Annotated in this window: 55 protein-coding genes (1 of these 55 running past the window's edge); 36 read left to right on the top strand and 19 right to left on the bottom strand. The window is 41.8% G+C overall.

The window, feature by feature from the left end; all coding sequences use genetic code 11:
• From hemF to H5125_RS13705, 6 genes are all read right to left on the bottom strand, one after another.
• A protein-coding gene (gene hemF / locus H5125_RS13730; protein ID WP_011635522.1) for an oxygen-dependent coproporphyrinogen oxidase crosses the window boundary here: on the bottom strand, positions 1–10 show its 5' portion. It extends 923 nt beyond the left edge of the window; 10 of the gene's 933 nt are visible here — the first part of the coding sequence; the start codon lies at positions 8–10; the stop codon falls past the left edge of the window.
• A gap of 4 nt (positions 11–14) precedes the next feature.
• Positions 15–581 (bottom strand): L-threonylcarbamoyladenylate synthase, encoded by a 567-nt coding sequence (locus H5125_RS13725; RefSeq protein ID WP_059746088.1) that lies wholly within the window; start codon positions 579–581, stop codon positions 15–17.
• Between the two features lie 25 nt (positions 582–606).
• Positions 607–1,170: a type I DNA topoisomerase gene (locus H5125_RS13720; protein WP_162021967.1), complete on the bottom strand. Its 564-nt coding sequence runs from the start codon at positions 1,168–1,170 to the stop codon at positions 607–609.
• Positions 1,171–1,229: 59 nt separating this feature from the next.
• The gene (locus tag H5125_RS13715; RefSeq protein ID WP_182744508.1) at positions 1,230–1,703 is read right to left on the bottom strand and encodes a DUF494 family protein; all 474 of its coding nucleotides are present in this window, start codon (positions 1,701–1,703) and stop codon (positions 1,230–1,232) included.
• A 2-nt stretch (positions 1,704–1,705) separates the two neighbouring features.
• Positions 1,706–2,722, bottom strand: a complete 1,017-nt coding sequence (dprA, locus tag H5125_RS13710; protein ID WP_182744513.1) for a DNA-processing protein DprA — start codon at positions 2,720–2,722, stop codon at positions 1,706–1,708.
• Positions 2,723–2,805: 83 nt separating this feature from the next.
• Positions 2,806–3,900, bottom strand: coding sequence for a LysM peptidoglycan-binding domain-containing protein (locus tag H5125_RS13705; protein ID WP_409085822.1), 1,095 nt, complete (start codon positions 3,898–3,900; stop codon positions 2,806–2,808).
• A 138-nt stretch (positions 3,901–4,038) separates the two neighbouring features.
• On the opposite strand from H5125_RS13705, the gene def reads away from it, so the two are divergent.
• The 5 genes from def to H5125_RS13680 are packed head-to-tail and all read left to right on the top strand — an operon-like array spanning position 4,039 to position 9,676.
• Positions 4,039–4,551 (top strand): peptide deformylase, encoded by a 513-nt coding sequence (def, locus tag H5125_RS13700; protein ID WP_101087380.1) that lies wholly within the window; start codon positions 4,039–4,041, stop codon positions 4,549–4,551.
• A gap of 8 nt (positions 4,552–4,559) precedes the next feature.
• Positions 4,560–5,516 carry a methionyl-tRNA formyltransferase gene (gene fmt / locus H5125_RS13695; RefSeq protein ID WP_182744507.1) on the top strand — a complete coding sequence of 319 codons (957 nt, stop codon included), beginning with the start codon at positions 4,560–4,562 and terminating at the stop codon, positions 5,514–5,516.
• A 1-nt stretch (position 5,517) separates the two neighbouring features.
• Complete coding sequence (rsmB, locus tag H5125_RS13690) at positions 5,518–6,801, top strand: 16S rRNA (cytosine(967)-C(5))-methyltransferase RsmB (RefSeq protein ID WP_182744506.1); 1,284 nt, start codon at positions 5,518–5,520, stop codon at positions 6,799–6,801.
• 16 nt (positions 6,802–6,817) lie between these two features.
• Positions 6,818–8,227, top strand: a complete 1,410-nt coding sequence (gene trkA, locus H5125_RS13685) for a Trk system potassium transporter TrkA (protein ID WP_011635513.1) — start codon at positions 6,818–6,820, stop codon at positions 8,225–8,227.
• A 6-nt stretch (positions 8,228–8,233) separates the two neighbouring features.
• Positions 8,234–9,676: a TrkH family potassium uptake protein gene (locus tag H5125_RS13680; RefSeq protein WP_162021964.1), complete on the top strand. Its 1,443-nt coding sequence runs from the start codon at positions 8,234–8,236 to the stop codon at positions 9,674–9,676.
• 68 nt (positions 9,677–9,744) lie between these two features.
• On the opposite strand, the gene hemG (H5125_RS13675) is transcribed toward H5125_RS13680, so the two are convergent.
• Positions 9,745–10,290, bottom strand: a complete 546-nt coding sequence (hemG, locus tag H5125_RS13675; protein WP_101087375.1) for a menaquinone-dependent protoporphyrinogen IX dehydrogenase — start codon at positions 10,288–10,290, stop codon at positions 9,745–9,747.
• A 198-nt stretch (positions 10,291–10,488) separates the two neighbouring features.
• On the opposite strand from hemG (H5125_RS13675), the gene H5125_RS13670 reads away from it, so the two are divergent.
• Positions 10,489–10,794: a metalloregulator ArsR/SmtB family transcription factor gene (locus H5125_RS13670; protein WP_011635510.1), complete on the top strand. Its 306-nt coding sequence runs from the start codon at positions 10,489–10,491 to the stop codon at positions 10,792–10,794.
• 131 nt (positions 10,795–10,925) lie between these two features.
• On the opposite strand, the gene hemG (H5125_RS13665) is transcribed toward H5125_RS13670, so the two are convergent.
• The 4 genes from hemG (H5125_RS13665) to pepQ form a co-directional block, all read right to left on the bottom strand.
• Positions 10,926–11,456 (bottom strand): menaquinone-dependent protoporphyrinogen IX dehydrogenase, encoded by a 531-nt coding sequence (hemG, locus tag H5125_RS13665; RefSeq protein WP_182744505.1) that lies wholly within the window; start codon positions 11,454–11,456, stop codon positions 10,926–10,928.
• Positions 11,456–12,913, bottom strand: coding sequence for a TrkH family potassium uptake protein (locus H5125_RS13660; protein WP_059746096.1), 1,458 nt, complete (start codon positions 12,911–12,913; stop codon positions 11,456–11,458). Before H5125_RS13660 ends, hemG (H5125_RS13665) begins: the two co-directional genes overlap by 1 nt.
• 73 nt (positions 12,914–12,986) lie before the next feature.
• Positions 12,987–13,601 (bottom strand): YigZ family protein, encoded by a 615-nt coding sequence (locus tag H5125_RS13655; RefSeq protein ID WP_182744504.1) that lies wholly within the window; start codon positions 13,599–13,601, stop codon positions 12,987–12,989.
• Positions 13,594–14,913 carry a Xaa-Pro dipeptidase gene (pepQ, locus tag H5125_RS13650; protein ID WP_182744503.1) on the bottom strand — a complete coding sequence of 440 codons (1,320 nt, stop codon included), beginning with the start codon at positions 14,911–14,913 and terminating at the stop codon, positions 13,594–13,596. Before pepQ ends, H5125_RS13655 begins: the two co-directional genes overlap by 8 nt.
• Positions 14,914–15,148: 235 nt before the next feature.
• Between pepQ and fadB the strand changes: the two genes are divergently transcribed.
• From fadB to H5125_RS13625, 5 genes are all read left to right on the top strand, one after another.
• On the top strand, positions 15,149–17,299 hold the full coding sequence (fadB, locus tag H5125_RS13645; RefSeq protein WP_162021960.1) for a fatty acid oxidation complex subunit alpha FadB: 2,151 nt from the start codon (positions 15,149–15,151) through the stop codon (positions 17,297–17,299).
• A 22-nt stretch (positions 17,300–17,321) separates the two neighbouring features.
• Entirely contained in the window at positions 17,322–18,485 is a 1,164-nt protein-coding gene (gene fadA / locus H5125_RS13640; RefSeq protein ID WP_101087370.1) for an acetyl-CoA C-acyltransferase FadA, read from the top strand.
• 246 nt (positions 18,486–18,731) lie between these two features.
• Positions 18,732–18,977: a sulfurtransferase TusA gene (tusA, locus tag H5125_RS13635; RefSeq protein ID WP_011635503.1), complete on the top strand. Its 246-nt coding sequence runs from the start codon at positions 18,732–18,734 to the stop codon at positions 18,975–18,977.
• A gap of 3 nt (positions 18,978–18,980) precedes the next feature.
• A complete protein-coding gene (locus tag H5125_RS13630; RefSeq protein WP_059746101.1) occupies positions 18,981–19,424 on the top strand; it encodes an MOSC domain-containing protein in 444 nt (147 codons plus the stop codon).
• A gap of 293 nt (positions 19,425–19,717) precedes the next feature.
• The gene (locus H5125_RS13625) at positions 19,718–22,900 is read left to right on the top strand and encodes an amidohydrolase family protein (protein ID WP_182744502.1); all 3,183 of its coding nucleotides are present in this window, start codon (positions 19,718–19,720) and stop codon (positions 22,898–22,900) included.
• 67 nt (positions 22,901–22,967) lie between these two features.
• Here H5125_RS13625 and H5125_RS13620 read toward each other — a convergent pair whose 3' ends face one another.
• A complete protein-coding gene (locus H5125_RS13620; RefSeq protein ID WP_182744501.1) occupies positions 22,968–23,531 on the bottom strand; it encodes a DNA-3-methyladenine glycosylase I in 564 nt (187 codons plus the stop codon).
• A 112-nt stretch (positions 23,532–23,643) separates the two neighbouring features.
• Between H5125_RS13620 and glyQ the strand changes: the two genes are divergently transcribed.
• Together glyQ and glyS are read left to right on the top strand one after the other, a co-directional pair.
• The gene (gene glyQ, locus H5125_RS13615; protein WP_011635499.1) at positions 23,644–24,549 is read left to right on the top strand and encodes a glycine--tRNA ligase subunit alpha; all 906 of its coding nucleotides are present in this window, start codon (positions 23,644–23,646) and stop codon (positions 24,547–24,549) included.
• 9 nt (positions 24,550–24,558) lie between these two features.
• Positions 24,559–26,643 carry a glycine--tRNA ligase subunit beta gene (glyS, locus tag H5125_RS13610; RefSeq protein ID WP_182744500.1) on the top strand — a complete coding sequence of 695 codons (2,085 nt, stop codon included), beginning with the start codon at positions 24,559–24,561 and terminating at the stop codon, positions 26,641–26,643.
• 151 nt (positions 26,644–26,794) lie between these two features.
• Here the strand turns inward: glyS and H5125_RS13605 are convergent, their stop codons facing one another.
• From H5125_RS13605 to dnaA, 5 genes are all read right to left on the bottom strand, one after another.
• Positions 26,795–27,847, bottom strand: a complete 1,053-nt coding sequence (locus tag H5125_RS13605) for an HDOD domain-containing protein (RefSeq protein ID WP_182744499.1) — start codon at positions 27,845–27,847, stop codon at positions 26,795–26,797.
• Positions 27,848–27,947: 100 nt separating this feature from the next.
• Complete coding sequence (gene gyrB / locus H5125_RS13600) at positions 27,948–30,365, bottom strand: DNA topoisomerase (ATP-hydrolyzing) subunit B (RefSeq protein ID WP_101087365.1); 2,418 nt, start codon at positions 30,363–30,365, stop codon at positions 27,948–27,950.
• A 15-nt stretch (positions 30,366–30,380) separates the two neighbouring features.
• Entirely contained in the window at positions 30,381–31,463 is a 1,083-nt protein-coding gene (gene recF / locus H5125_RS13595) for a DNA replication/repair protein RecF (protein ID WP_162021954.1), read from the bottom strand.
• A gap of 88 nt (positions 31,464–31,551) precedes the next feature.
• Positions 31,552–32,652 carry a DNA polymerase III subunit beta gene (gene dnaN, locus H5125_RS13590; RefSeq protein ID WP_101087363.1) on the bottom strand — a complete coding sequence of 367 codons (1,101 nt, stop codon included), beginning with the start codon at positions 32,650–32,652 and terminating at the stop codon, positions 31,552–31,554.
• A gap of 19 nt (positions 32,653–32,671) precedes the next feature.
• Complete coding sequence (gene dnaA / locus H5125_RS13585; RefSeq protein ID WP_011635493.1) at positions 32,672–34,057, bottom strand: chromosomal replication initiator protein DnaA; 1,386 nt, start codon at positions 34,055–34,057, stop codon at positions 32,672–32,674.
• A gap of 445 nt (positions 34,058–34,502) precedes the next feature.
• On the opposite strand from dnaA, the gene rpmH reads away from it, so the two are divergent.
• The 6 genes from rpmH to H5125_RS13555 all read left to right on the top strand — a co-directional run bounded on the left by rpmH (position 34,503) and on the right by H5125_RS13555 (position 38,945).
• The gene (rpmH, locus tag H5125_RS13580; RefSeq protein WP_006083827.1) at positions 34,503–34,640 is read left to right on the top strand and encodes a 50S ribosomal protein L34; all 138 of its coding nucleotides are present in this window, start codon (positions 34,503–34,505) and stop codon (positions 34,638–34,640) included.
• A 12-nt stretch (positions 34,641–34,652) separates the two neighbouring features.
• Positions 34,653–35,009, top strand: coding sequence for a ribonuclease P protein component (gene rnpA, locus H5125_RS13575; protein WP_011639470.1), 357 nt, complete (start codon positions 34,653–34,655; stop codon positions 35,007–35,009).
• The gene (yidD, locus tag H5125_RS13570; protein ID WP_011639469.1) at positions 34,976–35,230 is read left to right on the top strand and encodes a membrane protein insertion efficiency factor YidD; all 255 of its coding nucleotides are present in this window, start codon (positions 34,976–34,978) and stop codon (positions 35,228–35,230) included. The genes rnpA and yidD overlap by 34 nt, the downstream gene beginning before the upstream one ends.
• Positions 35,231–35,233: 3 nt before the next feature.
• Positions 35,234–36,862 carry a membrane protein insertase YidC gene (yidC, locus tag H5125_RS13565; protein ID WP_162024243.1) on the top strand — a complete coding sequence of 543 codons (1,629 nt, stop codon included), beginning with the start codon at positions 35,234–35,236 and terminating at the stop codon, positions 36,860–36,862.
• An 81-nt stretch (positions 36,863–36,943) separates the two neighbouring features.
• A complete protein-coding gene (gene mnmE / locus H5125_RS13560; protein ID WP_101087361.1) occupies positions 36,944–38,305 on the top strand; it encodes a tRNA uridine-5-carboxymethylaminomethyl(34) synthesis GTPase MnmE in 1,362 nt (453 codons plus the stop codon).
• Between the two features lie 25 nt (positions 38,306–38,330).
• A complete protein-coding gene (locus tag H5125_RS13555; protein ID WP_182744498.1) occupies positions 38,331–38,945 on the top strand; it encodes a PolC-type DNA polymerase III in 615 nt (204 codons plus the stop codon).
• On the opposite strand, the gene H5125_RS13550 is transcribed toward H5125_RS13555, so the two are convergent.
• Positions 38,946–39,812: a LysR substrate-binding domain-containing protein gene (locus H5125_RS13550; protein ID WP_101087359.1), complete on the bottom strand. Its 867-nt coding sequence runs from the start codon at positions 39,810–39,812 to the stop codon at positions 38,946–38,948.
• Positions 39,813–39,953: 141 nt separating this feature from the next.
• Between H5125_RS13550 and H5125_RS13545 the strand changes: the two genes are divergently transcribed.
• Positions 39,954–41,084 carry an S-(hydroxymethyl)glutathione dehydrogenase/class III alcohol dehydrogenase gene (locus H5125_RS13545; protein WP_011639464.1) on the top strand — a complete coding sequence of 377 codons (1,131 nt, stop codon included), beginning with the start codon at positions 39,954–39,956 and terminating at the stop codon, positions 41,082–41,084.
• 73 nt (positions 41,085–41,157) lie between these two features.
• Entirely contained in the window at positions 41,158–42,003 is an 846-nt protein-coding gene (fghA, locus tag H5125_RS13540) for an S-formylglutathione hydrolase (protein WP_182744497.1), read from the top strand.
• 78 nt (positions 42,004–42,081) lie between these two features.
• Here fghA and H5125_RS13535 read toward each other — a convergent pair whose 3' ends face one another.
• On the bottom strand, positions 42,082–43,395 hold the full coding sequence (locus H5125_RS13535) for a sodium:alanine symporter family protein (RefSeq protein WP_254439842.1): 1,314 nt from the start codon (positions 43,393–43,395) through the stop codon (positions 42,082–42,084).
• A gap of 169 nt (positions 43,396–43,564) precedes the next feature.
• Here H5125_RS13535 and mioC point away from each other — a divergent pair, with 169 nt between their 5' ends.
• The 15 genes from mioC (at position 43,565) to glmU (ending at position 57,507) form a co-directional block, all read left to right on the top strand.
• Positions 43,565–44,005, top strand: a complete 441-nt coding sequence (gene mioC, locus H5125_RS13530; protein WP_182744496.1) for an FMN-binding protein MioC — start codon at positions 43,565–43,567, stop codon at positions 44,003–44,005.
• A 471-nt stretch (positions 44,006–44,476) separates the two neighbouring features.
• A complete protein-coding gene (gene mnmG / locus H5125_RS13525; protein WP_101087355.1) occupies positions 44,477–46,366 on the top strand; it encodes a tRNA uridine-5-carboxymethylaminomethyl(34) synthesis enzyme MnmG in 1,890 nt (629 codons plus the stop codon).
• A 112-nt stretch (positions 46,367–46,478) separates the two neighbouring features.
• The gene (gene rsmG, locus H5125_RS13520; protein ID WP_101087354.1) at positions 46,479–47,099 is read left to right on the top strand and encodes a 16S rRNA (guanine(527)-N(7))-methyltransferase RsmG; all 621 of its coding nucleotides are present in this window, start codon (positions 46,479–46,481) and stop codon (positions 47,097–47,099) included.
• Between the two features lie 62 nt (positions 47,100–47,161).
• Positions 47,162–47,950, top strand: a complete 789-nt coding sequence (locus tag H5125_RS13515; RefSeq protein ID WP_101087353.1) for a ParA family protein — start codon at positions 47,162–47,164, stop codon at positions 47,948–47,950.
• Between the two features lie 9 nt (positions 47,951–47,959).
• Entirely contained in the window at positions 47,960–48,841 is an 882-nt protein-coding gene (locus tag H5125_RS13510; protein ID WP_101087352.1) for a ParB/RepB/Spo0J family partition protein, read from the top strand.
• Positions 48,842–49,066: 225 nt separating this feature from the next.
• The gene (locus H5125_RS13505; protein ID WP_101087392.1) at positions 49,067–49,450 is read left to right on the top strand and encodes an ATP synthase subunit I; all 384 of its coding nucleotides are present in this window, start codon (positions 49,067–49,069) and stop codon (positions 49,448–49,450) included.
• 12 nt (positions 49,451–49,462) lie between these two features.
• On the top strand, positions 49,463–50,257 hold the full coding sequence (gene atpB, locus H5125_RS13500; RefSeq protein WP_101087351.1) for a F0F1 ATP synthase subunit A: 795 nt from the start codon (positions 49,463–49,465) through the stop codon (positions 50,255–50,257).
• Between the two features lie 65 nt (positions 50,258–50,322).
• The gene (gene atpE, locus H5125_RS13495; protein ID WP_011639455.1) at positions 50,323–50,574 is read left to right on the top strand and encodes a F0F1 ATP synthase subunit C; all 252 of its coding nucleotides are present in this window, start codon (positions 50,323–50,325) and stop codon (positions 50,572–50,574) included.
• A gap of 37 nt (positions 50,575–50,611) precedes the next feature.
• A complete protein-coding gene (gene atpF / locus H5125_RS13490) occupies positions 50,612–51,082 on the top strand; it encodes a F0F1 ATP synthase subunit B (protein WP_101087350.1) in 471 nt (156 codons plus the stop codon).
• 16 nt (positions 51,083–51,098) lie between these two features.
• Positions 51,099–51,632 carry a F0F1 ATP synthase subunit delta gene (gene atpH, locus H5125_RS13485; protein ID WP_101087349.1) on the top strand — a complete coding sequence of 178 codons (534 nt, stop codon included), beginning with the start codon at positions 51,099–51,101 and terminating at the stop codon, positions 51,630–51,632.
• A gap of 14 nt (positions 51,633–51,646) precedes the next feature.
• Positions 51,647–53,188, top strand: coding sequence for a F0F1 ATP synthase subunit alpha (gene atpA, locus H5125_RS13480; RefSeq protein ID WP_101087348.1), 1,542 nt, complete (start codon positions 51,647–51,649; stop codon positions 53,186–53,188).
• A gap of 53 nt (positions 53,189–53,241) precedes the next feature.
• Positions 53,242–54,102: a F0F1 ATP synthase subunit gamma gene (gene atpG / locus H5125_RS13475; RefSeq protein WP_101087347.1), complete on the top strand. Its 861-nt coding sequence runs from the start codon at positions 53,242–53,244 to the stop codon at positions 54,100–54,102.
• Positions 54,103–54,137: 35 nt separating this feature from the next.
• Positions 54,138–55,529 (top strand): F0F1 ATP synthase subunit beta, encoded by a 1,392-nt coding sequence (atpD, locus tag H5125_RS13470; RefSeq protein WP_101087346.1) that lies wholly within the window; start codon positions 54,138–54,140, stop codon positions 55,527–55,529.
• 36 nt (positions 55,530–55,565) lie between these two features.
• Positions 55,566–55,994, top strand: a complete 429-nt coding sequence (locus H5125_RS13465) for a F0F1 ATP synthase subunit epsilon (RefSeq protein WP_101087345.1) — start codon at positions 55,566–55,568, stop codon at positions 55,992–55,994.
• A gap of 148 nt (positions 55,995–56,142) precedes the next feature.
• A complete protein-coding gene (gene glmU / locus H5125_RS13460; RefSeq protein ID WP_182744495.1) occupies positions 56,143–57,507 on the top strand; it encodes a bifunctional UDP-N-acetylglucosamine diphosphorylase/glucosamine-1-phosphate N-acetyltransferase GlmU in 1,365 nt (454 codons plus the stop codon).
• The last annotated feature ends 164 nt before the right edge of the window (positions 57,508–57,671 follow it).

Here is a 57,671-nt window from a genome sequence, read left to right as displayed (position 1 = left end):
TGTTTGACATAGTATTAGCTTCCATTACGAAGAATTTGACCACTGCGAGCATCGATAATGGTTGATGGCTGACGTTGTTCGCCCAGCTTACCTAAAATCAATGCATCAATTTTATCGCTAAAATCAGTGATGATATGTTGTGCATCGACTACCGGTTGCTCACCGGCTAAATTGGCACTTGTCGATACTAAGGGTTTATTGAGGGTGTCGCATAACTCTCGAACTACTGGGTGAGCAGATACCCGTACGGCAATTGAATCAAACTCGCCGCATAATAATTTTGATACGTGTGACTGAATAGGCATAACAAATGTAAATGGCCCAGGCCACTTTGATTGAGCAAACTGCAGTTGTTGCTCAGTTAACTGAGTGATATCAAGATAAGGTAATAGTTGCTCAAATGAACTGGCCACCAAAATTAAGCCTTTTTGCCAAGGACGCTGTTTTACTGCCAACAGTTTCTCGATAGCACTGTCATTATCAGGATCGCATCCTAAACCAAATACAGCTTCTGTTGGGTAAGCTATCACGCCACCTTGTTGTATGGTGGTGGCGACAGCCGATGGCTGCAGTTGTAACATTGGATTTCCTTTCATGGTATAGAAACTATAAAGCACGCTTATATTTACAGGATTTTTGCGGACACTCGACTCGGCTACCAGCCGCACCTTTACGTTCGACTAAAATTCCGAAGCCACAGTCTGGGCACGCTTCATTATGGGGAGGATAGTTTACGATAAACTTACATTTTGGGTAGGCACTGCATGCAAAAAAAGTTTTACCATACCGGCTCGTTCGAGATTCTAGATGGCCTTTTTTGCACAATGGGCAAGTTATCTGCTCAGCTTCATTGGCGTGGTCATGCTTTTCAATATGGGTACATTCAGGATAATGCGTACAACCGATAAAAATACCAAATCGACCAGACTTAACAGCCAACTCATTACCACATTTAGGGCACTCAGAACCGCTAATAATTTGGGTTTCGATCGACTCGTGTTGCACTAGCGGACGGGTATAGTCGCAGGTTGGATAGTTATTACAGCCAACAAAACTGCCATGTTTACTGTGTTTAACCGACAACTCAGCGCCACAAACAGGACAAAGTTCAAACTCTTTCTCCAATGCATGTTCGTGGACAGTAAATAGCTGCTGATCAATTTTCGACATGGGTTTCTCTATGAGTAATATTCTATAGACCTAAAAAAGGAGGCTAAGCCTCCTTTCTGTTATGAGTGTAAGCGCCCTTCTGGCTGCTCGAAGATTAAATCTTCCATTTGCTCATAGGCTGACTCATTTCCTGGCACATTAAATAGTACCATTAATACCACCCATTTGAGATCTTCTAACTCTAATGTTGGTTCATCTAACTCCATAACACGGTCAATAACCATTTCACGAGTTTCGACACTGAGCACTTGAATCTGTTCTAAAAACAGTAAAAAACCACGACACTCAACATCTAATTCGGCCATTTCCGCTTTAGTATAAATACGGAATGAATGTTGTGCATGATTACACAAGTACGGTTTATCACTCTCTTGTAGATCAGCTAAGTGCTCTAACCAAGAAAGTGCTTTGATAATATCAACTTGATGAAAACCCGCACGGGTTAACTCTTTAGTGAGTTCATCTTCATCAACTAATAACTCAATCTCACTATGAACATAATTTTCAAATAAATACATGAGGATATCGAACATGGCTAACTCCTCTTTAGTCTGACGTAACCACCGGGCACAGCTGCAACCCACCCTTGTAACTCAAGTTCAAGCATTTGTATTAACACCAGATCTATCGGTTTCCCACTATCCTCAACCACCGAGTCTATCGCGGTTGTTTCATATCCTACACTAGCTAACAGCGGAGGAAATGGCAAATCACTAATATCATTATCCTGTATATGGTGCCGTAGATGCAATTGTTCAAGGTGATAATCTGATAAACAGCCTAATTCTTCTATTATATCGGCAGCAGACTCGACAAGTTTTGCACCATTTTTAATTAAATCATGACAACCTTGGCTATATCCTCCTAATACCGATCCAGGTACAGCAAACACTTCACGATTTTGCTCCATTGCCAACCGAGCACTTATTAATGAACCACTTTTACGGCTTGCCTCAACCACCACAGTACCTAAGCTTAAACCACTGACAATACGGTTACGCCGAGGAAAGTTACCAGCAAAAGGCCCTATACTTGGCCAGTATTCACTGATGACGCAACCAGTATTGATAATGTCATGATACAAGTGTTGATGACGCTTAGGATAAATACACTCTACCCCACAACCCAACACGGCCATGGTCGTTCCATTAACCGCCAAAGTCGCTTTATGGGCTGCACCATCAATACCCGTCGCCATGCCACTAGTGATCGAAAAACCTTGATTAGCTAAATGACCAGCGAGATCTGTTGCCATATCTAAGCCGCCTCGAGAGGCATTACGGCTACCAACAATCGCAATACTCGGTAATAAAAGGGATTCTATCGAGCCTTTAATAAATAATACCTGCGGTGGATCTGATATTTGCGCAAGTAATGGAGGGTAAAGTGGGTCAGAGAGGGTCACAATGTAGTGATTAGGCTGCGAATCGAGCCAGGTTAGGGCTTGCTCTACTTTATTAAAGTCGATATGGCATTTAGCCAACAGGCTTGCCGATAAAGGCAAGGCCTGTGGTTCAAACTCTAGACGTTGACGAATCTCTTCAACGTCCATTTGAGTTAACAATTGTTGAATCCGAGCAGGTCCTAGCCCAGATACTGCACAAACAACTAGCCAGTCGACCAGTTTATCTGAAATTATTCACCTTTAATCGTCAATGGATTTGGTTTGGTCAATTTATCACCCACTCGAACAGGATGGTCATTAAACATAATCAACCCTAAACTGGTTTTATCAAACACTTTAAAAACCATCAAATTACCATGGAAAATATCGGGCATTTTATACACGGTATCTTCTGAAAAATTCGCCAACACTTTATCGTAAGATGAACGGTCAAGAGGGCGAACAGGATTACCATCATTATCGATAATAATGTTTTCGCCATCACGGTACATTGAAAAAACATGTCCAGTCTCAACGCCATCATTGGCACCACGATCTATATAGACAACGTCTAATTTACCTGCTTCGCGAATATTACCTGTTGTACCAATAATAGATGTAGCAACGCTTAAATCTGCCGCTTTAGGAATAAAATAAGCCGACATTAACGCTTCATCTTCTACAGGTGCAACATGAAAGCCACCTTTGGTTTCACGTAAACTACTCAGTAATTCAACTTTCGAGACATCGCCAGACTCAATAACACGTCCACTAGAGGTTAAAATAAGTTCTAGGCCTAATAATTCACCGCTATCTGGAGCAAAAAACTCACGTCCAGTTTGATAAATTGCCACTTTAAGACCTTGCTCAAGCTTTGAGTTCACATAGACAACGTCATTGACCACATGATGAATTGATGAGCTTTCACCACTCATAACTATCGGTAATCCCGCCAACCAAGTTGGATCAACAACTCTGTTCTGCACTAGATAGGGCTTAATCAACGCAAGGTCAACAGGTGGGATAGGACCATCTTTCGATATCATCCGCCCTTCTGGACTCTTTTTAATGTGCTGCTTAACAACCAAACGGGGCTGACCATCAATAAAGACTAATGTCAGTCGATCCCCTGGATAAATTAAATGTGGGTTAGCAATTTGTGGGTTTTCCCCCCACAATTTAGGCCAACGCCATGGGTCATTTAAAAAATAACCAGAAATATCCCATAGAGTATCGCCTTTTTTAACGATATACGTATCTGGATGTCCAGCTTTTAAGGTTAATGTATCAGCATTGACCCAATAAGAATTTAGACATAAAAAAACAAGTAAAAGTAAGCGTTTCATGGTGCAGTCCATGTTGTTTAGCTCTTTATTAGAGCTTTTTGCTGTTATTGATAGGCTGTAAGGATTAAAATTACCCTAATCGCAAAGGCCAGTATAGCTAACTGGCTGAAATTTGACAGACTTGCTAAGAGTTTATATATGCCATTACTTAATGTTTTACGCTTTCCAGATGAACGTTTACGCACTATCGCTCAACCTGTAACGGATTTCGGTCCACAATTACAGACACAAATAGATAACATGCTCGAAACCATGTACCTAGAGAAAGGTATCGGTTTAGCTGCTACTCAAGTGGATTTTCATCAACAATTGATTGTGATGGATCTACAAGATGAGGTTGAACGGCCAACTATTTTTATTAATCCTCAAATAGTGGCTAGCAGTGGTGACTTGGCTAATGAAGAAGGTTGCCTATCGGTACCCGGTATTTACGCCAAAGTTGACCGTGCAGAATTTGTCACCTTAAAAGCGCTAGATCGTCACGGTAAAGAGTTTACCGTTGAAGCTGATGAATTGTTTGCTATTTGTATTCAACACGAAATGGATCACCTTAAAGGTAAGCTATTTGTCGATTATTTATCGCCTCTAAAACGTCAACGCATTAAAACTAAGCTTGAAAAAGAAGCTCGTTTAGATGCTAGAGAAGCATAGGAAAAAATTTGAAACCGTTAAAAATTATCTTTGCCGGTACTCCGGATTTCGCAGCTCGACACTTACAAGCACTCATCGACTCTGAACACGATGTGATTGCCACTTATACTCAACCAGATAGGCCTGCTGGTCGAGGTAAGAAACTCACCGCAAGCCCAGTAAAAGCGTTGGCTTTAGAGCATGCTATTCCGGTATTTCAGCCTGCATCATTACGTAATGAAGAGGCACAAGCGGCATTAGCAGCTCTTAATGCAGATATTATGATTGTTGTGGCTTACGGGTTGATTTTGCCAAAGGTAGTGCTTGATACCCCACGTTTAGGTTGTATCAATGTGCACGGTTCAATTTTACCTCGCTGGCGTGGAGCCGCTCCAATACAGCGGGCTTTATGGGCAGGTGATACCGAAACCGGTGTCACCATTATGCAGATGGATATTGGCCTAGATACTGGCGACATGCTGCTCAAAACGCACTTACCGATAGAGGCTACGGATACCTCGGCTAGCCTTTATGAAAAGCTGGCAGAACAAGGGCCAAAAGCCCTAGTACAAGCGCTGATTGGTTTAAGTGATGGAAGCCTCAAAGCACAAAAGCAAGATGAAACTCTGGCTAACTACGCTGAAAAATTATCCAAAGAAGAAGCTCGTCTTGATTGGAATAAAAGCGCAAAACAGTTGTGGCAAGACATTCGCGCCTTCAATCCATGGCCAGTAAGTTATTTTGAACACCAACAAAGCGTGATTAAAGTGTGGCAAGCAGATTACAGTCCAGAATTCTGCTCGCAAGCGCCAGGAACCATTATTGCAGCGACTAAGCAAGGTATTGAAATTGCTACCGCAGACGGCAAGTTAATGATTAAAACCATGCAACTGCCCAACAAAAAGCCGCTTGATGTGGCCGACATTCTTAATGCTCGTGGTGATTGGTTTACCGCAGGTGTGTGTTTAAACCAAGAGGCTAACTAGCATGAATGTTCGCGCACTGGCAGCTAAAGCGATTTATGAAGTCCTTGAAAAAGGCATTTCGTTATCGGTGGCTCTACCCGATCAACAGCAACACTTACAAAATGGCAAAGACAAAGCCCTATTAGCTGAATTATGTTACGGCGTTATGCGTCAATTACCACAACTAGACAAGTGCGTGAGTGACTGCTTAGCAAAACCGTTTAAAGGTAAACAGCGTATATTGCATCAATTGTTGATCGTAGGTTGTTACCAACTCTACTTTACTCGTATTCCAGCGCATGCGGCGATCTCAGAAACGGCAGAAGCTTGCAGACAATTACGTTTTGATGGTTTGGTGAAAGTGGTCAATGGCGTATTGCGTAATATTCAGCGTCAAGATAGCGAATTAAATACTGACTCAGACACGCTACGCTTTAATACTCCAGCTTGGTTTATTAAGCGTTTACAACAAGCGTATCCAGATAACTGGCAAGACATTATTGAGCAGAGCCACCAGCGTCCGCCAATGTGGCTACGCAATAATCAGCAATCGCAAACTCGTGATGCTTATTTAGCGGCACTAGCTCAACACGATATTCCAGCCCAAGCCGGTTCAAGCCAAGATGCTATATTGCTCGAAAGCGCAAAAGATGTCGCAGCATTACCCAACTTTATGGAAGGCGCTGCATCGGTGCAAGATGGCGCGGCGCAATGGGCTGCTACCTTACTTGCTCCTGCAGCAGATGAACTCGTTTTAGACGCTTGCGCCGCTCCTGGCGGAAAAAGTTGCCATTTACTCGAGCTTGCTCCCACTATCAACTTAGTCGCTGTCGACTTTGATCAAAAACGCCTTGCTCGAGTACAACAAAATCTGGACAGGTTGCATTTAAAAGCGCAACTTATTCACGGCGATGCGGCAGATATTCCATCATGGTGGCAAGGGCAACAATTTGATCGAATCTTGCTTGATGCGCCTTGTTCTGCAACTGGGGTCATTCGCCGTCATCCAGACATAAAATGGTTACGCAAAAATAGCGATATTGAAGAGTTAGCCAACTTACAAAAACAAATATTGGATCATTGTTGGCAATGGCTTAAACCGGGTGGCACCTTATTATATGCAACCTGCTCTATTTTACCGCAGGAAAACAGCCAACAAGTTGAACAGTTTCTAGCACGGACACCCGATGCGAGTTTAGTACCGATAGAGCAACAAGCTCATATCAGTGATATCGGTTGGCAAATTTTGCCTGGGCAAGACAACATGGACGGCTTCTATTACGCGCGCCTAGTTAAAGCAATTTAAGGATGTACCTCAAGCCATGAAAATTATTATTTTAGGGGCTGGGCAAGTAGGCGGCACGTTAGCTGAAAACTTAGTCGGTGAAAATAACGACATCACACTCGTCGACAGTGATCGCGCTCGGCTAAGGCTATTACAAGACAAGTTTGACCTACGAGTTGTTGTCGGTCATGGCGCTCATCCGAGTGTATTAAAAGAAGCGGGTGCAGAAGATGCTGACATGCTCATTGCGGTAACCAATAGCGATGAATGTAACATGGCAGCTTGTCAAATTGCTTACAGCTTATTTGGTACACCAACAAAAATTGCTCGTATTCGCTCAGAAGCTTATTTAGAACTGCAAGATAAACTGTTTATCAATAGTGAAATTAAAAGCGGTGACGCTAAGCCTCGCGGCGGTTTTATTATTGATGAGCTGATTGCACCAGAGCAGTTAGTGACCGCTTACATACAAAGATTAGTAGAATACCCAGGTGCACTCCAAGTACTTGAATTTGCTAAAGGTAAACTAAGCCTCGTTGCGGTTAAAGCTTATTATGGCGGCCCATTAGTGGGTAACGCATTAGCCACATTACGTGAGCACATGCCCAATATTGATACCCGCGTTGCCGCTATTTTTAGGCAAGGCCGGCCTATCATGCCGCGCGGCACGACCATTATTGAAGCCGATGATGAGGTGTTTTTCGTTGCCGATAGTCGTCATATTCGTGCAGTAATGAGTGAGATGCAAAAACTGGATAATTCGTACCGCAATATCATGATTGCGGGTGGCGGTAATATTGGTTTTGGTCTTGCGCAAAAGTTGCAACGTACTCATTCGGTTAAGTTAATTGAACACCGTCAAGAGCGCGCGGAGTTACTTTCAGAAAAACTGGAAAAAACCACTGTGTTTTGTGGCGATGCTTCAGACCAAGAATTATTGTTGGAAGAAAACATCGATCAAACCGATGTGTTTATCGCTGTCACCAATGATGACGAAGCCAATATTATGTCTGCCCTGCTTGCCAAACGCATGGGGGCGAAAAAGGTCATGGTACTTATTCAGCGTGAAGCCTATGTTGATATTGTGCAAGAAGCTAACATTGATATTGCCATATCTCCGCAGCAAGCCACTATTTCGGCGTTACTGACTCATATTCGCCAAGGTGATATATGTAATGTTTACTCATTACGCCGTGGTGCAGCAGAAGCTATTGAAGCGATTGCCCATGGCGACTCAAGCACGTCAAAAGTTGTCGGTAAACAGATTGGCAACATTAAACTCCCGCCAGGCACGACTATTGGCGCAATTGTACGTAATGATGAAGTGTTAATGGGCCACGATAAAACGGTAATCGAACAGGGTGACCATGTTATTTTATTCTTAGTGAATAAGAAGTTCATCGGTGACGTAGAGAAACTGTTTCAACCAAGTGCTTTTTTCTTTTAATTTTCTATGTTTAACGTCAAACAAATCATTTTTATCCTCGGTATTTTTCTCTCAATACTGACAGGATTTATGTTAGTTCCAATGGCTTTTGCGCTATTTTATGGCGAAGAAACCATTGGTGACTTTATGATGTCCGGTTTATTTACCGGCTTTATTGCTATTTTGTGCATTCAAAATGGTCGCAACCATCATTTTAGTCTTAATATTCGCGATATGTTTATGCTGACCAGTATCACTTGGTTTGTCGTGAGCTTATTCGCCGCGCTGCCCTTCACTCTTTATCACGGTATTAATTATACCGACGCTTTTTTTGAAACCATGTCAGGCATAACCACCACCGGTTCAACGGTGTTATCCGGATTAGACAATATGGACCATAGCATTTTAGTCTGGCGTTCATTATTGCAATGGCTTGGCGGCATTGGTTTCATTGTGATGGCAGTAGCAATCCTGCCATTTTTGAACGTGGGGGGAATGCGCTTATTTAGAACTGAATCATCAGACTGGAGCGACAAAACGATTCCTCGCACCCAGCACATGGCCAAACATTTATTCCTGATTTATGTAGTATTAACACTACTGTGCACATTGTCCTATCACCTTGCGGGCATGCATTGGTTTGAAGCTATCAACCATGCCATGACCACATTATCAACGGGTGGATATTCCACTTCAGACAGTTCAATGGCGGCCTTTTCACACGAGGCACATTGGGTTGGTATTGTGTTTATGTTAGCGGGTGGACTACCGTTACTAATGTTTGTTCAAACCATACAACAACGCAGCTTACGCTTATGGAATGATCAACAAGTGATAGGCTTTTTACGCTTTGTGTTACTGGTGTCATTCTCATTAGCCTTTTGGCTGTGGCAACATCAGCAAATAGACTTTTTAGATGCATTAAGACTTGCTAGCTTCAATGTTATTTCTGTCATCACCACAACCGGTTACGGTCTAACAGATTATCAATCGTGGGGATCTGTCGCCAGTGTCGTATTTCTGTTTTTAATGTTTATTGGTAGCTGTTCTGGGTCAACGTCTGGTGGCATAAAAATATTTCGTTTTCAAATCGCATTCTCAATTATGCGTCAGCAGATTAAACAGCAATTCCATCCCAATGGCGTGTTTAAAGACAAATACAATGGCCACCGCATTCAAGATGACATTGTCCGTTCAATAATGGCTTTTTTTATGCTGATGATAGTGGTGATATTATTACTGTCGCTCACACTTGTACTAACCGGATTAGATCCAATGACCAGCTTTACCGGAGCAATAACCGCAGTGGCAAACGTAGGACCAGGCCTTGGTCCTATTATTGGTCCTGCAGGAAACTTTGCCCCACTTCCCGACGTCGCTAAGTGGGCTTTGGCAATAGGAATGTTATTAGGGCGTTTAGAAATACTGACAGTCGCAGTGTTGTTTCACCCTAAATTTTGGCGTTTTTAATACAGGCTGGGTCGATGGTTAACATAGCGCTGATTAACCTTAGCTTAACCATCTGTTGGGTATAATCACTACGCAGGCACGACAGTCGCTAGTTTGGCAATATGATCAGCATAAACCTTCACATCATTCCAATCGGTATAATCAATAATGGCTGTTGGGTCGGTGGGGCCATCGGTCATTTTCATGATAAGGCGGATCATCAAGCTGTCATACCAAGGCCAAGAAGGGTAATCGACTTTACCGGCAATAATTTTCACATCTTGCGGTTGCCACTCAGATAAAGTTAAAAACTTCTGTAGATATTTATTGTTTTCAGGAATGCGTTTTTCAGGATTACGAGCCACAACGTTGACGCAAAAAAAACTGTTTGGCAGTTGCGATAAATGCTGCTGATTTTCACGCACAAACTCAAACACCGATTTATGATACGAGCCATATAATACACAAGCCCCTAACGCAACAGCTTGGTATTTAGACCATTCAATTGGCGCTTTATCTTGAAGATTAACCACATCACAATGATCGCCTTTAGATTGAATTTGTTCTGCTATTGCACGGCTAATATGTGCAGTATGGCCACCTCGGGAATAATATAACACTAAAATATTGGCCATTTTGCGATTCTCATTGTTGGATTATTTGCCTCAGTTTGGCAAAAAAAGCCTTTTTAAACCTCTGCAATGATCACAAATTAGAAATAGCTCATATATTTAATAGTTAAAATTGAGATCTCCATGATGCGGAAGTATGATAATGAACAAAACACAGTAAAATCCAACCAGATCGTAATTTAAGGTTATATAAGGACACTCATGAAGCAAGATATCGATGTCGCAACCATGCTTAATAATGCAGAAACGGCAGCACAATGGCTAAAAGCCATTGCGAATCCTTACCGCTTAATGATTTTATGTTTATTGTTAGAACAAGAACTAAGTGTCACAGAGCTAAATGAGACGGTGCCTTTGAGCCAATCAGCTTTGTCACAGCATTTAGCGGTACTGCGCACCCAAGATTTAGTCAACACTCGTAAGAGCTCACAAGTGGTTTACTACACGCTTAAAAATGAGCAAGTCACCGAAGTGATCTCGATACTACATCGACGCTATTGTGCCTAAACAGCTATTATGGCTAAGCAACAACTGTGACTAAACAACATCGGATTTAAACATCATAGACGCTTAAGTCACACTGAGAATAAATGGCGTTTCCAATAAGGTATATTAGGCACGCTATTGGGTTTATGAGGCTATTTTTGCGCTGCTATTTGTTTAGCATAGTCATCTACTTTACCCCAATCAGTAAACTCAAACGTTCCCTGAGTATCTGTCGGTCCCTTAGTCATCCACATGATAAATCGGATCATGAACTTATCGAAAAATCGGTAACGAGGGTAATCAATCTTACCGGCAAAAACGCCTAATAACTGAGGTTTCCAGGCAGATAAATTTGAAAATTTCTGCATATATGGGTTGGTTTCAGGGGTGTTTTTTTCAGGCTTTCTTGCCACTACGTTTACGCTAAAAAAACTATTGAGCTTGGTGTCGAGCAGTGCTTGGTGTTGCTCAACAAACTTGAATAATTCTGGTCGATGTTTGCCATATCGAATACTGGCACCAATAACGACTTTATCAACACTCGCTAAATCATCAGCCTGAGCTTCAGCGAGATTAACCACACTAACTTGCTCACCCTGTTCAACTAATATTTGCTTAATTTTCTGACAAATTGCCAGTGTTTGCCCATCGACCGTTGAATATAAAATCACAGTATTTAACATTAATTCTTCCAAAATGTGGGGGTAAATAGCACCAATAAGGTGAACACTTCTAATCGGCCAAATAGCATTGCCATCACGAGTACCCACTTAGCACCGTCTGAAATACTGGCATAATTTGATGCCACATCGCCCAAACCTGGGCCTAAGTTATTTAAACTGGCAGCCGTTGCACTAAATGCGGTAATAGCGTCCATGTCCATTGCCATTAAAATCACCATACACACCACAAACACTAAAGCATAAGCAGAGAAGAATCCCCATACCGCATCAATAATTCTGTCGGGTAATGCCGTAGAGCCAATTCTAATGGAATACATAGCTTTAGGATGAACAAGTCGTTTCAGTTCACGCGACCCTTGTAGTACTAATAGTATTAAACGAATCACCTTCATGCCGCCGCCTGTCGAGCCAGCACAACCACCAATAAAGCTTGAGAATATTAATAAAATAGGTAAAAACAGCGGCCAAGAATGGAAGCTTTCAGTACCGAAACCTGCCGTTGTTGAAATCGAGACCACTTGAAAGAAGGCGTAATCGAGTGTTTTCTCTGGAGAGTCGTATATTCCAGATTGATACAAGGTAGCGAAACAAATTGCGGTCAATACTACCTGTACAGCGATAAGCACCTTAAATTCTGCGTCTTTTAAATAGACTTTGACGTTAATGCCACGACGAGTAAATGCGGCAAAGTGTAAGCTAAAATTGACTGCCGCAATCAACAAGAAAAATGCACAAATCACATTAATCAGCGGGCTTTGAAAGTAACCAATACTGGCATCATGAGTCGAAAAACCACCAATAGCAATAGTCGAAAACGAATGGCAAATAGCATCAAATGCATCCATACCGGCAAAGTAAAATGCCAATGCACAAGCAGTAGTAAGTAAAAAGTAAATGTACCATAAGGCTTTGGCCGTTTCGGCTATACGAGGAGTCACTTTAGTGTCTTTAACCGGACCAGGCACTTCAGCTTTGTATAGCTGCATACCACCAATACCAAGTAGAGGTAAAATGGCCACTGCGAGTACGATGATACCCATACCGCCCATCCACTGCAGTAAATGGCGATAAAACAATATTGACTTAGGCAAGTCATCTAGCCCGACTATCACGGTCGCACCTGTAGTCGTTAAGGCCGAAAACGATTCAAAAAAACTATCGGTCCAACTTAAATCAGGGTTATTAGAAAAAATAAATGGCAGTGCACCTATCGATCCAAGCACCGTCCAGAACAACACCACAATCAAAAAGCCTTCACGCGTTCGTAGATCACCTTTTTGATGACGGTTGGGATACCATAATAAAAAGCCTAGAAAAATACTGACAAAAAAGGCCTGAATAAATGCAGTACCACCACCATCTTTATACAAGATAGCCACCAATGCTGACGGCAGCATGGTGATTGAAAATAATCCCATCAACAAACCGGTGATTCTAATAATTGTTTTATATTGCATTAAGGGTTCTGTTTAAGTTGTGCTGCGTCGAATTTAACAATTGAGTGACATTTTGGCATAAGTTCGTCATAGCTCAAACAGTAAACTTTACTTGTAGCTGACCCTGCGTCTGGGTAGCTAATGCTTGATTAAAAGCCTGATGGTGCGATTTAGCCAGTTCAAAGTGTATTTCAACTTTTTCAGTAAACTCTTTATCCATCACCACACCATCATATTGAGCAATTAAATACTCAACATCGGTGAGTTGAGCATAATGACATACCAAGCGTGCAGGATACCTTAAATGCTTAACCTGAGTCTGTATTTGCGTTAACCCTTGCTTTATACCCGAAGTATAAGCACGCACTAAACCGCCCACACCCAATTTAGTGCCACCAAAATAACGCACTACAATAACCCCTAGCTCACCAATGTTTGCGCCTTGTAAGCATGCTAGCATGGGTTTGCCGGCGCTACCTGACGGTTCGCCATCATCGCTAGCGCCCATATCAATGGTATTTTCTGGGCTGCCGGCTACAAACGCATAACAATAATGGTTGGCTCCTGGATATTGCTGCTTTACGTCAGTAAGCGCTAACTTCATATTATTAGGATGTGGGCAATGAAATAACAAAGAGATAAAGCGGCTATGCTTTATCTCTTCTTCTATCTGTACGTTAGCTTGCGGTATTAAATATGACTCAATCAACTAGACCAAACTCTCTCGTCATATTTTCTACTCGGTCTTGATGCACAATGACGTTATCTTCAATGCGAATGCCTCCAAATGGACGCATCTCATCAACCGTAGTCCAATTAATAGCTTGCTTAGCGGTAGCAGATAACTGATTAAGTAAGGTATCGATAATATAAAGGCCTGGCTCAATAGTCAGTACCTGATTAGCGGCTAATACTCTTGTACAGCGTAAAAAAGGATGCGCCTCAGGTGCAGCAATATGGGTTCCGCGCTCATCGTGGGAATAACCGCCCATATCATGAACTTGTAACCCCAACATATGCCCTAACCCATGCGGGAAAAAGGCACTCGTTACGCCTTGGGCAACTAACTGTTCAGCAGTGCCATTAGCCAAGCCAAAATCAATCAGTAACTGACCTATATAATGGTGTGTCGCGATGTGCAGGTCGACGTACTTAACCCCTGGCTTCATCTGCTCAATAATGGCTAATTGCACTTTATCCAATGCGACGATTAATTCGTAAAAACGATTTTTCTCGAATGAGTAAGTACGGGTAATATCTGCGGCATAGCCATGATAACTGGCCCCAGCATCAATCAAAAAAGATAAACGCTGCGCAGGCTTAACATGTTCTAAAACGGTGTAATGTAAAATAGCGGCATTTTGATTTAATGCCACGATATTACCGTAAGGCACTTCATTTTCGCCTTGGCCAATTTCGAGCAAATAACGCTGCTGAATTTCAAACTCACTGGCACCATCATAAAACGCATTTTTGGCAGCCAAATGTCCTTTTACCGCAATTTGGTTCGCTCTGCGCATGCACTCAAGTTCATACTGAGTTTTGTCTGCACGATGATAATGTAGATAGTTCATTACCGCATCAGGGTTACGAGCCGCAAAGCCCAATACATCAGCCACATCTAAGTGTTCACCAATATACGCCCACGAGGCTAAGTCTTTAGGTAAAAAGTCAGCAATTCGATCTGGCTTGGTCAGTAATTGAATATCGAAATGCTCAGTCCAGAAGGCTTGCGGTACATCATTCACCTTATGCCAAAAATCAACTGGACGATAAAACACTAAAGTAGGCTTATCTTGACCATTAGCGATAACCCAACAATTTGGCGTATCTAAAATAGGTAACCACGCTTTAAATTGCGGGTTCACTTTAAAGGGATAGTTAAGGTCATCTAAAAACTGTCGATGAGGTTGTCCCGAGTGAATCACTAAACCCGAAAGATTTTCACGCTGACAAATTTCGCCTACTCGGCGATTTAATTCCGCCATGTGCGCATGATACAGATGTGCTAACTGATCCATTGACTATCCCTTTGCATGAGTTTTAACCCAATAAGTCTATCACAAACAGAAAAAGACCTCGCTAGATGATAAAAAATTAAACGGCCGTTTAAATTGGGTGTTGTAATTTATCTCATTTAGTCGCACACTGAGAATTAGCTGGTCAATAGATGGCCGAAACTGCTGTGATTCAAGCTTGATAACTGCACAGTAAATAAGATGTGGAAGTCGCTTTTAAGCAATAAGGAAGCAAGCAATGATTTACCAAAGCCCTACCATTCAGGTTGAGTTACTTGAAGATAATATTGCCAAACTGTGTTTTAACGCACAAGGTTCGGTAAATAAATTCGACAGAGAAACAATAGCCTCTCTTGATGCCGCCCTAGACAGCATCAAACAAAATACCAATATTAAAGCCTTGCTGCTGACATCAGCAAAAAGCACCTTTATTGTTGGCGCAGACATTACCGAATTCTTAACGCTATTTCAGCAAGACGATGCCACGTTGCTAGCTTGGGTTGAACAAGCCAACGCAGTATTCAATAAGCTAGAAGACTTACCGTTTCCGACAGCATCAGCGATTAACGGTTTTGCGTTAGGCGGTGGTTGCGAAACCATTTTAGCGACTGACTTACGCGTTGCTGATACCAATGCTCGCATCGGTTTACCAGAAACCAAATTAGGTCTTATTCCTGGTTTTGGTGGCACTGTGCGTTTACCTCGAGTAATCGGTGCAGATAATGCACTTGAGTGGATTACCACAGCTAAAGACCAACGCCCAGAAGATGCGTTAAAAGTAGGCGCTATTGATGCCGTTGTTGCACCAGAAAACCTAGAAGCTGCTGCGATTCAAATGTTGCATGATGCCCTAAATGGTAGCCTTGATTGGCAAGCTCGTCGCACCAAAAAGCAATCACCATTACAGTTACCAAAACTTGAAGCCATGATGTCTTTTGCAACCGCAAAAGGAATGGTGTTTTCTGTTGCAGGCAAGCATTATCCAGCGCCAATGGCCGCTGTGAATGTTGTCGAACAAGCAGCTGGTTTGGACCGTGATGGCGCATTAAAAGTAGAAGCACAGGCTTTCATTAAATTAGCTAAAACAGATGTAGCCCAAGCGCTAATTGGTATTTTCTTAAATGACCAGTTCGTCAAAGGTAAAGCAAAGAAAGCCGGTAAACTCGCTAAAGATGTTAACCAAGCAGCAGTATTGGGTGCAGGTATTATGGGCGGCGGCATTGCTTACCAAAGCGCCAGCAAAGGCACACCAATTGTAATGAAAGACATCGCTCAGCCAGCATTAGAGTTAGGCTTGAACGAAGCGGCTAAAATTCTGACAACACAAGTTGCTCGTGGTCGTTCTACGCCAGAGAAAATGGCTAAAGTATTAAACAACATCACCCCTTCACTAGATTATGCCGCTATCAAAAATAGCGATATCGTTGTAGAAGCGGTTGTTGAACATCCAAAAGTTAAGGCTACTGTACTAGCAGAAGTTGAAGGTTACGTATCAGAAGATGCCATTATTGCATCAAATACCTCGACAATCTCAATCAACTTACTGGCTAAAAGCCTTAAGAAACCTGAACGTTTCTGCGGTATGCACTTCTTTAACCCTGTGCACAAAATGCCATTAGTTGAAATTATCCGTGGTGAGCACAGCTCTGAAGAAACCATCGCAACGGTAGTGGCTTACGCCAGCAAAATGGGTAAAACCCCAATCGTAGTGAATGATTGCCCAGGCTTCTTTGTTAACCGTGTATTGTTTCCATACTTTGCTGGCTTTAGTGGTCTACTTGCTGAAGGTGCTGACTTTGCCGCTGTCGATAAAGTCATGGAAAAGCAGTTCGGTTGGCCAATGGGCCCAGCCTACTTACTTGACGTAGTCGGTTTAGATACCGGTCATCACGCTCAAGCAGTAATGGCTGAAGGTTTCCCAGACCGCATGGGTAAAAATGGCAAAGACGCTATCGACATTATGTTTGAAAACAAACGTCTAGGTCAGAAAAACACTAAAGGTTTCTATGCCTATTCTGTTGACCGTCGTGGTAAGCCGAAGAAAGACATTGATCCAACAAGCTATGAATTATTAAGCGCTGAGTTCGGTGAATTAAAGGCATTCGAGTCTGATGACATCATCGCTCGCTGTATGATCCCGATGATCATCGAAACGGTTCGTTGTTTAGAAGAAGGCATTATTGCATCACCTGCTGAAGGCGATATGGGTCTAGTTTACGGTATTGGTTTCCCTCCATTCCGTGGCGGTGTATTCCGTTACTTAGACACCATGGGCGTAGCAAACTTTGTTGCCCTAGCAGACAAATACGCACATCTTGGTGGCTTATATCAGGTTACCGATGCAATGCGTGCACTTGCAGCCAACAACGGTAGTTACTACCAAGCCTAATTAGTGGGAAAGGAATTAAATCATGAAACAAGCTGTTATCGTAGACTGCATTCGTACCCCAATGGGCCGTTCTAAGGCAGGGGTATTTAGAAATGTACGTGCAGAAACATTGTCTGCAGAATTAATGAAAGCACTGATGTTGCGCAATCCACAATTAGACCCTAACGACATTGAAGATGTGATTTGGGGTTGTGTGCAGCAAACACTAGAGCAAGGTTTTAACATTGCCCGTAATGCATCATTGTTAGCTGGCATTCCTAAATCGGCAGGCGCAGTAACGGTAAACCGTTTATGTGGTTCGTCAATGGACGCCCTTCATCAAGCTGCTCGTGCCATCATGACTGGTCAAGGCGACACCTTTATTATTGGTGGTGTTGAGCACATGGGTCACGTACCAATGAACCACGGGGTTGATTTTCACCCTGGCTTGGCAAACCGCGTAGCTAAAGCATCTGGCATGATGGGCTTAACCGCTGAAATGTTAGGTAAAATGCACGGTATTACTCGCGAACAACAAGATGCATTTGCGGTACGTTCTCATCAACGTGCACATGCAGCAACTATCGAAGGTCGTTTTGCCAAAGAGATTTGGGGCATTGAAGGCCACGATGTAAATGGCGCACTGATCAAAGTGATGACTGACGAAGTTATCCGTCCAGAAACAACACTAGAGTCACTTGCCGGTTTACGTCCAGCATTCGACCCAGTTAACGGTACTGTGACTGCCGGTACATCATCTGCATTATCAGACGGTGCTTCTGCAATGTTGGTGATGGAAGAATCTAAAGCTCGCGCTTTAGGTTTAACCATCCGCGCACGTATTCGTTCAATGGCCGTTGCCGGTTGTGATCCTGCAATTATGGGTTATGGTCCAGTACCAGCAACCAAAAAAGCATTAGCACGCGCTGGCTTATCTGTTGCCGATTTAGACCTTATCGAATTAAACGAAGCGTTCGCGGCACAATCATTACCTTGTGTTAAAGATCTTGGCTTACAAGATGTTGTCGATGAAAAGATTAACCTTAACGGTGGTGCAATTGCATTGGGCCACCCACTAGGTTGTTCTGGCGCACGTATCTCAACAACACTGATCAACTTAATGGAAGAAAAAGATGCAACGCTTGGTCTTGCCACTATGTGTATCGGTTTAGGTCAAGGTATCGCAACTGTATTCGAACGCGTTTAATCGTTCTCATACCAAGCTGATACTTTTCAGTTGTATCAAGTGAGTTGTAAAAACGAGCCAAATTGGCTCGTTTTTTTATTTTAAAATTTTCCTACTTTGGCTAATGTTCCACGTGAAACATGTTTTATGAAAATTAAAAAATAATAAAAAAACTCAATATAACTTTAAAACCACGCAAACTTGGCAAGCTTAAATGACAAGAGTAACATTAGCGCTAATTCGATAGGTAAACATAGACAGCATTTCATGAACGATATTTATACCCAAGCACAACACCAACTCGATGCTCTTGGTCTTCGATGCCCAGAACCTGTAATGATGATTCGAAAAACAGTACGCAAAATGGCAGAAGGTGAAACCTTATTAGTCATTGCAGATGATCCTGCCACCACTCGTGATATTCCAAGTTTTTGTGAATTTATGGATCACACGTTAATTGCCAGTGATATCAGCAAGACTCCTTACCACTATTTACTCAAAAAAGGACTGTAATGAATGACCATCACATTGGAAGCTATCGCGTATAAAACAGCAAAACGCGGCATAATGAAGTCAGCCTTTTGTGCCAATGTGACCTTAGAGCGAGGCGTCGAAAACGATATTTTTGGCAGACCAGGAAAACGTCAAGTAACAGTCATGTCTAAACAGCAGTGGCACACAGCCTGCCAAAAAATTAATGCCGATTTAGACTGGTTAACTCGAAGAGCTAATTTATTGATCAGCGGCTATGAATTTAGCGCAGCAGATGTCGGTAAAACGATCACCATAGGTACTGAGCTTAAACTACAAATCACAGGTGAAACCGATCCATGTAAGAAAATGCAACAAGCATATTCAGGTCTAGAGCAGGCATTAACGCCCGACTGGCGTGGCGGAGTCACCTGCCGCGTGATTCAAACTGGATTAATACAACTAGATGACTCAGTAAAAATAGATTAGTAAAACCGATAAATCATTTTCGTTTAAGCCTTCCATAATAAAATCTAACGCTATAGCACTCATTGTCTATTAATCGATAACAGACATATGTGTTAACGTCTGTCATTAATTGATACAGATTTGTTGTACACCTTATCGGTAATTTATGCGATAAAGGAACTATTCAAACCGACAAACGCAGTAAAGCCAAATACTCTTTAGGTCATCTAATCATGCAAAATGATATTTCCTAAACGGGTATTGGGCTTGATTAAATCCACTGAAAATAAAAACGACAACGGATAATCTACTCTATGTTGACTCAAAAACTCACTCCACTTTACACCGCAATGGCACTTACTCTAGGTATATCTAGCTTTGCCTATGCCGAAGATGACAAAGTAAAATGGCACGTAAATGCTCCAGAAAATGCGCCATTAAGTAAAATTGATATCAATGTAACCGAAGGCACATGGATGAACGTCAATGTATCGCCAGATGGTGAACACATTGTATTTGATTTATTAGGTGATATTTATCAAATACCGATAGCAGGAGGCGAAGCCAAACCACTGGCACAAGGTATCGCTTGGCAAATGCAGCCAGTATATAGCCCTGACGGTAAGTATATAGCTTTCACCTCTGATGAAGATGGTGGCGACAATATCTGGATAATGAATGCCGATGGTACCAATCCACACGCTATCACTACTGAAACATTTCGTTTACTCAACAGCCCGGCCTGGAGTCCTGATTCACAATACCTAGTAGCACGTAAACATTTTACCGGCACCCGCAGCCTCGGAGCGGGTGAAGTGTGGATGTTTCACGTTGCTGGTGGCGAAGGCGTTAAACTAACAGAGCGCCCTAACGAACAAAAAGATTTGGGTGAACCGGCCTACTCGCCAGATGGACGCTATATCTACTTTAGCCAAGATGCTACACCAGGCAAGACCTTTCATTACTCAAAAGATTCGGTCAAAGGTATTTATAAAATTAAGCGCTATGACACCCAAACGGGAGATATCGAAGTATTAATTGAAGGAACTGGTGGTGCTATCCGCCCAACACCAAGCCCTGATGGCAAAACGCTTGCTTACATCAAACGCGATGGATTCCAATCGACACTATATTCACTGGATTTAAAGTCTGGTGAAGAAACTAAGCTGTATGACAAACTCGATCGTGATATGCAAGAAACATGGGCAATTCATGGCGTGTATCCAACAATGTCTTGGACCAAAGACAATAAGCACATCGTATTTTGGGCTAAAGGTAAAATTAATAAACTTGATGTCGACAGTAAAAAAATATCTGACATTCCATTCAGTGTTAAATCTCAAAGAGATATTCAACCATCGGTCCGCTTTACTCAAAACTTAGATCAAGATGAATTTGATGTAAAAATGCTGCGTATGGCACAAGTGTCACCTGACGGCGAAAAAGTAGTATTTGAAGCCTTAGGTAAAATTTGGATTCGTGATATTAAAGATGGTAAACATAAACGATTAACCCGTTTAGATGATGACATCAATGAGCTGTTTCCACAGTGGTCACGTGACGGTAAAGACATCGTATTCACCACTTGGAACGACCAACAGCAAGGCACCGTCAGTGTGGTTAGCGCCAGAGGTGGTAAAGCCAAGGTGTTGACCAACGAGCCTGGCAAATATGTCGAGCCAACCTTTTCGCCTGATGGCGAATATGTTGTTTATCGAAAGGCTCGCGGCGGTTACATGACACCACGAACTTGGTCACAAGAACCGGGTTTATATAAAGTCGATATCAAAGGAAAGCAAAGCACTAAACTAACCGCCAGTGGCCATCAGCCACAATTCGGTGACGACTCAGACCGAGTTTACTTTATGGATTCAGGTGAGACACCAGAGTTTGCATCAATCGGCATGAACGGTTTTGAAAAGCGTACCCATTACACTAGCGACCATGCTACCGAGTTTCGTTTATCACCAAACGGTGAGCACTTGGCTTTTGCTGAGCGTTTTAGAGTGTACGTCACTCCTTTTGCTAAACACGGTGAAACCATTGCGATTGGTCCTAAAGCAACCAACTTACCCATTACTCAACTGAGTGCTCGTGCAGGTGAAAGCATTAGCTGGAACGGTAAAAATAACCAACTGTATTGGACATTGGGCCCTGATTTATATCAAGCCGATGTAGACACTCAATATGTAAAAGCAGAAACCAAGGTCGATCCAAAAATAACCTCTATTGGCTTTAAAGATAAAGCCGATGTTCCACGTGGAACAGTAGTGTTTACTGGCGGTAAAGTGATCACCATGGAAAATGATCAGGTGATAGATAATGGTGTTGTTATCGTTAAAGACAATAAAATTGTCACAGTCGGTGATGCCAATTCGGTGATCCCAAAAAATGCCCAGATTATCGATATTAGTGGTAAAACCATTATGCCGGGCTTATTTGATGCTCACGCCCACGGCGGACAAGCGGATGATGAAATTATTCCACAACAAAACTGGGCCTTATATTCTGGGCTGTCACTTGGGGTAACGGCTATTCACGACCCATCGAATGACACTACCGAAATTTTTGCTGCTTCTGAACAACAAAAAGCAGGCAATATTGTTGGCCCTCGTATTTTCTCAACCGGGACTATATTATACGGAGCCAACTTACCAGGCTATACCTCGCATGTAGATTCACTTGATGACGCAAAGTTCCACTTAGAGCGTCTTAAAAAAGTCGGTGCATTTAGTGTTAAGAGTTACAACCAGCCACGTCGAGATCAACGACAACAGATTATTGCTGCCGCACGAGAGCTCGAAATGATGGTAGTACCTGAAGGAGGCAGTTTGCTGCAACACAATTTATCGATGATAGCGGATGGTCACACCACGGTAGAACATTCGTTACCAGCAGCGTCTATATACAATGACATCAAACAATTCTGGAGCCAAACTGAAGTACACTACACACCGACCTTAGTTGTCGCTTATGGTGGTATTTCTGGCGAGCATTACTGGTATGACAAAACAGACGTTTGGGCTCACCCTCGTCTAAGCATGTATGTCCCGCATGATATTCTTGATGCCCGTTCAATGCGCCGCACTACCGCGCCAGATGAACATTACAACCACTTTAATGTTGCCCGCGTAGCCAATGAGTTAAACAACATCGGCGTTAAACCTAATATTGGTGCTCATGGTCAACGAGAAGGATTAGCTGCACATTGGGAAATGTGGATGTTTGCTCAAGGCGGCATGAGTAATATGGAAGTATTAAAAACCGCAACAATCAATCCGGCGACAACCTTTGGTATGGACCATCAACTAGGTTCTATTAAAGTGGGTAAATTGGCTGACTTAATAGTGATTGATGGCGATCCATTAGCCGATATCAGAACGACGGATAAAGTCACTTACACTATGGTTAATGGTAAGCTGTTTAATTCAGAAACCATGAATCAACTCAATGGTGATAAACATAAACGTAAGCCTTTTTTCTTTGAAAAAATCTAACGATTAAATTAATCCAATAAAAAGGGTGTTCCACGTGGAACACCCTTTTTTTATATAAATATCAAAATCAATACTGGCTGTAACAATGACAGTCAGTCGTGTGGTCATTCACCATACCTACCGCTTGCATAAAGGCATAACAAATTGTTGGGCCAACAAAGTTAAAACCAAGCTTTTTTAACGCTTTAGACATAGCTTCAGATTCTGGTGTTTGTGCAGGAACTTGGCTTGATGAACTGAAGTTGTTTGCTCTCGGTTCACCGTCGACAAAACTCCATAAAAACTTAGAAAAATCATCACCCTGCTCCACAAATGCTAAATAAGCTTTAGCATTTCTGATGATCGAGTTTATTTTAAGACGATTACGTACAATACCTGGTTCAAGCATTAACGCTTCCACTTTAGCTTGATCGTACTGAGCAATAATACTCGGCTCAAAATTAGCAAACAGTTGTTGGTAGTTTTGTTGCTTTTTAAGAATCGTAATCCAAGATAATCCAGCTTGTTGACCATCAAGACAAAGCTTAGCAAAAAGCTGTTTGGCATCAAACTCAGGACGTCCCCATACTGTATCGTGGTAATGCTGATATAAAGGGTCTTCACTTACCCAGCCACATCGGTTAACTTGCATGGTATGGTTCCATTAACGTTTTTAGTAGTACGTTAAAAAATAACCTACATCTGCCTTGCTCTACAAGGTATAATCATTAACATTTTCTATTAATAGCCTGACAGTAGTAGACATGACGACGAAACACGACGTAAAGACATTTCAGGGTTTCATCCTAACCCTTCAGGAATATTGGGCGCAGCAAGGTTGCGCAATTGTTCAACCTCTAGATATGGAAGTTGGCGCTGGTACTTTCCACCCGCAGACGTTCTTACGTTCATTAGGCCCGGAGCCAATGAGCAGTGCATACGTGCAACCGTCTCGCCGTCCTACTGATGGACGTTATGGTGAAAACCCAAACCGCCTGCAACATTACTACCAATTTCAAGTAGTGCTAAAGCCATCTCCAGATAATATTCAAGAGCTATATTTGGGCTCACTTGAAGCACTTGGCATCGACACCAAAGTACATGACATTCGTTTTGTTGAAGATAACTGGGAGTCGCCAACATTAGGTGCTTGGGGTTTGGGTTGGGAAATTTGGCTTAATGGTATGGAAGTGACTCAGTTCACCTACTTCCAACAAGTTGGCGGAATTGAATGTAGCCCTGTTACAGGTGAAATCACTTACGGGCTTGAGCGTTTAGCCATGTACATTCAAGAAGTGGATAGCGTATACGATCTTGTTTGGACTGACGGACCACTTGGTCGTGTCACTTATGGTGACATTTTCCATCAGAACGAAGTAGAACAGTCTACCTATAACTTCGAACATGCCGATGTCGATTTTATGTTCACCCTATTCGATCAATGTGAAAAGATGTGCATGCACTTATTATCACTAGAAAAGCCATTACCACTACCTGCTTACGAGCAAGTAATGAAAGCATCACACGCTTTTAACTTACTTGATGCTCGCCATGCTATATCAGTCACTGAACGTCAGCGTTATATCCTTCGCGTTCGTACTATGGCAAAAGGTGTTGCAGAATCTTATTATCAAGCACGTGAAGCTCTTGGCTTCCCAATGTGTAAGTAGAGGTAACGAATGAATTTTGAAAACTTACTCATTGAAGTGGGTACCGAAGAATTACCACCAAAAGCGCTGCGCACGTTAGCTGAATCATTTTTAACGAGCTTTACAGATGAATTAACTAAAGCTGATTTACCTTTTGAGTCTGCAGTTTGGTATGCCGCCCCTCGCCGCTTAGCGATTAATGTGTTGGGTCTAGCATTAGCACAAGCCGATAAAGTCGTTGAAAAACGCGGCCCCGCGGTTAGCTCAGCATTTGATGCTGACGGTAACCCAACTAAAGCAGCACAAGGCTGGGCTCGTGGTAACGGTATTACGGTTGAGCAAGCAGAGCGATTAGTCACCGATAAAGGTGAATGGTTAGTCCATCAAGCTAAAGTGGTTGGCGTTGAAACTAAAAGCTTAATAGCTGACATGGCACAACGCGCACTCGATAAGTTACCAATCCCTAAGCCAATGCGTTGGGGTAACAACAAAACTCAGTTTATTCGCCCGGTCCACACCGTGACAATGTTATTAGGTAGCGAATTAGTTGCAGGTGAATTGCTTGGTATTAAATCTGACCGCATTATTCGTGGCCACCGCTTTATGGGTAAAGCCAGCTTTGAGTTAGATCATGCCGACAATTATTTAGCCGCGCTAAAAGAGCAAGGTAAAGTCCTAGCAGATTATGAATTACGTAAATCGCTAATCAAAGCTGATGCTGAAGCAGCTGCAGCAAAATTAGGTGGTATTGCCGATATTCAAGATGGACTACTTGAAGAAGTGGCTTCACTGGTTGAATGGCCAATAGTGTTAACAGCTAGCTTTGAAGAAAAGTTTTTAAATGTGCCTTCAGAAGCCTTAGTTTACACCATGAAAGGTGATCAAAAATACTTCCCAGTATTTGATAAAGCCGGCAAATTATTGCCTAACTTTATCTTTGTTACTAATATCGAATCTAAAGATCCGCAGCAGATTATTTCAGGCAACGAAAAAGTGGTTCGCCCACGTCTTGCTGATGCGGAGTTTTTCTTTAACACCGATAAAAAGCAAACATTAGCATCTCGTATTGCCAGCTTAGAAACCGTGGTGTTTCAAAAACAATTAGGCACATTGAAAGCGCGTGTTGAACGTATTTCGGAACTTGCAGGTTTCATTGCTACGCAAATGAACAACAACGGTGTTGAAACCAACAATGTAGATGCTAGTCGCGCCGGTTTATTGTCTAAAGCAGACCTTATGACCAACATGGTCATGGAATTTACTGATACTCAAGGCACTATGGGCATGCACTACGCCCGCTTAGATGGCGAAACAGAAGCTGTTGCTATCGCACTTGAAGAGCAGTACAAACCTAAATTCTCGGGTGATACAGTACCAACAGCCAGCGTTTCATGTGCGGTTGCTTTAGCTGAAAAGTTAGATACGCTTGTGGGTATTTTTGGCATTGGCCAAGCACCAAAAGGTGCAGCAGACCCATTTGCACTTCGCCGTGCAGCCATTGGTATTTTGCGCGTTATCGTAGAAAACAAACTGCCATTGGACTTGGTAGAGTTAATTGCTAAAGCACAAGCTTTACATGCGACTAATATCACTAACACTAATACTAGTGAAGATGTACTTGAGTTTCTTCTCGCACGTTTCCGCGCTTGGTACCAAGATAAAGGCATTCAAGTTGACGTTATTTTAGCTGTACTAGCTCGTCGTCCAACCAAACCTGCTGATTTTGACAGTCGTGTTAAAGCTGTATCGCATTTCCGTAGCTTAGAAGCTTCTACAGCGCTAGCAGCGGCAAATAAACGTGTTTCTAATATATTGGCTAAAGTTGAAGGCGAATTACCCGCAACCATCAATTCAGCTCTATTAACAGAACCAGCAGAAAAAGCGCTAGCTGATAAGCTTGTACAATTACAACCACAGTTAGCCCCGCTGTTTGCTGATGGCGATTACCAACAAGCATTAACGCTATTGGCTGACTTACGCGAAAACGTCGATCAGTTCTTTGAAGATGTGATGGTAATGGCAGATGATGAAGCATTGAAAAATAACCGTTTAGCGTTATTAACCAATCTTCGTGAGCAGTTCTTGCACGTTGCAGACATTTCGTTGCTGCAATAATGTAAATTAGCTGTAGCTGAGATAAAAGCGCCGCAAGGCGCTTTTTTTATGGATTACTTCTTATGACTTACTTTTTATGGCTTAAGAGTATCAGCCACAACGTGGGGCTATAAAAGGTTAAGGCAGACACCTTACCCGCATTGATATTAATTTAAAACTGGATAAGCTTTTGATGCAAAAAGATAAAATCTTCTTCACTACACTCAACCTGAGCTAACAACACGGCTAGTGCTGGTTGAGGCAATTTGTCGACTTGCTGCAGCATTGAACACTCACTAATAATATTGGCTTTCCAAATAAGCAGTGTCATGCCATCAGTAGGTTTAATATTGGTATTGGCCAATAACGTTAACGGTGTTTCAAAGTGCAGTGGTAATTGCCAACAGCGCGCTAACAGTGCACTTAAGGTCAACGATTTTGTGGTCATCACCTGCTTAAATAGTATTGAATTAGGCTGCTCTCCAGGTTCTGCTTGATAAAAAGCATCCACCAGCATTTTAAAAATCGCAATTTTACCTACATCATGCAGTAAGCCCACTAAAAAAGCGCTGTCTCGTTGCTCGGGGCTCGCTAACTCGCTGGCCAAAAAAGCAACTTGCATAGAATGACGCCAGATTTCAGCCCCAAAGCGTCTAAAATAAATAGGCTTTATATCAATTAACTCACGGGCTAAGCTCGCGGTAATAAATTGCCTTAATTGTTGTCGCCCAACTTGTACTAGCGCTTGTTGAATACTGCTAACATCATTCTCAGCTCGTTTAAAAGCAGGCGAATTACATAACTTAAGTACTTCAACACACAACAGAGGGTCTTGTTCAATAAGTTGTATTAGTTCTTGGGTTTCAATACTGTCGTCGCCTAGTTTTTTATCTAGCTCGAGTATTTTGCTGGGCAGCTTTAATACATTTTCCGCAATCGACTGAGGTGAGCTTAATGCCAGTTCAATATTGTGCATCACGCTTCGCTCTAAATTATTCGCTATTCCTGTTGTTGTAGTTTGTTGGTTTGCAAATAATAAACTGTAAAATAAAGCCGACAGATCTAACTGTGATTCAACAGCTTGATGTTGCGTAACCTCTATTGCAGGTACTGGTGCTTTGGATTTGGTTTGCTGACGTTTCTCTGCAGTGCTAATGCCAGTGAATTTGGCCTGTTCATTGCGGTCTCGAACATTAAACAATTTTTTAAAGAAACCAATAACCACTGTAAATAGCCTTATTAAATGTTAAGTAAATACTATTATAACCATAGCACTAAAAACAAAAATGGGTGCCAAAGGCACCCATTTATACACTAAAATTTTGTTATACGTCTAAGTTGGCCACATTAAGCGCGTTAGTTTCAATAAACTCACGACGCGGCTCAACTTGGTCACCCATCAAACATGTAAATAGCTGATCAGCAGCAACCGCATCTTCAATAGTAACGCGTAACATACGACGTGATTCTGGATCCATTGTAGTTTCCCACAATTGTTCAGGGTTCATTTCACCCAATCCTTTATAACGTTGAATATATAGGCCGCGTTTAGCTTCACTAATAGTCCAATCTAATGCTTCTAAGAAGCTTTCAACTTCTTTAACACGTTCGCCACGTTGTACATAACCACCCTCTTCAATCATCCCCTCTAATGCAGCACCTAGCTTAGCGATACGCTGATAATCAGATGATGTGAAGAAGTCATAACCAAATAGATAGTTAGTATCAATACCGTGCTTGCGGATTGTCACGCTAGGAGTGTAAACCTTGCGCTCAGGGTCAAGCATTACATTAGCTGTAAAAATAATACCGCTACTTTCACGTTCTACTAGATCTGCAATGAAGCCATTACACCATGCCGTCATTTGCGCTTCGTCACTTAACACTGCAGTAGTCACTTCTGGGTGATACAACATACGGTCAAGTAGGTTGGTTGGGTAGCGTTTTTCTAAGCGCTTAATAATGCGCTCAACTTCACGATACTGCGCCACTAAACGCTCTAATGGCTCACCAGACATACCAAAAGCACCTGGGCTTGGATAAATATTGGTGCCATCGAGTGCTTGAGTGGTTAAATACTCAGTTAATGCTGGCTCATCTTTCAAATACTGTTCTTGCTTACCTTTTTTCACTTTGAAAAGTGGTGGTTGAGCAATATAAATATAGCCACGTTGGATCAATTCAGGCATTTGACGGAAGAAGAAGGTCAACAGCAAAGTACGAATGTGTGAGCCGTCGACGTCAGCATCGGTCATGATGATGATGTTGTGATAACGAGTCTTATCTGGATTATATTCATCGCGGCCAATGCCACAACCTAATGCAGTAATCAGCGTTGCCACTTCTTGTGAAGATAACATCTTGTCAAAACGCGCTTTTTCTACGTTTAAGATCTTACCCTTTAGCGGAAGAATTGCTTGGTTTTTACGATTACGTCCCTGCTTGGCTGATCCGCCAGCAGAGTCCCCTTCCACTATGTATATTTCAGAAAGACCAGGATCTTTCTCTTGGCAGTCAGCTAACTTACCTGGCAAACCACCTAAATCTAGTGCGCCTTTACGACGAGTCATTTCACGGGCTTTACGCGCCGCTTCACGAGCACGTGCTGCATCAACAATTTTACCCACAATTAATTTAGCATCTGCTGGGTTTTCTAATAGATAATCGTTTAACTGCTCACCCATTGTTTGTTCAACAGCGCTTTTCACTTCACTAGACACAAGTTTGTCTTTAGTTTGCGAGCTAAACTTTGGATCAGGTACTTTTACTGAAATAACCGCAGTTAAGCCTTCGCGCGCGTCGTCACCTGTCGCGTTAGTTTTGCCTTTTTTGTTAAAACCTTCACGTTCCATGTAGTTGTTCAAGTTACGTGTTAAAGCACCACGGAAACCGGCTAAGTGAGTACCACCATCACGCTGAGGAATATTATTAGTAAAACAGAAAATATTCTCTTGATAACCATCGTTCCACTGCATCGCAACTTCAACGGTGATACCATCTTCGCGCTCATGAGAAAAATGGAAAACATCTTTGTTAATCGGCGTTTTATTACGGTTTAAGTAATCAACAAAAGCACTAATACCGCCTTCATACTTAAAGAACTCATCTTTACCGTCGCGCTCGTCAACTAAACGAATGCCGACACCTGAGTTTAAGAATGATAGTTCACGTACGCGTTTGGCTAAAATTTCAAAATGAAATTCAACATTGGTAAACGTGTCACCACTTGGCCAAAAGCGGAGTTCGGTACCGGTTTTAACCGCATCACCAATTTCTTTGATAGGCGCATCGGGTACACCATGAGTATAGAACTGCTCATAGACTTTACCTGCTCTACGAATGGTTAACTGTAGTTTTTTCGATAACGCATTAACGACCGAAACACCCACACCGTGCAGACCACCAGAGACTTTATAAGAGTTATCATCAAACTTACCGCCAGCATGAAGTACGGTCATAATAACTTCAGCGGCAGAGATACCCTCTTCTTCATGTATCGAAACAGGAATACCACGACCATCGTCTTTTACTGAGACTGAACCATCTGAATGAATGCTAATGGTGATATCACTACAATGGCCTGCTAAAGCTTCATCGATAGAGTTATCGACCACTTCGAATACCATGTGATGAAGACCTGTGCCATCATCAGTATCACCAATGTACATACCAGGTCTCTTACGGACTGCATCAAGGCCTTTTAATACCTTGATACTCGAAGAATCGTAACTATTCTCTGACATATTTATCTCTCGTTGTTATTCAATAACCGTTACCAACCCTTGTTCCACATGAAACATCCTGTTTGGAGGGCTAGATAACGAATCGACTATTGCTTGCGGTTCGATCGCAGTGACAAAAATTTGTGCACCGGTTTCGGTTAACTGCTGTAGCAATAGCTGCCTATGCTGTGCATCCAACTCCGACGGTAAATCGTCGACTAGATAAATACTATTTTTATCTAGTTGTTGTTTGAGCAACTTTCCCTGTGCAATACGCAGTGCACAGACTAATAATTTTAATTGTCCACGGGACAACGCATCCTGCGCCGGTAAATTACCCACGCGCAAACGTAAATCTGCTTTGTGGGGGCCGCTGCCCGTATTTCCAGCGGCTAAATCTCTTGAGTATTGGTTTTCAAGTAATTGGGCAAAATCCGTTTTACTATCCCATCCTCGAGTAAAAGAAACCTTAATATCAATCTGAGGTAAAAACACTCCGATTATACCCTTTAGTAGCACATTTAACGAGTCTACATATTGATTTCGTATATCGGTAACCTGTTCAGCATACCGCACCAACTCCTTATCCCAAAACTGTATTTGGTTATAGGGAGAGTGATTTCTAAGTAATTGGTTTCGTTGCTTTAATACCTTTCTAGTATTCACCCAAGCTTGATAAAAATGTGGGTCAGAATGAAATGCACCCCAATCAATAAATTGACGGCGGGCTTTAGGTCCCTCGAACAACAAAGAAAAACTTTCGGGAGTAATAACTTGAATGGGTAACGTTTCGGCCAGGGTTGATAAACGCTTTACTTTCTCGCCATCAATTTTTACTTCGATCTCACCGCTTCGATGACGACGTAAGCCAATTTTACAATCTCTGTCAGCATCAATTAAATGCGCAAACAAAGTCAGTTTATCGTCATCATGGTTGATCACACGTTGGGATAAATGGCTTCTAAACGAACGGCCCATACCCAAAAAATAAATAGCTTCGAGAATACTGGTTTTGCCACTGCCATTTTGACCGTAAATCAAATTTAAGCCATCACCCGGTTGTAATGATGCTGAGGTAATATTACGAAATGAACCTATGGTAATACGCGATAAACTCATGAAGACCTATTGTGATAACCCAATAAAACGGTAGAAACAAAGAAGGTGCTTTGCAGCACCTTTCATATAGCAATAACACAATAACGCATTACAGACGCATTGGCATCACGACATACATAGAATCTTCTTCTTTGTGGTTCTCAATCAAGGCACTTGAATTGCCATCAATTAAAGTAATTCGTACTTCATCACTGGCTAAGTTATTTAACACATCGAGTAGATAACTGACGTTAAAACCAATTTCTAGCTTATCAGAGTCATATTCAACATCAATGATCTCTTCAGCTTCTTCTTGTTCAGGATTATTGGCAGTAATTTTCAATAAGCCAGATTCAAGCTGAATACGTACTCCACGGAATTTCTCATTCGAAAGAATAGACGCACGAGTTAACGCTTGTTTTAATTGGTTACGACTGGCGATAACCACCTTATTGCCACCCTTAGGTAACACTCGGCGGTAATCAGGGAAACGGCCATCGACAAGCTTACTGGTAAATACCGCGGAACTGGTAATCGCTCTAATGGCATTATCACCAATGGCAATGGTAATGTCCTGGTCGTCACTGTCGAGCAAGCGCGCCATTTCAACCACCCCTTTACGAGGCACAATCACTTGTTTTTCGGGTAATGAAACATCAAGCGTACGATGACTTAAGGCTAAACGGTGTCCATCGGTGGCAATAGCACGTAATACATTGCCTTCCGTTTCAAATAACAAACCATTGAGGTAATAACGGACATCTTGGTTAGCCATTGAAAACTGAGTTGAATCAATAATCGACTTCAACACGCCTTGCTTTAAGCTAAATTCGATATCCGCTTGGAATTCTTCAACGTTGGGATAATCTTCGGCGGGTAATGTTGCCAATGAAAAACGGCTGCGACCTGAACGCAATAACCATTTATTATCTTGTTGCTCGACCTTTAATTCACTCTGCTCTGGTAATGACTTAACAATATCCAGTAACTTTTTAGCCGGAACCGTCGTACGACCGATATCAATGTCACCATGAATAGCCGCTTGGCCCACCAACTCAACCTCTAAATCAGTGCCTGTTAGCTTAAGTGATGACTCACTAACTTCAACTAATAAGTTGGCTAAAATAGGTAAGTTGTGTCTGCGTTCTACCGCGCCGCACACTAGCTGCAACGGCTTTAATAGGGCGTCCCTATCAATTGAAAATTTCATCGTGTCAACATTCCCTGAATTAAGAAGACAAAGTTCTAATCAAGTTAGCATAATCTTCTTTAATATCATGACTTTCTTCGCGCAATTGGGCGATTTTACGACAAGCATGTAACACTGTCGTATGGTCACGACCACCAAAAGCATCACCAATTTCCGGTAAACTTTGGTTAGTAAGTTCTTTAGATAGCGCCATCGCCACTTGTCTAGGCCTTGCCACACTGCGAGAACGGCGTTTAGACAGCATATCTGCCATTTTTATTTTGTAGTATTCAGCAACAGTCTTCTGAATATTATCTATAGTGACTAATTTTTCTTGTAGTGCCAAGAGATCTCTTAATGCTTCACGCACAAAGTCGATAGTGATTGGGCGGCCAGTAAAGTTAGCATTAGCAATCACGCGGTTTAGTGCACCTTCTAATTCACGTACGTTTGAACGTAAACGCTTGGCAATAAAGAATGCCACTTCATCAGGTAGGTTTATTCCGCTCTCTTGTGCTTTACGCATTAAAATCGCTACGCGGGTTTCTAATTCAGGTGGCTCAATAGCAACCGTTAAGCCCCAACCAAAGCGAGATTTTAAGCGATCCTCTACCCCGTCGATCTCTTTCGGATAACGGTCTGAGGTTAAAATAATTTGATGATTACCTTCTAACAATGCATTAAAGGTATGGAAAAACTCTTCTTGTGAACGATCTTTATTGGCAAAAAATTGAATGTCATCAATAAATAGCGCATCAACACTACGGTAATAACGCTTAAATTCTTCGATCGCGTTATTTTGCAGCGCTTTAACCATGTCCTGAACAAAACGCTCAGAATGCATATACACCACTTTGGCATTGGGATTATTTTTAATAATGCCATTACCTACAGCGTGTAAAAGGTGAGTTTTACCTAAACCAGTGCCGCCATATAAAAATAACGGATTATAAGCACCACCAGGATTTTCAGAAACTTGCAATGCAGCAGCTTTACCTAACTGGTTCGATTTACCTTCAACGAAGTTATCAAATTGGTAAGTAGGATTAATATTGCTACGATGATTAGGGTTAATAATCGGTTCAGCCTGGGTATTAAAGGACGTCGTTCCTACCTGGGCTTTAGTTTGGCGATTAACAGGCTTAGCCGCTACAGGAGCTGGCGCAACCGGACGAGCTGAAGGACGGCTACCAATATCAAAACGTAACTTAGGTGCATTACTGCCCATTTGTTCAGTAAAAAATTGATTAATGATATTGATGTATTTATCGCGTACCCAATCCAGCACAAAACGATTTGGCGCATACAAAACCAAAGTATCACCATCCATTTCAGCCTGTAACGGACGGATCCACATACTGAACTGCTGTGCTGATAACTCGTCTTGCAGTCTACCGATACATTGTTGCCAAAGTGAAACCGCCACTTATTTATCCCCAAATATCTTTAATCAAAGGAGGTGTATTCTATAGGGAGATCACAATGATCGCTATCCTTTAAAGAAGAATTATCCCCAGCGGGATCATTCTGTGTATATATCTGAGATCAGCGAAGATCAAAATCGATCCATTAATTGCAAGATTCAAGCAAATCCAGCTTTATTAACCGATCCACCTTGATCTATAATAGCATTTCTTTGATCTACTGAAACAACGAAAGATCCACAAGATATAGTGTCTGTACACAGACTTATCCACATCTTCTGGTGCTTAATCGATAGTAGCTTCAAATAAAGATTGGCAGAAATTTGTCATATAAGTACTTTCGTTATTGACGAGGCTACTTAAAGTGATTACAATTCGGCCTCTTTTTTGCCCTTACCTCTAATGTTGGAGATAAGGTAAATTCACTAACAAAGACGGATTGCCATCATGAGTAAACGTACTTTTCAACCTAGCAACCTGAAGCGCAAGCGTTCTCACGGCTTCCGCGCTCGTATGGCTACTGTAGGCGGCCGTAAGGTCCTTGCACGTCGCCGTGCGAAAGGTCGCGCTCGTTTATCTGCGTAAGTAGATAACTAGGTGACTAGCTATACCTTTTCGCGGGAGTTACGTTTGTTAACTCCCGCGCAATTTAAATCTGTATTCTCCAATCCAATCAAAGCATCCTCTGCTGAAATAACTCTGCTCGCAATTCCAAATTCAGAGCAACATCCTCGTTTAGGATTAACTGTGGCCAAACGTTTTGTTAAACGTGCAAACCAACGTAATCGTATTAAACGTGTGATAAGAGATAGTTTTCGTTTACATCAACACGACATCCCAGATATAGATATCGTTGTATTAGTCAGAAATGGCGTGATGGAAATGGAAAATGCAGAACTACACAAATTAATAGAAAAGCTATGGCGCAAACTCAGTCGCCGTTACAATGGCTAGCAACTACGGTTATCCGTGGTTACCAAATTCTTATCAGCCCTTTATTGGGACCGCGGTGTCGGTTCAATCCAACTTGTTCTTATTATGCTATCGAAGCAATAAAAACACATGGAACAGTGAAAGGTAGTTGGTTTGCAATGAAACGCATATTAAAATGTCACCCTTTACATCCCGGCGGTAGTGATCCCGTCCCCCCTAAAAATGACAGGTGTAATAAATAGGCTATGGAATCTCAACGCAATATATTGCTAATCGGTCTGCTGTTTGTCAGCTTTTTAATGTGGCAACAATGGCAAACAGATAAAGCACCAAAACCGGCAACAGCTCAAACTGTTAGCCAAACTAACGCCGCCTCACAACACAGTGCTGACGTTCCAGAAGCAGATATCTCTGGGGAACCAATAGAATTACCTGCAAATAAAAACCTTATTAGCGTTAAAACTGATCAGCTTGATATTAAAATCAGCCCGATTGGTGGTGACATAGTTTATGCCGCATTAGTGGAACATAAACGCGAAATTGACAGTAGTGACCCATTTGTCATTTTAGAACAAAAGAACAATTTCACTTATATCGCCCAAAGCGGACTTATTGGTCGTGATGGTATTGATAGTAGTGCCAATGGTCGAGCTGCTTATAGTGTTCAAACCAATTCATATTCTTTAGCTGAAGGTAAAGACACATTAACCGTGCCATTTACTTATACAGCAGACAACGGTGTCACCTACGTAAAAACCTTTACGTTCACCCGTGGTCAATATGATGTCGGCGTAGATTACAGCATCAACAATACTTCGGCTGCACCGTTACAAGTGCAAATGTATGGTCAAATTAAGCAAACGATTAAAGAATCTGAAAGCAGCATGATGATGCCAACCTATCGTGGTGGTGCTTTCTCGGCTCAAGATACTCGTTATGAGAAATATAACTTTGACGATATGGCTGACAAAAATCTTGCTAAAGTAACACAGGGTGGTTGGGCAGCAATGCTACAACATTACTTTGTGTCAGCTTGGGTGCCGCCAGCAACAGATTCAAACACCATTTTCTCAAGTATGAGTGCTGGTGGAATGGCTAATATTGGTTTCCGTGGTGCGGTATATGATATTGCTCCTGGCGCAACTCAAGAAATTAGCTCACAGTTTTATGTTGGCCCTAAAAACCAAAAAGAGCTTTCAGCTATTTCTGAAACCTTAAACTTGGTTGTTGATTACGGTTTCTTATGGTGGTTAGCGATTCCAATCCATTGGTTATTGATGTTCTATCAATCATTTGTGGGCAATTGGGGTGTGGCTATTATTTTGATCACTCTCACCGTCCGTGGTGGTCTATATCCGCTGACTAAAAAGCAATATACCTCTATGGCCAAAATGCGTAATCTACAGCCTAAATTGGCAGAGATGAAAGAACGCTTTGGTGATGACCGTCAAAAGATGGGTCAAGCTATGATGGAGCTGTATAAGAAAGAGAAAGTAAACCCTATGGGCGGTTGCTTACCTATTCTATTACAAATGCCAATCTTCATTGCACTATATTGGGTGCTACTAGAAAGCTATGAATTACGCCACGCGCCATTCATGCTTTGGATTAATGATTTATCGGTCCAAGATCCATACTATGTATTGCCATTGTTAATGGGCTTATCAATGTTCTTGATGCAGAAAATGCAACCGGTAGCGCCAACAATGGATCCAATGCAAGTAAAAATGATGCAGTGGATGCCAGTTATCTTTACCGTATTCTTCTTATGGTTCCCAGCAGGTCTAGTACTTTACTGGCTAGTGGGTAACTTAGTTGCAATCACACAGCAGAAAATTATTTATGCTGGCCTTGAGAAAAATGGCATAAAATAAGCCTAAGCTCAATGTTGTATAACTGATTAAAAAGGCGGCTGATTAGCCGCCTTTTCCTTTATCAATTTTATAGGTAATACCGTGACAACAGACACTATTGTGGCACAAGCCACCGCCCCTGGACGAGGTGGCGTAGGCATCATTCGTATTTCTGGTGATTTAGCCACTAATGTCGCGACAGCGATTATTGGCCACATACCCAAAACGCGTTACGCAGAATATTGTGACTTTAACAATGCTGACGGTCAGGTGATTGATCAAGGGATTGCACTATTTTTTAAAGGACCAAATTCATTTACCGGCGAAGATGTCCTAGAACTGCAAGGCCATGGCGGTCAAATAGTACTCGACATGCTAATTAAGCGAGTGATGGAAATAGACGGTATTCGTATTGCTAGACCAGGTGAATTTAGCGAACAAGCCTTTATGAACGATAAACTCGACTTAACTCAAGCAGAAGCGATTGCTGACTTAATTGACGCCACCAGTGAACAAGCAGCAAAAAGTGCCTTGCAATCACTACAAGGTGAATTCTCAAAAGAAGTTCATGAGCTTGTCGACCAAGTCACCAACCTGCGTTTATATGTGGAAGCCGCGATTGATTTCCCCGATGAGGAAGTCGACTTTCTATCCGATGGTAAAATTGCCAACGCCTTATATAAAATCATCGATAAGCTAGACACAGTGCAAGCCAGCGCCAAACAAGGTTCAATCATCCGTGAAGGAATGAAAGTTGTGATTGCCGGCCGTCCTAATGCTGGTAAATCAAGCTTACTCAATGCATTAGCCGGTAAAGAATCGGCAATTGTGACTGAAATAGCAGGCACAACTCGTGACGTATTGCGGGAACATATCCACTTAGACGGTATGCCACTGCACATTATCGATACGGCTGGGTTACGAGACACACTCGATACGGTTGAACAAATAGGTATCGAACGCGCATGGGCAGAAATAGCCAGTGCCGATAGAGTCTTGTTTATGGTCGATGGCACCACAACTGACGCCATAGATCCGCACGAAATTTGGCCTGACTTTATCGACCGTCTACCAGCAAAGCTGGGAGTGACAGTGATACGTAATAAAGCTGACCTAACCGGTGAAACCTTAAATAACACCGAAGAGCAAGGTTACAGCGTTTATAGGATATCAGCTAAAACAGGTTTAGGGGTTGATGAGTTAAAGCAACACCTCAAATCATTAATGGGTTACCAAAGTAACTTAGAAGGTGGTTTTATTGCCCGCCGCCGCCATTTAGAAGCACTCGATCTTGCTGCAAATCATTTACAACTGGGTAAAGAACAACTTGAAGTGTATTTAGCTGGAGAGTTACTGGCAGAAGAACTGCGCATGACACAAATGGCCTTATCTGAGATCACCGGTAAATTCACCTCAGATGATCTATTGGGCAAGATTTTTGGCTCATTCTGTATTGGTAAATAGTGTATCGGTAAATAGGTGTAAATTGATGAAACTCGCCAATCACGTCGTGATACTCGACTTTGAAACCACAGGATTATCACCAGATAACGGTGACCGAGCCATAGAAATTGGTGCGGTTAAGTTAGTTAATGGTCAAATAGTCGATACTTTTCAGGAATTGATTAATCCTGGTCGGCGAGTCAATAGTTTTATTGAGCAATACACTGGTATTAGTAACGATATGCTTAAACATGCCCCTGCGTCCAAACAAGTCATGGGGCAGTTTGCTAAGTTTATTGATGGTTTTAATTTGGTGGCACACAATGCCAGCTTTGATAAAAAGTTTCTCGATGCTGAGTTTAGCCATAGCAAACTGTATTACACTGGTCAGTTTGCTTGCTCGTTATTATTATCAAGGCGGATAAGCCAAGATGCCCCCAACCATAAGCTTGGCACGCTTGTAGATCATCACCAGTTACCTAACGATGGTGTGTTTCACCGCGCTTTAGCCGATGCCACCATGACCAGCCATTTATGGTTACATCAAATAGATCTATTACAACTACAGCTGCCCAAGCAATCGATTACCATTGATATGATCAATAAAATATCCAGCCTACCAAAAGCGCAAATTGCGCGTTATTTGCGAACGATGAGCTAGTTACAACTCTTGCGATAACTTATCGACCAGCAATCTCACTTTGGGTGATAAATGGCGATTATGCGGATACAAAGCCCAAATACCTTCTTTAGGTTGTTGAAAAGGTGCCAGCAATACCACTAACTCCCCTTCAGTAATAGCATCATTGACGTAATATCCCGGTAACTGCACAATCCCCAAACCACAAATAGCCGCATTTAATAAACTTAAACCACTACTACAGGCTAAAGATCCATGCACTTTTACCGTCTTGGGTTTACCTTGCTCAACAAAATGCCAATGAGACTGACTGCCAATTAAACAATTGTGCTGGCTCAACTCTGATAATGCATAAGGCGTACCGAATTTAGCGATATAACTCGGGGCTGCGCACACATATTGGCTGCGACTCGTAAGCCGCTTTGCCATCATGGTCGAATTAGTTAACCGCCCTAACCTAATCGCCAAGTCATAACCACCATCCACTAAGTCAAGTTGCTGATTAGTCAGCTCACAAATCACTTCAATGTCAGGATATTGCTGCATAAAATCAATGACTATCGGCATGATAAACTTTTCACCGTAAGTCACTGGTGCAGTAATTCTAATCAGTCCTTGAGGCTTATCTTTTAAGCTTGAAATAGCACGTTCTGCTTCATCAAGACTGTTTAATACTTGGCGACAATGCTGATAATAAACCGTACCTTCTTCGGTTAACGATACTTTGCGGGTGGTGCGATAAAATAATTTGGTGTTTAAACGGTTTTCAAGCTGACTAATTTGTCGACTCACCTGCGCGGTAGAAATACTCAAACGCTTGCCAGCCACTGTAAAACTGTCAGTTTCGGCCACAGCCACAAATTCAAAAATGCCTTCCCACTTCATCATTATTACATTCTCGTAAAAGTCATTTGCAAAATAAGCTAATTATCATTCTATGATAAACAAATACAATGGCTAAATACACTATACTGTAGTAAAACCACTTAACCATGTTGACCATGGTCGTTAATGTTAAGGAAATCATTTATGTCAGCACAATTTATTAAATCCAAAGCCGCTATTGCTTGGGGACCTGGCCAACCACTATCGGTAGAAGAAGTCGACGTAATGTACCCAAAAGCGGGTGAAGTCATGGTACGTATTGTGGCATCTGGCGTTTGTCATACCGATGCTTTCACGCTTTCAGGTGATGATCCTGAAGGGGTATTCCCGGCGATTCTTGGTCATGAAGGCGGCGGTATTGTTCACATGGTCGGTGAAGGCGTTACTAGCGTACAAGTCGGCGATCATGTTATTCCGTTATACACAGCAGAATGTGGAGTATGTAAATTCTGTACTTCTGGTAAAACCAACCTTTGCAGCGCAGTGCGTGAAACTCAAGGTAAAGGGTTAATGCCAGACGGCACCACGCGTTTCTTTAAAGATGGTGAGCCAATTTTTCACTACATGGGTTGTTCAACATTTTCTGAGTACACAGTATTACCGGAAATATCATTAGCCAAAGTCAGTAAAGATGCGCCATTAGAAGAAGTATGTCTATTAGGCTGTGGTGTGACTACCGGTATGGGCGCTGTCTTGAAAACAGCTAAAGTTCAAAAAGGTGATACTGTCGCTATTTTTGGTTTAGGCGGTATTGGTCTATCGGCAATTATTGGTGCCACCATGGCTGGCGCCAGCCGAATTATTGGTATTGACCTTAACGAATCTAAATTCGAACTTGCCAAAAAATTAGGGGCAACCGACTGCATTAACCCTAAAAACTTTGATAAGCCGATTCAAGAAGTGATTGTAGAAATGACCGACGGTGGTGTCGATTTCTCATTTGAATGTATTGGTAACGTCAATGTAATGCGCAGTGCATTAGAATGCTGTCATAAAGGTTGGGGCGAATCCGTCATTATTGGTGTAGCAGGTGCAGGCCAAGAAATATCAACCCGTCCATTCCAATTAGTTACTGGTCGCGTATGGCGTGGCAGTGCATTTGGTGGCGTTAAAGGACGCAGTGAATTACCTGGTATTGTTGAGCAATACCTAGCTGGCGAATTTAAACTTGACCACTTTATAACTCACACCATGGGTATTGAAGGCATTAATGATGCATTTGATTTAATGCACAAAGGTGAAAGTATTCGCAGCGTGATCCACTTTGCCAAGTAACACTTAATTTATCATGACAGATGCAGTTAAGTGTAAAACGACTTAACTGCGGTTTGACAAATAAGGACACATCATGACCATTGAAAGTATCAGCAGTACCAAAGCATTTGGTGGTTGGCATAAGCAATACAGTCATCAATCAAGTACGCTTAATTGCACCATGCGGTTTGCTATTTACTTACCGCCACAAGCCGAAAGCCAAAAAGTGCCGGTTTTATATTGGTTGTCAGGGCTCACCTGTACTGATGAAAACTTTATGCAAAAAGCAGGTGCACAACGCATAGCAGCAGAGTTAGGCATGGCTATTGTCGCACCTGATACCAGCCCTAGAGGTGAAGGTGTTGCAGATGATACCGACGGCGCTTATGACTTTGGTTTAGGTGCAGGCTTTTATCTAAATGCCACCAAACCACCCTTTAGTCAGCATTACCAAATGTATGATTATGTGGTAAACGAATTGCCAGCACTGATTGAAGCCCATTTCCCAGTAACAGAGCAACGCAGTATTAGCGGCCACTCAATGGGTGGACATGGCGCGTTAACCATAGGATTAAAAAATCCGCACAGATATAACAGCCTGTCAGCATTTAGTCCTATTTGTCACCCAATGGACTGCCCATGGGGCATCAAAGCATTCCGTGGTTATTTAGGTGATGATCAGCAGCAATGGCAACAATACGATAGCTGCGAGTTAATGGCCAATAGCCAACAATTTGTGCCCACGCTGGTGGATCAAGGCAGTAATGACAACTTTTTAGACGAGCAGTTAAAACCACAAGCCTTAGTTCAAATAGCTAAAGACAAAGGTTATCCGCTTGAACTAAGAATGCAGCCAGGTTATGACCACAGCTATTATTTTATCGCAACGTTTATTGAAGACCATCTGCGTTTTCATGCTAAGCACTTAGCACTTAAATAAAATACAATATTTGATAGTTGTAATGAATCAATAAAAATGAAAACGAGCCATTTTGGCTCGTTTTTTTATACATTACAGTTAACGATTAGCATCTAACCGAGAGAAATAATCTTTTGCTGCAGCCCTAACCTTAGGAGCTAACAATAAAGCAGACGTCATCGTCGGTATCGCCATCAATGCATAAGCAGCATCAATAATATTCACAATTTCTTGCAAGCTGGCTGTCGCAGCAAACAAAATAGCTAATAAATAAAAGTACTGATAAAAACGAATACGTTTACGACCAAATAAAAAGGCAAAACATTGGCCACCATAAAATGCTTGAGTAAAAATGGTGCTAATACTAAAAAACACCACACATAAAATAAGCAAATATGGTCCAATACCTGGCATCGTAATTTCAAATGCCTGCGCCGATAAATTTACCCCTTCAGCATCAGTACCTTGCCACACACCCGAGATTAAAATAATCATCGCTGTTGCAGTGCAGACTAATAATGTATCAATAGCAGGGCCTAGCATGGCCACTAAACCTTCTTTTACTGGTTCATTAGTTTTGGCACTGCCATGAGCCATAACCTCTGTACCAATTCCAGCCTCATTCGAAAATGCAGCTCGGCGAATACCAATTAACATTGTCCCTAAAATTCCGCCGCCAACCGAATTTAACGAAAATGCTTCAGTGAAAATAAGACTAAAATAGCCAGGTACTTGCTCAATATTTGACACAATCACATAAGCGGCACAACTCATGTAAATTAAGATCATCATCGGCACAACTTTAGATGCTACGGTCGCAATACGCTTAATTCCACCAAGAATAACGCTTGCCACTATCACCATAACAACTATCCCTAAACTCAAATCAAGCCAAAAAGTCGATTGATCCGCCGGAAAATGACCTGGTTTAACAAATAACCACTCGCGGATTATCTGTACTAATTGATTTGAGTTAAACAGCGGGAAATTACCAATTAAGCCAACAACACAGAAAAATACCGCTAAAAAATGCCATTTTTTAGTTAACCCTTGAGTAATAATGTACATAGGGCCACCCTGTACATCACCATTTTCATCTTTACCACGATACATAATAGCCAAAGTACAAGTAAAAAACTTGGTCGCCATACCAACAATAGCGCTGATCCACATCCAGAAAATAGCTCCCGGACCACCGACCATAATAGCCACAGCAACACTACCAATATTTCCCATTCCCACGGTACCGGCCATAGCACTGGATAACGCCCCAGCATGGCTGATATGCCCTTCGGCGCCATCATCAGGATATTTACCTCTCACGACATTAATAGCGTGACCTATGTACCTAAAAGGCACAAAACGAGAATAAATAAGGAAGAATAAGCCACCGCCAACGAGTAAAATAAGCATGTGAGGACCCCATGCAAGGTCAGCTAGCTGTTTAGTAATATCAGCAAGATTCATTAAAACCTGTTGTTTTATTGTTAAATAGTAATTAAGAAAATACTGATATTACTCGCACAGCGCAATGAAAAATAAGCGTAAAATAGATGAATAAATTTAATAATTCGGAGTCAAGATGGCAAACGTAGCATTATTAGTAGGCACAACATTAGGCGGTTCAGAATATGTTGCCGATGAATTGGCAGCTCAACTTGATGAGTTAAACCATCAAACAAAGGTATTTATCGAGCCTAATATAGATGAATTAGCAGATTTTCCAGTGTGGATCCTTGTATGTTCTACTCATGGAGCAGGCGATCTTCCCGACAACATAGTGCCATTTCATAAGCAATTAATGATCGAAATGCCCGATCTTAACCATATAAAGTTCGCTTTATGTGCAATTGGTGACTCTAGTTACGATACTTTCTGCCAAGGGCCAGAAAAAATAACCGCACTACTTTTGCAAAATGGATCTAAAGCCATTGTGGATAAGATCCAAATCGATGTGCAACGAGACCCAATACCAGAAGAACCTGCTCTAGCGTGGTTATTGCAATGGCAGCATCTTATCTAAACATATAGATATCCGATCATTGTCTGCATAAATCGTGATCGACTCACAGATTAGATCATACTTATCCACAATATATTACTTATAAGTATAAGTTTGTGGATAAGCTATTATTTTTAGCGATCATAACTCTGTACTATTCACAGTCCGATCTGCTCAATGATCACCCTTGTGGATAACTACCCGATCTATCCCCATGTTATCTTGAGTTTGATCGCGATCAGATCACAGGTTAGTTTTAACTTTACCGTATGATTTTAAACAGAAATAAAAGTTATCAACAGAAAAGTCCGATCCTAATAATAAACATAATAAAAAGATCTATATAAAGATCTTAAGATCTATTAAGCAAACCGCATCTTGATCAATCAATGAAAAATGATCGTTCACGTTCAGACGAGCAAGTGCTAAAATGATCCAATCGAAAAAAGAATAAATTCGAATTTAACTTTCTTAGCTATCAAAGGTCAGATAATGCATTTTCATGAACGGTTTGATGTAATTGTTGTTGGTGGTGGTCATGCCGGAACTGAAGCAGCACTTGCAGCTGCAAGAATGGGCTCAAAAACATTATTGTTGACCCATAACATCGACACACTTGGCCAAATGTCTTGTAATCCTGCAATAGGCGGGATTGGTAAAGGCCACTTGGTAAAAGAAATTGACGCCTTAGGTGGAGCAATGGCAACCGCCACTGACTTTGCAGGTATTCAATTTAGAACATTAAATTCAAGCAAAGGTCCTGCCGTTCGTGCAACACGTGCCCAGGCAGACAGAGCGCTGTATCGTCAAAAAATCCAACATATATTACAAAACCAACCTAATTTACGTATATTCCAACAGGCTGTTGATGACCTAGTTGTTGAAAGCGATAAAGTTGTTGGTGTAGTAACACAAATGGGTTTAGCTTTCGAAGCACCAGCAATTGTATTAACAACGGGTACATTCTTAAGTGGTAAAATCCATATTGGTATGCAGAATTACAGTGGTGGTCGCGCAGGTGATCCACCGGCAATTGCATTAGCAAATCGATTACGTGAATTAAATATCCGTGTTGGCCGTTTAAAAACTGGGACACCACCACGTATCGATGCTAATACCATTGATTTTACACAAATGACTGAGCAAAAAGGCGACACACCACTGCCAGTAATGTCATTTGTTGGTGATGTTAGTCAGCATCCAAGACAAGTTTCATGTTTTATCACTCATACCAATGAGAAAACCCACGACATTATTCGTGGAGGACTTGATCGTAGCCCTATGTATTCAGGTGTTATAGAAGGGATTGGACCGCGTTATTGTCCGTCTATCGAAGACAAGATCCACCGTTTTGCGGATAAATCATCACATCAGATATTTATTGAGCCTGAAGGCCTAAGTACTAATGAAATTTATCCAAACGGTATATCAACCAGTTTACCGTTTGATGTACAGTTAAATTTAGTCCGTTCAATTAAAGGCATGGAAAACGCTGAAATTATGCGTCCTGGCTATGCTATTGAGTATGATTATTTTGATCCACGCGATCTTAAAAACTCATTAGAAACTAAAGCCATCGAAGGACTTTATTTCGCTGGTCAAATTAACGGTACTACTGGTTATGAAGAAGCCGGAGCTCAAGGTTTACTTGCTGGAATGAATGCATCACTGCAAGTTCAAGGCAAAGCAGCTTGGTGTCCTCGTCGTGATGAAGCTTATTTAGGTGTTTTAGTTGACGATTTATCAACCTTAGGTACAAAAGAACCATACCGCATGTTTACCAGCCGTGCGGAATATCGTTTATTACTTCGTGAAGATAATGCCGATTTACGTTTGACTGAAAAAGGCCGTGAATTAGGCTTAGTTGATGATAAGCGATGGGAATCATTTATTGCCAAAAGAGAATCGATCGAATTAGAACTTCAGCGCTTGCGCAGCCAATGGGTTCACCCAAATTCAGCTTTATTAGGGGTACTTAATCCACAATTAAACACCCCTATTTCACGTGAAGCATCATTTGAAGACTTGCTACGCCGTCCTGAAATGGATTATGCAAAGCTTATGTCATTAGAGGGTTTTGGTCCTGGACTTGAAGATCAACAAGCAGCTGAACAAGTACAAATTCAAGTTAAGTACTCTGGTTACATTCAGCGTCAGCAAGATGAAATTGATAAAGCGATCCGTCATGAAAACTCATTATTGCCACTTGATCTGGATTATCAAGAAGTGCCTGGTTTATCAAATGAAGTGATAGCAAAACTCAATAATCATAAACCTGACACAGTTGGACAAGCATCACGGATCTCAGGCATTACTCCTGCAGCGATCTCAATTTTGCTAGTACATTTGAAAAAACGAGGATTATTGCGAAAAATCGCATAAATATAGTTATTTTTTCAACTCAATACCACAAGGGAAGCCATAAGGCTTCCCTTAGTGCTTTTACGGCTTCATAATAACTGCCGTCTTTATCATGCAACCTACGAGGCTTTCTGTGTTATCTGCCCAACTTAAAACCTATTTAGCTGAAATGAATATGTCGGCCACTGAATTACAACAAAAACAATTAATAGGTTTTGTTGAAATGCTTGATAAATGGAATAAGGCTTATAATCTCACCGCCGTTCGTGATCCTGAGCAAATGTTAATCCGTCATGTTATGGACAGTTTAACCGTTTCTCCTTATCTTGAAGGACAACGTTTTATCGATGTGGGAACTGGCCCTGGTTTACCCGGGATCCCATTAGCGATTATGAATCCAGATAAGCAGTTTGTGTTGTTAGACAGTTTAGGTAAACGGATCCGTTTTCAAAAACAGGTTCAATTTGAATTAAAAATTAATAATATTACCTCGGTAGAAAGCCGTGTTGAAGCTTATAACCCAGAGATTAAATTTGATGGTGTGTTAAGTCGAGCATTTGCATCTATTCAAGATATGCTCAGTTGGTGTCATCATTTACCGACTGAGAAAGGCACTTTTTATGCGTTAAAAGGCCAGTTAAATCAGCAAGAATTACAAGATATGCCAACAGGATTTTTGTTGGTAGAAACCATTGTATTGCATGTACCAACGTTAGATGAACAGCGACATTTATTAAAAATTGCTAAGCAATAACTCGCATTTCTTTCGCTAATTAAGCTAACCGGACATCAATAACTTTAAGACAGGATGACATTGTGGGTAAAATCATTGCCGTAGCCAACCAGAAAGGTGGCGTTGGAAAAACAACAACTTGCGTTAATTTAGCCGCATCACTTGCCGCCACAAAGCGTAAAGTGTTGTTGATCGATTTAGATCCTCAAGGTAATGCGACTATGGGCAGTGGTGTCGATAAATATGAAGTCGATAACACCGCTTATGAATTATTAGTCGAAGAAAAACCCTTTGCCGAAATAGTCATTAAAAATACCATAGGTAAATATGATTTGATCGCGGGTAATGGTGATGTCACTGCTGCTGAAATTAAATTAATGGAATTTTATGCGCGTGAGATCCGTTTACGCAACGCATTAGCACCGATCAAAGATGATTATGACTTTATCTTTATTGACTGCCCGCCATCACTCAATATGTTAACTGTAAATGCCATGTCGGCTGCTGATTCTGTACTCGTGCCAATGCAATGCGAATATTATGCCTTAGAAGGCTTAACGGCGTTAATTGACACTATTACCAAGCTAGGCGCCATGGTTAACCCTACATTAAGCATAGAAGGCATTTTGCGGACTATGTATGATCCGCGAAATCGTTTATCTAATGATGTATCTGATCAACTCAAACAGCATTTTGGTGAGAAAGTGTATCGCACTGTGATACCGCGAAATGTTCGTTTAGCTGAAGCACCTAGTTTTGGTGCACCTGCCATGTATTACGACAAATCAAGTGCCGGAGCTAAAGCCTATTTAGCCCTGGCAGGTGAAATAATCCGTCGTGCAGAACAGCAAACTCAACCAAAACAAGCGTAGGATACAAAAATGACCATAAAAAAACGCGGTTTAGGTAAAGGCTTGGATGCCTTATTAAGCCACAGTAATACTGCTAGTCGTAAAAATGATCAAGTAGAAGAGCAGCAATCTGCAACGTTAAATGACTTACTACACCTTGATCTTGATTTATTACAACCAGGTAAATATCAACCACGTAAAGATATGTCGCCAGAAGCACTAGAAGAGCTAGCTGAATCAATTCGTGCTCAAGGTGTTATACAACCTATTATTATTCGTAAAATATCTGCAACTAATTATGAAATTATTGCCGGTGAACGTCGTTGGCGTGCAGCTCAACTAGCCAAACTTGATAAAGTACCGTGTATTGTAAAGCAAGTGGCTGATGATGCTGCGGTCGCTATCGCGCTAATTGAGAATATTCAACGTGAAGATTTAAATGCAATGGAAGAAGCCATTGCCTTGCAACGATTATTAGAAGAATTTGAATTAACCCATCAACAAGTGGCTGATGCAGTTGGTAAATCCCGTGTTAGTGTTTCTAATTTATTGCGTTTAAATAGCCTTAATGAGCCTGTTAAACGTTTGTTGGAAAATGGTGATATCGACATGGGCCACGCGCGGGCTTTATTGGCGGTAGAAGGCGATGAACAGACTAATTTAGCTCGATTAGTGGCCTCAAAAGAAATGACTGTTCGAGAAACTGAACGATTAGTTAATAAAGCCCTAAATCCGGCTAAAGACGCCGAAACACCAGCTAAAGATCATGATGTTAGTCGTTTAGAACAAGAGTTAATTGAAAGACTCGGTGCCAAGGTTGCCATCAATCATGGCAGTAAAGGTAAAGGCAAAATTGTAATAAATTACCAGAATCTAGCTGAATTAGACGGAATTTTAAGTAAAATCCGCTGAAATGTGCAACAAACCAATTTCATTAGTAAGTTTGTGACATAGCTCTAATTTTAGTTTTTGATTATTTAGCGCTGAATCGTGCGTAAAATCGTTGTTTTACTATCATCAAAGTTGCAAACAAAGCGCGAAAAGGTATACTTTGCAGGCTTTTTGAATCTTAAGGCTAGTTTAATATATTAAATTTAACATTAGGACCGCGAAAGGCAATAATGCGGAGATATGAAGTTGGGTAATGTTTTAGCGCGTCGTGGCAGGTTAGCAGCCTATAAATTAGTGCTGGTACAAGCGACAGTCGCGTGTATTATTTCAACACTATTTTTCGTTATGTGGGGAGCACAGTATGGCCTATCTGCGCTAGCAGGTGGCGTAATTGCTGTACTTCCTAATTTTGTATTCGCAACCCTAGCTTTCTCACATAGTGGGGCAAGCTCTGCAGCAAAAGTGATTAAAAGCTTTTACTGGGGGGAAGCGGTAAAGATGCTATTAACCATTGCATTATTTTCGTTAGTGTTTATCAATATAAAAGTTGGATTTATGCCGCTTTTTACCTGTTACTCATTAGTGTTAGTTGTACATTGGATAGCACCTTTATATTTCAAGCAAAGTTAAGTGGGATGAATCATGTCTGCAACTGGTGAAGAAATGACACAGCAGAGCTATATCCAACATCACCTTACCAATCTAACAGTTGGTGAAGGATTTTGGACTTGGAACATTGATTCGTTGCTCTTTTCGGTTGGGCTTGGAATGTTGTTCTTATGGCTGTTTTATCGTGCCGGCAAAAAAGCGACCACAGGCGTTCCTGGCAAATTTCAATGTTTTGTCGAGATGATTGTTGAGTTCGTTGATAGCAGTGTGAAAGAAACTTTTCACGGCCGCAATCCTGTTATTGCGCCTTTAGCTCTGACAATTTTCGTCTGGATTTTCATGATGAACTTCATGGATATGATCCCAGTCGATTGGTTACCTTCACTGGCTTTATTAGCTGGTGTTCCATACCTAAAAGTTGTCCCGACTACAGACGTTAACATTACCTTCAGCTTAGCTCTTGGTGTGTTTGTGCTGATTATTTATTACAGCATTAAAGTCAAAGGTGTTTCAGGTTTTGTTAAAGAACTAACATTTCAGCCTTTTAACCATTGGGCAATGATACCCGTCAACTTATTATTAGAAACAGTAACTTTAGTTGCGAAGCCGATTTCATTGGCTCTACGACTATTTGGTAACTTGTACGCTGGTGAGTTGATATTTATCCTTATTGCATTGATGTACGGTTCTAACGTGGCGTTATCTGCTCTAGGTGTAGGATTACAACTAGGTTGGTTAATTTTCCATATTTTAGTTATTACTTTACAAGCATTTATTTTCATGATGTTGACCATTGTTTATTTAAGCATGGCGCATGAAGATCACTAAGGGTAACCGAAAATTTTTTTGACCTAAATCATTAATAACAACGATTTAGAATATTGGAGATAGATATGGAAACTGTATTAGGAATGACGGCAATTGCTGTTGCTCTACTCATTGGTATGGGTGCATTAGGAACAGCTATTGGTTTCGGCCTTTTAGGTGGAAAGTTTTTAGAAGGTGCAGCTCGTCAGCCAGAAATGGCGCCTATGTTACAAGTTAAAATGTTCATCGTAGCGGGTCTTCTAGATGCCGTAACTATGATTGGTGTAGGTATTGCGCTATTTATGCTATTTACTAACCCATTGGGTGCAATGCTTTAACTAACGCTTCTGTCTTTAATCTAACTAGGAGGCTGTTGTGAATTTCAACGCTACCCTATTCGGTCAGACGGTTGCCTTTATTCTCTTCGTGTGGTTTTGCATGAAGTTTGTATGGCCTCCGTTGATGAATGCCATCGAAGAACGCCAGAAGAAAATTGCTGATGGTCTGGCTGATGCCGGCCGTGCAGCAAAAGATCTAGAGTTAGCACAAATTAAAGCTACTGAGCAACTAAAAGAAGCAAAAGTAACTGCCAACGAAATTATTGAGCAAGCTAATAAGCGTAAGGCTCAAATCGTTGAAGAAGCTAAAGTTGAAGCGCAAACTGAGCGAGCTAAAATTATCGCTCAGGGTCAAGCAGAAATTGAAAACGAACGTAATCGCGTGAAAGATGATTTGCGTAAGCAAGTTGCTCTACTAGCTATCGCTGGTGCAGAGAAAATTCTTGAACGCGTGATAGATCCAGAAGCCCACAGTGACATAGTTAATAAACTTGTTGCTGAAATTTGATTAAGGGAGTTGAGTTATGGCTGAATTAAGCACCATCGCTCGCCCTTACGCAAAGGCAGCTTTTGATTTTGCTGTTGAGCATAAAGCAGTAGAAAGTTGGACAGAAATGTTAACTTTCGCTTCATTGGTAAGTGAAAACGAATCAATAAAGCCACTGCTTAATGGTACTCTCGCGAGTACACAACTTGCCTCACTTTTTATAAAAGTATGCGGTGAGCAAGTCAATGAGCAAGGTCAAAACCTGATAAAGGTAATGGCTGAAAACGGTCGTTTAGGGATACTGTCAACAGTATCGCTACTTTTTGCTGAATACCGTAATGAGTGGGCAAAAGAAGTTGAAGCCGATGTGGTTTCTGCTACTGAGCTAAGCTCTGAGCAACAGCAGCAAATTAGTGTTTCTTTAGAGAAACGTCTCGCACGCAAAGTTAAGCTGAATTGCAGCATCGACGCATCGCTTATTGGCGGTGTAATTATTAAATCAGGCGACCTAGTCATTGATGGCTCGGTAAGCGGTAAGTTATCGCGTTTGTCTGAAAAGCTGCAGTCGTAATTGGGAGTTTGAGCATGCAACTGAATTCCACTGAAATCAGCGATCTGATTAAGCAGCGGATCCAGCAGTTCGACGTCGTTAGTGAAGCTCGCAACGAAGGTACAATCGTTGCAGTAAGTGACGGCATCATTCGCATTAACGGCCTAGCCGATGTAATGCAAGGTGAAATGATCGAACTGCCTGGTGGCTGTTTTGCAATCGCGTTGAATTTAGAACGTGATTCTGTCGGCGCCGTAGTAATGGGGCCTTATGCTAATTTAGCAGAAGGCGATAAAGTAAGAACCACTGGTCGTATTCTTGAAGTACCGGTGGGTCGTGGTCTACTTGGCCGCGTTGTTAACACTCTAGGTGAGCCTATTGACGGAAAAGGACCTATCGACAACGATGGTTTCTCTCCTGTTGAAGTGATTGCCCCAGGTGTTATTGAACGTAAGTCAGTATCACAACCAATTCAAACTGGTTATAAAGCCGTTGATGCCATGATCCCTATTGGTCGTGGTCAACGTGAATTGATTATTGGTGACCGTCAGACTGGTAAAACAGCGATGGCAATCGATGCAATTATCAACCAGAAAGAGTCAGGCATTAAGTGTGTCTATGTCGCTATTGGTCAGAAAGCTTCTACCATCGCTAACGTAGTACGCAAGCTTGAAGAACATGGTGCATTAGCTAACACTATTGTTGTTGTTGCCTCAGCTTCTGAAGCTGCCGCACTACAATATTTAGCGCCATATTCTGGTTGTTCTATGGGTGAATACTTCCGTGACCGCGGTGAAGATTCTTTAATCGTATATGATGATTTGTCTAAGCAAGCAGTTGCTTATCGTCAAATTTCACTACTATTGAAGCGTCCACCAGGACGTGAAGCATACCCAGGTGATGTTTTTTATCTACACTCTCGTTTATTAGAGCGTGCTTCACGCGTAAACGTGAATTATGTAGAAAAGTTCACTAAAGGTGCAGTAACAGGTAAAACCGGTTCGTTAACCGCTTTGCCTATTATTGAAACCCAAGCTGGTGATGTATCAGCGTTCGTACCGACTAACGTAATTTCTATTACAGATGGTCAAATCTTCCTTGAGACTGATTTGTTTAACTCTGGACTACGTCCAGCAGTTAACCCAGGTATTTCAGTTTCTCGTGTTGGTGGTGCTGCGCAGACTAAAATCATCAAGAAACTGTCTGGCGGTATTCGTACTGCACTTGCACAGTATCGAGAGCTTGCTGCGTTCTCACAGTTTGCGTCTGATTTAGATGATGCAACTCGTGCTCAACTTGAGCATGGTGAGCGTGTAACCGAATTAATGAAGCAAAAGCAATATGCTCCTATGAGCGTTGCTGCCCAGTCTGTGTCTATTTTCGCAGCTGAAAAAGGCTACCTTAAAGGTGTTGCTTTAAATGAAATCGGTCGCTTCGAGGCCTCTCTGCTTTCATACATGAACAGTCAACATGCTGACCTAATGAACACCATCAATGCTACTGGCGATTATAACGCTGATATCGAAGGTGAGTTAAAGGCAGGCATGGACAAGTTCATTGAAACCCAAACCTGGTAATAATGAACACGGGGTGTCATTAGGCACCTCAGGTCCCAGATTGGAGAGTAGAGATGGCCAGCGCTAAAGAGATTAAAACCAAGATCGCGAGTGTTAAAAATACTCAGAAGATCACTTCCGCTATGGAAATGGTTGCCGCCAGCAAAATGCGCAGAGCGCAAGAACGCATGGCAGCTAGCCGTCCATATGCAGAAAATATGCGTAAGGTGATCGGTCACGTAGCGCAAGGTACTCTCGAGTATAAACACCCCTATTTAGAGGTGAGAGATGCCAAGCGGGTTGGTTACATTGTTGTAGCAACCGACCGTGGCCTTTGTGGTGGTTTGAACGTCAACCTCTTTAAAAAGGTTGTGTCAGACGTTAAAAAATGGAAAGAACAAGGTGCAGACGTTGAGTTTTGCCCAATTGGTGCCCGTTCTGTTCAGTTTTTTAAAAGCTTTGGTGGTGAAGTTTCCGCCCATGCATCAGGTTTAGGCGATGCGCCAAAACTTGTTGATTTGATTGGCACAGTACGTGTCATGTTAAAAGCTTACAACGAAGGTAAATTGGATCGTCTGTACATTGTGTTTAACAAGTTTGTTAATACAATGACCCAGACTCCGGTGATCGAACAGCTGCTACCTTTACCTAAGTCAGATGAAGAAGTAGCTAGTTATCCTTGGGATTATATTTACGAGCCAGATCCAAAAGAAGTTTTAGATCTATTGTTAACTCGTTATGTAGAGTCTCAAGTATATCAAGGTGTTGTTGAGAATATTGCCTCTGAACAAGCTGCCCGTATGGTAGCTATGAAGGCGGCAACAGACAACGCTGGCGAAATGATCGATGATTTGCAACTCGTCTATAACAAGGCCCGTCAGGCTGCGATTACGCAAGAACTGTCGGAAATTGTATCAGGCGCTGCAGCGGTTTAGGTTTAGGTAACGAAATCAAGTTTAGAGGATTAATCATGAGCACAGGTACTGTTGTCCAAGTAATTGGCGCGGTTGTGGACGTAGAGTTTCCACAAGATTCTGTACCTCGAGTATATGACGCTCTGAAGATCACTGGTGAAGGCGCCTGTAATGGTTTGGTGCTGGAAGTTCAGCAGCAACTAGGTGGTGGTGTTGTTCGTACCATCGCTATGGGTTCTTCTGATGGTCTGCGTCGTGGTCTAGAGGTAGCAAACTCAGGTTCACCAATTACTGTTCCGGTAGGGGTTGCAACCCTTGGCCGTATTATGAACGTATTGGGTGAGCCTATCGATGAAGCGGGTCCTATTGGTGAAGAAGAGCGTTATGTTATTCACCGTGCAGCCCCTTCATACGAAGATCAGTCAAATTCAACTGAGCTATTAGAGACGGGTATCAAGGTTATCGACCTTGTTTGTCCTTTCGCTAAAGGTGGTAAAGTCGGTCTGTTCGGTGGTGCTGGTGTTGGTAAAACAGTCAACATGATGGAACTGATTAACAACATCGCCAAAGCTCACTCTGGTCTTTCTGTTTTCGCTGGTGTTGGTGAGCGTACCCGTGAGGGTAACGACTTCTACTACGAGATGGAAGATTCAGGCGTATTAGACAAAGTAGCCATGGTTTATGGTCAGATGAACGAGCCTCCAGGTAACCGTTTACGCGTAGCGTTAACTGGCCTGAGTATCGCTGAAAAGTTCCGTGACGAAGGTCGTGACGTATTGTTGTTCGTGGACAACATTTACCGTTACACCTTAGCGGGTACTGAAGTATCTGCACTACTAGGTCGTATGCCTTCTGCAGTAGGTTATCAGCCAACACTAGCTGAAGAGATGGGTGTTCTTCAAGAACGTATCACTTCAACTAAGTCTGGTTCGATTACTTCTGTACAAGCAGTATATGTACCTGCGGATGACTTAACTGATCCGTCACCAGCAACAACCTTCGCTCACTTAGATGCGACTGTTGTATTGTCTCGTCAAATTGCATCTTTGGGTATTTACCCAGCGGTTGACCCATTGGATTCGACTTCACGTCAGTTAGATCCACAGGTTGTTGGCCAAGAGCATTATGATGTTGCAAACGGTGTACAAACTGTATTACAGCGTTATAAAGAGCTGAAAGACATTATTGCTATCTTGGGTATGGATGAATTGTCAGATGATGATAAAACCATGGTATTCCGAGCACGTAAGATTGAGCGTTTCTTATCTCAACCTTTCTTCGTAGCAGAAGTCTTCACTGGTTCTCCAGGTAAGTACGTTTCTCTTAAAGACACAATTCGTGGCTTCAAGGGTATCTTGGAAGGTGAGTTCGATCACATCCCAGAGCAAGCGTTCTACATGGTTGGCTCAATCGATGAAGCTGTCGAAAAAGCTAACAAAAAGAAATAACTAGGCCGTAAAGCTTAGTTCTTTAAGGAGAACTTGATGGCAGCCAAAACAGTCCAACTTGATATTGTTAGTGCCGAAAACAGCATCTTCCATGGCCAAGTTAGCTTTTTAGAAGTTAATGGTGCTGAAGGTGAGTTAGGTATTATGCCTAACCATGTTGCGTTACTGACAAAAATCAAGCCTGGTATGGCGCGCTTTATCAAGCAAGATGGCAGTGAAGAAGTGTTGTATTTATCAGGTGGTTTACTTGAAGTACAACCTACTGCAATTTCAGTGCTTGCTGATGTAGCATTACGTGCCGATGATATTGATGAGAAAGCTGCTTTAGAAGCCAAAGAACGTGCAGAGCAAGCAATTGCTAATGCCGGCACTGACTTCAATTATGAAGCTGCTGCAATCGAATTAGCCAAATCTATGGCTCAATTACGTGTTGTTGAATGCATCAAGAAAAATATCACCAGATAATCTGATTATTTGACGCTTAAAAGGCGACTCTTACGAGTCGCCTTTTTTATTGCCTATTACTGGCTAACTTAGCGCCTTTATTTTCACTTTGGTTCGTATTCCGCTAAAATGTCTGCAAATCTCTATCTGTTCATTAAAGGAATGCTCAATGTCGTTAAATGTTGTGATCTTAGCTGCAGGAAAAGGAACTCGGATGCGCTCAGATCTGCCAAAAGTGCTGCATCCCATTGCCCATAAAAGTATGGTGCAACATGTTATTGATACTGCCAATTCTTTAGGGTCATCGGCTATTCAATTAGTGTATGGCTATGGTGCAGATAAATTACAAGCGGCTTTAGGTGAGCAAGCATTAAATTGGGTATTGCAAGCAGAACAACTCGGTACTGGCCATGCCGTTGCCCAAGCTAATCCAAATATTAACGACGACGACACGGTATTGATTCTTTATGGTGATGTGCCACTAATTCAACAATCGACCTTAGAAGCTTTATTGGCCGTTCGTCCTGCTAATGGTCTTGCTATCTTAACGGTCAATTTACCTAATCCAACAGGTTATGGTCGTATCGTTCGTGAACAGGGTAAAGTCGTCGGAATTATTGAACAAAAAGATGCTAATGCTGAGCAGTTAGCCATTAACGAAGTGAATACCGGCATTATGGCGGTACCCGGTAAGCAGTTAAAAGCATGGTTAAATCGTTTATCTAATAATAATGCTCAAGGCGAATACTATTTAACTGACATTATCGCCATGGCTAATGCCGATGGTGTTGAAATTACTACCTCACAACCACAATCAGCTATTGAAGTTGAAGGTGCTAATAACCGCGTACAACTTGCGCAGTTAGAGCGAGCTTACCAAGCTCGATCTGCTGAAAAAATGATGCTTGAAGGCGCTAATTTACGCGACCCTGCCCGTATTGATATTCGCGGTAACGTGACTGTTGGTATGGATGTGATGATTGATGTTAACGTTATTTTTCAAGGTCAAGTGACCTTAGGTAATAACGTCACAATTGGTGCTGGTGCTATTTTGATTGATTGCGACATTGCCGATAATGCCGAAATTAAACCTTATACTATCGTTGAAGGCGCTAAGCTTGGACAAGCTGCGAGCGCAGGACCTTTTGCTCGCTTACGCCCAGGGGCAGAGCTTAAAGAAGATGCTCATATAGGCAACTTTGTTGAAATTAAAAAGAGTGTATTAGGTAAAGGTTCAAAAGCAGGCCACTTGGCTTATTTAGGCGATGCACAAATTGGCGCAGGCGTTAATATCGGTGCCGGTACTATTACCTGTAACTATGACGGTGCCAATAAGTTTATTACTACTATTGAGGATGGTGTATTCGTCGGTAGTGATACCCAGTTAGTTGCGCCTGTTACCATAGGCAAAAATGCCACGTTAGGTGCCGGCTCAACTATAACCAAAGATGTTGCTGAAAATGAACTGGTGATTACACGCGTTAAACAGCGTCATATTACCGGTTGGCAACGTCCAGTTAAAATAAAAAAATAAGCTTTAATATTCTAAAATCTAAAAGCCTCTGCATATGTCAGCAATGCCGATCGTTTAAGGGCACTTGACCGATCTTGCAGATGAAAGATAATCCCTACCAGTATTCTGGTGGGGATTTTTTATGTTTGAGCAAGAGCTTGAATTAGTTCATGAGTCTGTTGAAG

This window comes from Shewanella sp. SR44-4 (assembly GCF_014163715.1).
GTDB lineage: Bacteria > Pseudomonadota > Gammaproteobacteria > Enterobacterales > Shewanellaceae > Shewanella.
This window is presented reverse-complemented; position numbering and strand designations above follow the sequence as displayed.

Excerpts from the sequence above, each read along its gene's own strand:
- H5125_RS13725 (WP_059746088.1), bottom strand. The coding sequence starts at position 581 with ATGTTACAACTGCAGCCATCGGCTGTCGCCACCACCATACAACAAGGT.
- H5125_RS13720 (WP_162021967.1), bottom strand. The coding sequence starts at position 1,170 with ATGTCGAAAATTGATCAGCAGCTATTTACTGTCCACGAACATGCATTG.
- H5125_RS13715 (WP_182744508.1), bottom strand. The coding sequence starts at position 1,703 with ATGTTCGATATCCTCATGTATTTATTTGAAAATTATGTTCATAGTGAG.
- dprA (WP_182744513.1), bottom strand. The coding sequence starts at position 2,722 with ATGGACGTTGAAGAGATTCGTCAACGTCTAGAGTTTGAACCACAGGCC.
- H5125_RS13705 (WP_409085822.1), bottom strand. The coding sequence starts at position 3,900 with ATGAAACGCTTACTTTTACTTGTTTTTTTATGTCTAAATTCTTATTGG.
- def (WP_101087380.1), top strand. The coding sequence starts at position 4,039 with ATGCCATTACTTAATGTTTTACGCTTTCCAGATGAACGTTTACGCACT.
- rsmB (WP_182744506.1), top strand. The coding sequence starts at position 5,518 with ATGAATGTTCGCGCACTGGCAGCTAAAGCGATTTATGAAGTCCTTGAA.
- trkA (WP_011635513.1), top strand. The coding sequence starts at position 6,818 with ATGAAAATTATTATTTTAGGGGCTGGGCAAGTAGGCGGCACGTTAGCT.
- H5125_RS13680 (WP_162021964.1), top strand. The coding sequence starts at position 8,234 with ATGTTTAACGTCAAACAAATCATTTTTATCCTCGGTATTTTTCTCTCA.
- hemG (WP_101087375.1), bottom strand. The coding sequence starts at position 10,290 with ATGGCCAATATTTTAGTGTTATATTATTCCCGAGGTGGCCATACTGCA.
- H5125_RS13670 (WP_011635510.1), top strand. The coding sequence starts at position 10,489 with ATGAAGCAAGATATCGATGTCGCAACCATGCTTAATAATGCAGAAACG.
- hemG (WP_182744505.1), bottom strand. The coding sequence starts at position 11,456 with ATGTTAAATACTGTGATTTTATATTCAACGGTCGATGGGCAAACACTG.
- H5125_RS13660 (WP_059746096.1), bottom strand. The coding sequence starts at position 12,913 with ATGCAATATAAAACAATTATTAGAATCACCGGTTTGTTGATGGGATTA.
- pepQ (WP_182744503.1), bottom strand. The coding sequence starts at position 14,913 with ATGGATCAGTTAGCACATCTGTATCATGCGCACATGGCGGAATTAAAT.
- fadB (WP_162021960.1), top strand. The coding sequence starts at position 15,149 with ATGATTTACCAAAGCCCTACCATTCAGGTTGAGTTACTTGAAGATAAT.
- fadA (WP_101087370.1), top strand. The coding sequence starts at position 17,322 with ATGAAACAAGCTGTTATCGTAGACTGCATTCGTACCCCAATGGGCCGT.
- tusA (WP_011635503.1), top strand. The coding sequence starts at position 18,732 with ATGAACGATATTTATACCCAAGCACAACACCAACTCGATGCTCTTGGT.
- H5125_RS13630 (WP_059746101.1), top strand. The coding sequence starts at position 18,981 with ATGACCATCACATTGGAAGCTATCGCGTATAAAACAGCAAAACGCGGC.
- H5125_RS13625 (WP_182744502.1), top strand. The coding sequence starts at position 19,718 with ATGTTGACTCAAAAACTCACTCCACTTTACACCGCAATGGCACTTACT.
- H5125_RS13620 (WP_182744501.1), bottom strand. The coding sequence starts at position 23,531 with ATGCAAGTTAACCGATGTGGCTGGGTAAGTGAAGACCCTTTATATCAG.
- glyQ (WP_011635499.1), top strand. The coding sequence starts at position 23,644 with ATGACGACGAAACACGACGTAAAGACATTTCAGGGTTTCATCCTAACC.
- glyS (WP_182744500.1), top strand. The coding sequence starts at position 24,559 with ATGAATTTTGAAAACTTACTCATTGAAGTGGGTACCGAAGAATTACCA.
- gyrB (WP_101087365.1), bottom strand. The coding sequence starts at position 30,365 with ATGTCAGAGAATAGTTACGATTCTTCGAGTATCAAGGTATTAAAAGGC.
- recF (WP_162021954.1), bottom strand. The coding sequence starts at position 31,463 with ATGAGTTTATCGCGTATTACCATAGGTTCATTTCGTAATATTACCTCA.
- dnaN (WP_101087363.1), bottom strand. The coding sequence starts at position 32,652 with ATGAAATTTTCAATTGATAGGGACGCCCTATTAAAGCCGTTGCAGCTA.
- rpmH (WP_006083827.1), top strand. The coding sequence starts at position 34,503 with ATGAGTAAACGTACTTTTCAACCTAGCAACCTGAAGCGCAAGCGTTCT.
- yidD (WP_011639469.1), top strand. The coding sequence starts at position 34,976 with ATGGCGCAAACTCAGTCGCCGTTACAATGGCTAGCAACTACGGTTATC.
- yidC (WP_162024243.1), top strand. The coding sequence starts at position 35,234 with ATGGAATCTCAACGCAATATATTGCTAATCGGTCTGCTGTTTGTCAGC.
- H5125_RS13555 (WP_182744498.1), top strand. The coding sequence starts at position 38,331 with ATGAAACTCGCCAATCACGTCGTGATACTCGACTTTGAAACCACAGGA.
- H5125_RS13550 (WP_101087359.1), bottom strand. The coding sequence starts at position 39,812 with ATGATGAAGTGGGAAGGCATTTTTGAATTTGTGGCTGTGGCCGAAACT.
- H5125_RS13545 (WP_011639464.1), top strand. The coding sequence starts at position 39,954 with ATGTCAGCACAATTTATTAAATCCAAAGCCGCTATTGCTTGGGGACCT.
- fghA (WP_182744497.1), top strand. The coding sequence starts at position 41,158 with ATGACCATTGAAAGTATCAGCAGTACCAAAGCATTTGGTGGTTGGCAT.
- H5125_RS13535 (WP_254439842.1), bottom strand. The coding sequence starts at position 43,395 with ATGCTTATTTTACTCGTTGGCGGTGGCTTATTCTTCCTTATTTATTCT.
- mioC (WP_182744496.1), top strand. The coding sequence starts at position 43,565 with ATGGCAAACGTAGCATTATTAGTAGGCACAACATTAGGCGGTTCAGAA.
- mnmG (WP_101087355.1), top strand. The coding sequence starts at position 44,477 with ATGCATTTTCATGAACGGTTTGATGTAATTGTTGTTGGTGGTGGTCAT.
- H5125_RS13510 (WP_101087352.1), top strand. The coding sequence starts at position 47,960 with ATGACCATAAAAAAACGCGGTTTAGGTAAAGGCTTGGATGCCTTATTA.
- atpB (WP_101087351.1), top strand. The coding sequence starts at position 49,463 with ATGTCTGCAACTGGTGAAGAAATGACACAGCAGAGCTATATCCAACAT.
- atpE (WP_011639455.1), top strand. The coding sequence starts at position 50,323 with ATGGAAACTGTATTAGGAATGACGGCAATTGCTGTTGCTCTACTCATT.
- atpH (WP_101087349.1), top strand. The coding sequence starts at position 51,099 with ATGGCTGAATTAAGCACCATCGCTCGCCCTTACGCAAAGGCAGCTTTT.
- atpA (WP_101087348.1), top strand. The coding sequence starts at position 51,647 with ATGCAACTGAATTCCACTGAAATCAGCGATCTGATTAAGCAGCGGATC.
- atpG (WP_101087347.1), top strand. The coding sequence starts at position 53,242 with ATGGCCAGCGCTAAAGAGATTAAAACCAAGATCGCGAGTGTTAAAAAT.
- atpD (WP_101087346.1), top strand. The coding sequence starts at position 54,138 with ATGAGCACAGGTACTGTTGTCCAAGTAATTGGCGCGGTTGTGGACGTA.
- H5125_RS13465 (WP_101087345.1), top strand. The coding sequence starts at position 55,566 with ATGGCAGCCAAAACAGTCCAACTTGATATTGTTAGTGCCGAAAACAGC.
- glmU (WP_182744495.1), top strand. The coding sequence starts at position 56,143 with ATGTCGTTAAATGTTGTGATCTTAGCTGCAGGAAAAGGAACTCGGATG.